Origin of the sequence: Parendozoicomonas callyspongiae, assembly GCF_023502345.1 — a bacterium.
In the GTDB taxonomy this organism is placed as follows: domain Bacteria; phylum Pseudomonadota; class Gammaproteobacteria; order Pseudomonadales; family Endozoicomonadaceae; genus Sansalvadorimonas; species Sansalvadorimonas callyspongiae.
In genome coordinates this window covers 57,672-115,342 of the sequence record NZ_JAMFLX010000007.1, presented here as the reverse complement: position 1 = coordinate 115,342, position 57,671 = coordinate 57,672, and the positions used below count along the sequence as shown (strand labels likewise).

Annotated in this window: 44 protein-coding genes, 2 tRNA genes and 2 pseudogenes (2 of these 48 cut by a window edge); 23 read left to right on the top strand and 25 right to left on the bottom strand. The window is 47.4% G+C overall.

Features of this window, described 5'->3' with window-relative positions; all coding sequences use genetic code 11:
* The 3 genes from M3P05_RS07095 to galU form a co-directional block, all read right to left on the bottom strand.
* Window positions 1-657, bottom strand: the 5' portion of a protein-coding gene (locus M3P05_RS07095; protein ID WP_249698781.1) for an iron-containing alcohol dehydrogenase. Its footprint begins 531 nt before the window's first position; only the first 657 of its 1,188 coding nucleotides appear in the window; the start codon lies at window positions 655-657; the stop codon falls past the left edge of the window.
* A gap of 2 nt (window positions 658-659) precedes the next feature.
* A complete protein-coding gene (locus tag M3P05_RS07090) occupies window positions 660-1,181 on the bottom strand; it encodes a hypothetical protein (RefSeq protein WP_249698779.1) in 522 nt (173 codons plus the stop codon).
* A gap of 188 nt (window positions 1,182-1,369) precedes the next feature.
* Entirely contained in the window at window positions 1,370-2,197 is an 828-nt protein-coding gene (galU, locus tag M3P05_RS07085; RefSeq protein ID WP_249698777.1) for a UTP--glucose-1-phosphate uridylyltransferase GalU, read from the bottom strand.
* A 132-nt stretch (window positions 2,198-2,329) separates the two neighbouring features.
* On the opposite strand from galU, the gene M3P05_RS07080 reads away from it, so the two are divergent.
* The 4 genes and pseudogenes from M3P05_RS07080 (at window position 2,330) to M3P05_RS07065 (ending at window position 8,354) form a co-directional block, all read left to right on the top strand.
* Window positions 2,330-4,129, top strand: a complete 1,800-nt coding sequence (locus M3P05_RS07080) for a sugar phosphorylase (RefSeq protein WP_249698775.1) — start codon at window positions 2,330-2,332, stop codon at window positions 4,127-4,129.
* A gap of 303 nt (window positions 4,130-4,432) precedes the next feature.
* Window positions 4,433-6,643 carry a hypothetical protein gene (locus M3P05_RS07075; RefSeq protein ID WP_249698773.1) on the top strand — a complete coding sequence of 737 codons (2,211 nt, stop codon included), beginning with the start codon at window positions 4,433-4,435 and terminating at the stop codon, window positions 6,641-6,643.
* Window positions 6,644-6,937: 294 nt separating this feature from the next.
* Window positions 6,938-7,120 (top strand): annotated as a pseudogene (locus M3P05_RS07070) (ISKra4 family transposase); the annotation flags it as partial.
* 184 nt (window positions 7,121-7,304) lie between these two features.
* Window positions 7,305-8,354, top strand: coding sequence for an imelysin family protein (locus M3P05_RS07065; protein ID WP_249698771.1), 1,050 nt, complete (start codon window positions 7,305-7,307; stop codon window positions 8,352-8,354).
* Window positions 8,355-8,363: 9 nt separating this feature from the next.
* Here the strand turns inward: M3P05_RS07065 and M3P05_RS07060 are convergent, their stop codons facing one another.
* The 3 genes from M3P05_RS07060 to leuA all read right to left on the bottom strand — a co-directional run bounded on the left by M3P05_RS07060 (window position 8,364) and on the right by leuA (window position 11,864).
* The gene (locus M3P05_RS07060; RefSeq protein WP_249698768.1) at window positions 8,364-9,104 is read right to left on the bottom strand and encodes a hypothetical protein; all 741 of its coding nucleotides are present in this window, start codon (window positions 9,102-9,104) and stop codon (window positions 8,364-8,366) included.
* A gap of 89 nt (window positions 9,105-9,193) precedes the next feature.
* Window positions 9,194-9,751: a dienelactone hydrolase family protein gene (locus tag M3P05_RS07055; protein WP_249698766.1), complete on the bottom strand. Its 558-nt coding sequence runs from the start codon at window positions 9,749-9,751 to the stop codon at window positions 9,194-9,196.
* Window positions 9,752-10,184: 433 nt separating this feature from the next.
* Window positions 10,185-11,864, bottom strand: coding sequence for a 2-isopropylmalate synthase (leuA, locus tag M3P05_RS07050; RefSeq protein WP_249698764.1), 1,680 nt, complete (start codon window positions 11,862-11,864; stop codon window positions 10,185-10,187).
* 351 nt (window positions 11,865-12,215) lie between these two features.
* On the opposite strand from leuA, the gene M3P05_RS07045 reads away from it, so the two are divergent.
* From M3P05_RS07045 to M3P05_RS07035, 3 genes are all read left to right on the top strand, one after another.
* Entirely contained in the window at window positions 12,216-12,701 is a 486-nt protein-coding gene (locus tag M3P05_RS07045) for an Lrp/AsnC family transcriptional regulator (RefSeq protein ID WP_249698763.1), read from the top strand.
* A gap of 17 nt (window positions 12,702-12,718) precedes the next feature.
* On the top strand, window positions 12,719-13,426 hold the full coding sequence (locus M3P05_RS07040) for an SDR family oxidoreductase (RefSeq protein WP_249698761.1): 708 nt from the start codon (window positions 12,719-12,721) through the stop codon (window positions 13,424-13,426).
* Window positions 13,427-13,554: 128 nt separating this feature from the next.
* Window positions 13,555-15,837: a DNA topoisomerase gene (locus tag M3P05_RS07035; RefSeq protein ID WP_249698760.1), complete on the top strand. Its 2,283-nt coding sequence runs from the start codon at window positions 13,555-13,557 to the stop codon at window positions 15,835-15,837.
* A gap of 274 nt (window positions 15,838-16,111) precedes the next feature.
* Here M3P05_RS07035 and M3P05_RS07030 read toward each other — a convergent pair whose 3' ends face one another.
* Window positions 16,112-17,275 (bottom strand): SGNH/GDSL hydrolase family protein, encoded by a 1,164-nt coding sequence (locus M3P05_RS07030; RefSeq protein WP_249698759.1) that lies wholly within the window; start codon window positions 17,273-17,275, stop codon window positions 16,112-16,114.
* Window positions 17,276-17,375: 100 nt separating this feature from the next.
* On the opposite strand from M3P05_RS07030, the gene M3P05_RS07025 reads away from it, so the two are divergent.
* A complete protein-coding gene (locus M3P05_RS07025; RefSeq protein WP_249698758.1) occupies window positions 17,376-17,666 on the top strand; it encodes a DUF167 family protein in 291 nt (96 codons plus the stop codon).
* Between the two features lie 184 nt (window positions 17,667-17,850).
* On the top strand, window positions 17,851-18,678 hold the full coding sequence (locus tag M3P05_RS07020) for a DUF2726 domain-containing protein (protein WP_249698757.1): 828 nt from the start codon (window positions 17,851-17,853) through the stop codon (window positions 18,676-18,678).
* A gap of 28 nt (window positions 18,679-18,706) precedes the next feature.
* On the opposite strand, the gene pfkA is transcribed toward M3P05_RS07020, so the two are convergent.
* A complete protein-coding gene (pfkA, locus tag M3P05_RS07015) occupies window positions 18,707-19,690 on the bottom strand; it encodes a 6-phosphofructokinase (RefSeq protein ID WP_249698756.1) in 984 nt (327 codons plus the stop codon).
* 159 nt (window positions 19,691-19,849) lie between these two features.
* Between pfkA and M3P05_RS07010 the strand changes: the two genes are divergently transcribed.
* From M3P05_RS07010 to M3P05_RS21100, 3 genes are all read left to right on the top strand, one after another.
* Window positions 19,850-20,584, top strand: a complete 735-nt coding sequence (locus M3P05_RS07010) for an OmpA family protein (RefSeq protein WP_249698755.1) — start codon at window positions 19,850-19,852, stop codon at window positions 20,582-20,584.
* 105 nt (window positions 20,585-20,689) lie between these two features.
* On the top strand, window positions 20,690-21,385 hold the full coding sequence (gene pdsR, locus M3P05_RS07005; RefSeq protein WP_249698754.1) for a proteobacterial dedicated sortase system response regulator: 696 nt from the start codon (window positions 20,690-20,692) through the stop codon (window positions 21,383-21,385).
* A complete protein-coding gene (locus M3P05_RS21100; protein WP_249698753.1) occupies window positions 21,382-23,448 on the top strand; it encodes an ATP-binding protein in 2,067 nt (688 codons plus the stop codon). The genes pdsR and M3P05_RS21100 overlap by 4 nt, the downstream gene beginning before the upstream one ends.
* Before the next feature lie 64 nt (window positions 23,449-23,512).
* Here the strand turns inward: M3P05_RS21100 and M3P05_RS06995 are convergent, their stop codons facing one another.
* Window positions 23,513-25,489: an AAA family ATPase gene (locus M3P05_RS06995; protein WP_249698752.1), complete on the bottom strand. Its 1,977-nt coding sequence runs from the start codon at window positions 25,487-25,489 to the stop codon at window positions 23,513-23,515.
* 260 nt (window positions 25,490-25,749) lie between these two features.
* On the opposite strand from M3P05_RS06995, the gene M3P05_RS06990 reads away from it, so the two are divergent.
* The 4 genes from M3P05_RS06990 (at window position 25,750) to M3P05_RS06975 (ending at window position 29,227) form a co-directional block, all read left to right on the top strand.
* Window positions 25,750-26,523 carry a DeoR/GlpR family DNA-binding transcription regulator gene (locus M3P05_RS06990; protein ID WP_249698751.1) on the top strand — a complete coding sequence of 258 codons (774 nt, stop codon included), beginning with the start codon at window positions 25,750-25,752 and terminating at the stop codon, window positions 26,521-26,523.
* Between the two features lie 132 nt (window positions 26,524-26,655).
* Window positions 26,656-27,267: a glutathione S-transferase family protein gene (locus M3P05_RS06985; protein ID WP_249698750.1), complete on the top strand. Its 612-nt coding sequence runs from the start codon at window positions 26,656-26,658 to the stop codon at window positions 27,265-27,267.
* Entirely contained in the window at window positions 27,264-27,923 is a 660-nt protein-coding gene (locus M3P05_RS06980; protein ID WP_249698748.1) for a glutathione S-transferase family protein, read from the top strand. Before M3P05_RS06985 ends, M3P05_RS06980 begins: the two co-directional genes overlap by 4 nt.
* 65 nt (window positions 27,924-27,988) lie before the next feature.
* The gene (locus M3P05_RS06975) at window positions 27,989-29,227 is read left to right on the top strand and encodes an MATH domain-containing protein (protein ID WP_249698747.1); all 1,239 of its coding nucleotides are present in this window, start codon (window positions 27,989-27,991) and stop codon (window positions 29,225-29,227) included.
* 69 nt (window positions 29,228-29,296) lie between these two features.
* On the opposite strand, the gene M3P05_RS06970 is transcribed toward M3P05_RS06975, so the two are convergent.
* On the bottom strand, window positions 29,297-30,622 hold the full coding sequence (locus M3P05_RS06970; protein WP_249698745.1) for a hypothetical protein: 1,326 nt from the start codon (window positions 30,620-30,622) through the stop codon (window positions 29,297-29,299).
* A gap of 433 nt (window positions 30,623-31,055) precedes the next feature.
* On the opposite strand from M3P05_RS06970, the gene M3P05_RS06965 reads away from it, so the two are divergent.
* Window positions 31,056-34,115 carry a hypothetical protein gene (locus tag M3P05_RS06965; protein WP_249698744.1) on the top strand — a complete coding sequence of 1,020 codons (3,060 nt, stop codon included), beginning with the start codon at window positions 31,056-31,058 and terminating at the stop codon, window positions 34,113-34,115.
* A 4-nt stretch (window positions 34,116-34,119) separates the two neighbouring features.
* On the opposite strand, the gene ade is transcribed toward M3P05_RS06965, so the two are convergent.
* Window positions 34,120-35,865 (bottom strand): adenine deaminase, encoded by a 1,746-nt coding sequence (gene ade / locus M3P05_RS06960; RefSeq protein WP_249698743.1) that lies wholly within the window; start codon window positions 35,863-35,865, stop codon window positions 34,120-34,122.
* 180 nt (window positions 35,866-36,045) lie between these two features.
* Between ade and M3P05_RS06955 the strand changes: the two genes are divergently transcribed.
* Window positions 36,046-36,402: a helix-turn-helix domain-containing protein gene (locus M3P05_RS06955; RefSeq protein WP_249698742.1), complete on the top strand. Its 357-nt coding sequence runs from the start codon at window positions 36,046-36,048 to the stop codon at window positions 36,400-36,402.
* A 57-nt stretch (window positions 36,403-36,459) separates the two neighbouring features.
* On the opposite strand, the gene M3P05_RS06950 is transcribed toward M3P05_RS06955, so the two are convergent.
* Window positions 36,460-37,752: a cation:proton antiporter gene (locus M3P05_RS06950; protein ID WP_249698741.1), complete on the bottom strand. Its 1,293-nt coding sequence runs from the start codon at window positions 37,750-37,752 to the stop codon at window positions 36,460-36,462.
* 243 nt (window positions 37,753-37,995) lie between these two features.
* On the opposite strand from M3P05_RS06950, the gene M3P05_RS06945 reads away from it, so the two are divergent.
* On the top strand, window positions 37,996-38,895 hold the full coding sequence (locus tag M3P05_RS06945; protein ID WP_249698740.1) for a LysR family transcriptional regulator: 900 nt from the start codon (window positions 37,996-37,998) through the stop codon (window positions 38,893-38,895).
* A gap of 212 nt (window positions 38,896-39,107) precedes the next feature.
* On the top strand, window positions 39,108-40,742 hold the full coding sequence (locus M3P05_RS06940; RefSeq protein WP_249698739.1) for a hypothetical protein: 1,635 nt from the start codon (window positions 39,108-39,110) through the stop codon (window positions 40,740-40,742).
* Window positions 40,743-40,795: 53 nt separating this feature from the next.
* Here M3P05_RS06940 and M3P05_RS06935 read toward each other — a convergent pair whose 3' ends face one another.
* From M3P05_RS06935 to M3P05_RS06915, 5 genes are all read right to left on the bottom strand, one after another.
* Complete coding sequence (locus M3P05_RS06935; protein ID WP_249698738.1) at window positions 40,796-41,029, bottom strand: thioredoxin family protein; 234 nt, start codon at window positions 41,027-41,029, stop codon at window positions 40,796-40,798.
* Between the two features lie 32 nt (window positions 41,030-41,061).
* Window positions 41,062-41,988, bottom strand: a complete 927-nt coding sequence (locus M3P05_RS06930; protein ID WP_249698737.1) for a permease — start codon at window positions 41,986-41,988, stop codon at window positions 41,062-41,064.
* Window positions 41,985-42,497, bottom strand: coding sequence for a sigma-70 family RNA polymerase sigma factor (locus tag M3P05_RS06925; RefSeq protein ID WP_249698736.1), 513 nt, complete (start codon window positions 42,495-42,497; stop codon window positions 41,985-41,987). The genes M3P05_RS06930 and M3P05_RS06925 overlap by 4 nt, the downstream gene beginning before the upstream one ends.
* A gap of 123 nt (window positions 42,498-42,620) precedes the next feature.
* The gene (locus M3P05_RS06920) at window positions 42,621-43,466 is read right to left on the bottom strand and encodes an AraC family transcriptional regulator (RefSeq protein WP_249698734.1); all 846 of its coding nucleotides are present in this window, start codon (window positions 43,464-43,466) and stop codon (window positions 42,621-42,623) included.
* A 76-nt stretch (window positions 43,467-43,542) separates the two neighbouring features.
* Window positions 43,543-44,142 carry a GNAT family N-acetyltransferase gene (locus tag M3P05_RS06915; protein WP_249698733.1) on the bottom strand — a complete coding sequence of 200 codons (600 nt, stop codon included), beginning with the start codon at window positions 44,140-44,142 and terminating at the stop codon, window positions 43,543-43,545.
* Window positions 44,143-44,275: 133 nt separating this feature from the next.
* On the opposite strand from M3P05_RS06915, the gene M3P05_RS06910 reads away from it, so the two are divergent.
* The gene (locus tag M3P05_RS06910; RefSeq protein ID WP_249698732.1) at window positions 44,276-44,935 is read left to right on the top strand and encodes an XRE family transcriptional regulator; all 660 of its coding nucleotides are present in this window, start codon (window positions 44,276-44,278) and stop codon (window positions 44,933-44,935) included.
* A 63-nt stretch (window positions 44,936-44,998) separates the two neighbouring features.
* Here M3P05_RS06910 and M3P05_RS06905 read toward each other — a convergent pair.
* The 4 genes and pseudogenes from M3P05_RS06905 to M3P05_RS06890 form a co-directional block, all read right to left on the bottom strand.
* Window positions 44,999-45,178 (bottom strand): annotated as a pseudogene (locus M3P05_RS06905) (glycine/sarcosine/betaine reductase complex selenoprotein A); the annotation flags it as partial.
* Between the two features lie 362 nt (window positions 45,179-45,540).
* Window positions 45,541-45,616, bottom strand: a tRNA-Phe gene (locus tag M3P05_RS06900).
* Window positions 45,617-45,656: 40 nt separating this feature from the next.
* Window positions 45,657-45,732: transfer RNA gene (locus M3P05_RS06895), tRNA-Phe, on the bottom strand.
* Window positions 45,733-45,857: 125 nt separating this feature from the next.
* Window positions 45,858-46,130, bottom strand: a complete 273-nt coding sequence (locus tag M3P05_RS06890; protein WP_249698731.1) for an oxidative damage protection protein — start codon at window positions 46,128-46,130, stop codon at window positions 45,858-45,860.
* A 157-nt stretch (window positions 46,131-46,287) separates the two neighbouring features.
* On the opposite strand from M3P05_RS06890, the gene M3P05_RS06885 reads away from it, so the two are divergent.
* Window positions 46,288-49,575 carry an inositol phosphate phosphatase SopB gene (locus M3P05_RS06885; RefSeq protein WP_249698730.1) on the top strand — a complete coding sequence of 1,096 codons (3,288 nt, stop codon included), beginning with the start codon at window positions 46,288-46,290 and terminating at the stop codon, window positions 49,573-49,575.
* Here the strand turns inward: M3P05_RS06885 and mutY are convergent.
* Window positions 49,511-50,578, bottom strand: a complete 1,068-nt coding sequence (gene mutY, locus M3P05_RS06880; RefSeq protein WP_249698729.1) for an A/G-specific adenine glycosylase — start codon at window positions 50,576-50,578, stop codon at window positions 49,511-49,513. The genes M3P05_RS06885 and mutY overlap by 65 nt on opposite strands.
* 80 nt (window positions 50,579-50,658) lie before the next feature.
* Window positions 50,659-52,737 carry an AsmA family protein gene (locus M3P05_RS06875; protein ID WP_249698728.1) on the bottom strand — a complete coding sequence of 693 codons (2,079 nt, stop codon included), beginning with the start codon at window positions 52,735-52,737 and terminating at the stop codon, window positions 50,659-50,661.
* A 139-nt stretch (window positions 52,738-52,876) separates the two neighbouring features.
* Here M3P05_RS06875 and M3P05_RS06870 point away from each other — a divergent pair, with 139 nt between their 5' ends.
* The gene (locus M3P05_RS06870; protein ID WP_249698727.1) at window positions 52,877-53,752 is read left to right on the top strand and encodes a nucleoside-specific channel-forming Tsx family protein; all 876 of its coding nucleotides are present in this window, start codon (window positions 52,877-52,879) and stop codon (window positions 53,750-53,752) included.
* Here M3P05_RS06870 and M3P05_RS06865 read toward each other — a convergent pair.
* Both M3P05_RS06865 and M3P05_RS06860 read right to left on the bottom strand, forming a co-directional pair.
* On the bottom strand, window positions 53,749-56,802 hold the full coding sequence (locus M3P05_RS06865; RefSeq protein ID WP_249698726.1) for a hypothetical protein: 3,054 nt from the start codon (window positions 56,800-56,802) through the stop codon (window positions 53,749-53,751). The genes M3P05_RS06870 and M3P05_RS06865 overlap by 4 nt on opposite strands.
* A gap of 192 nt (window positions 56,803-56,994) precedes the next feature.
* Window positions 56,995-57,671 carry the 3' portion of a MurR/RpiR family transcriptional regulator gene (locus M3P05_RS06860; RefSeq protein WP_249698724.1) on the bottom strand. 142 nt of this gene lie beyond the right edge of the window, so 677 of the gene's 819 nt are visible here — the last part of the coding sequence; its start codon lies beyond the right edge, outside the window — the gene reads right to left on this strand; the stop codon is at window positions 56,995-56,997.

Here is a 57,671-nt window from a genome sequence, read left to right as displayed (position 1 = left end):
ATAAGCATCACTCAGAGGGTTGGCTGCCAGGCAGGTGTAGGCTTCTACAGCATGAGTCAGCGCATCCATTGCCGTCATCGCTGTGATATGAGAGGGCAGCGTCAAGGTCATGCGTGAATCAAGAATAGCCGCATCTGGCATCAGGAACTGGGACATAAATGGAAGCTTAACGTTCTTCTCAAGATCAGAAACAACAGCAACCAGAGTTGTTTCAGAGCCAGTGCCCGATGTCGTCGGAATAACATAGAAAGGCTTAAGGCGGCGTTTAAGAATATGTGCACCCGAGTAAGCCTTCAGATCATCACCACCCTCAGAGACGAGAATATTGGTGCCTTTGGATGTATCAATAACTGAGCCACCACCAACAGCAATAATGGCATCACAGTTATTTCCACGATAAACCTCTGCTGCCTTTCGAACAGTTTCAAGGCTGCTGTCGGGAGGTACATCATCAAAGATAATCGCAACATCAATACTTGTACTGTCAAAAGCACCGGCAACATGGTCAATAAGTCCGGCTCCACGAACGCCTTTGTCTGTCACAATCATGGGGCGCGAACAACCAAGTGTCTTGAGCTCAAAGGGGATATGCTCAAGAGCCTTGTGTCCGGCAATAACTTTTACGGGGCTGAAGAATTCGTAATAAGGTTTGGCCATGGTTAGCGTCCGAGAACAAGATGTTTGGCAACCAGCCCATATACACGGGCCGCCTTGGAAACTTTTTCACCAAGACTGATTCGGGGATAACGCTTAACAGCCAGTCTGGCGACAAAACGGGGGAGAATAATGGCCTCCATCTTGTTCAGACAGCGAACAAGACGAATGGCATGGGAAACCTCTCCATCAAGAACCATGCGGTCATTGGCAAAGGAGCGGGCGGTACTTTCCTGAAACGAAAAGACCAGAAATGCAAAACTGAGATGTTTAAAGGTGATACTCAGATCAGGTTTCTGGGTTCTATCTGATACAAGTGTCAGATGACCCTGTTCCTCAACCTTCACCATAAATCCAGGGCCTGATGGGACAAGCATCTGCATCGTGTATCCGCTGGGCAGAATGGATAGCTCCTTTCGAACCTCATCGTCACTGCGTGAAGTTGCAACCAAAGCCCTGCCAACAACGGCCATCATTATTTTGACGTAAATGCGCTGAAAAGCGGCAACTGTCTTTTGTGTATTCAAGGCTCTTTTTCTTTTGGGTTATTAGAATTTTTGACTCTGAAGATATTACATCCTGCAGCAGGCTAACGGACAATATCCTTTGGGGACTGTTTTCGGGTCATCAAAAACAGGGTTAGAGGAAATGAGGGAATAATAAAAGACAAAAGAGGAAGGGGAGGCAGCCTGTAGTTCAGACTGCCTGGGACAGATCAGCAGCAGAAATAGTTCTCGTAAACATAGTTGGTTGCTTCAATAAAACCGGGCACGCTGCCACAGTCAAAACGATTACCCTTGAAGCGATAAGCAAGAACACAGCCTTGTTTGGCCTGAGTCAAAATGGCATCTGTGATTTGAACTTCGCCATTCTTACCAGGAGGAGTGCTTTCAATGATATCGAAGATATCCGGCGTCAGAATATAACGCCCGATTACAGCCAGATTGCTGGGAGCATCTTCTTTGGCTGGTTTCTCCACCATGTCTGTTACACGAATGATATCGTCGCTGATAGCTTCACCAGCAATCACACCGTATTTATGAATTTCGTCTTCCGGTACTTCCTGAACAGCTACAATGGAGCAGCGGAACTGGTTGAACAGCGTAGCCATCTGGGCGAGAACGCCCTGACCTTCAGGGTTGATGCACAGGTCATCTGCAAGGATAACGCCAAATGGGTTATCTCCAACCAGAGACTTGCCTGTGAGGATAGCGTGTCCAAGACCCTGCATCTGCTTCTGGCGTGTGTAACTGAAAGTACAGGCAGCCATAACCTCTCGGATACTGGAAAGCCGCTGTTCCTTGCCACTGCCAGCGATTTCCTTTTCCAGCTCATAGTTGATATCAAAGTGATCTTCGATAGCCCGTTTGGTTCGACCAGTGACAAAGCCCATATCAGTCACACCAGCATTCATGGCTTCTTCCACGGCATACTGGATCAGTGGTTTATCCACAACTGGCATCATTTCTTTCGGCATGGATTTTGTAGCCGGAAGGAATCTAGTACCGTAACCTGCAACAGGGTAAAGACACTTGGTGATCATGGTGGGCTCGCTTCCTTGTCAGATTTGCCGATCATTATAAGCAGAATAAATGCCATATGTATGAAGAAAAGTGCTTCATCTTGGATTAGGGTTTAATTTCTACAGAACCTACAGGTTTGTGAGTTAGTGACGATGGGTGATCTCACACATGTGTATAACCAATCCTTTTGCAGAACTCTTGATGAAGGAGCTCTGGCAAAGGCTTTAACACCACACCTTCAACACCTTTATCCGGCCCATGCGGGAGAAGTTCTGGAAAAGGTATTGGAACTGGTCCGCAATCATCTAGGAACGGTGCCCCACGGCCATGACCAGACCTGGGACGAGCGGGATATTATGTTGATCACCTATGGCGATACGATCCGGGGGATTGATGAGCCACCGCTGGAGACTCTCGCAGGCTTTATGAAAACTTATATGCCGGACTGCTTCAGCAGCCTGCATATCCTGCCTTTTTTTCCGTACAGCTCGGATGATGGCTTTTCTGTTATTGATTACCGGATTGTCGATCCGGAACTGGGCAACTGGGAAGATATTCGCCGGTTAAGCCGGGAGTACCGCTTTATGGCTGATCTGGTGATCAACCATATCTCTCGCCACAGTGTCTGGTTTGCAGACTTTGTCAGTGGCTATCCCCCGGGCAATGATTACTTTCTTGAGCCGACTGATGAAGATGACCTGTCACAGGTCGTTCGGCCAAGGAACTCCTCCCTGCTTGCACCAATCTGGACCAGACGCGGCATACGTCATGTCTGGGCCACTTTCAGTAAGGATCAGATGGATTTGAACTTTCGAAATCCGGACGTTCTGCTGGAGATGATTGGCATCATGCTTTACTACATGGAGCAGGGAGCTTCACTGGTTCGTCTGGATGCCATTGCATTTCTATGGAAAGAACCGGGTACCAGTTGTATTCACCTGCCACAGACACATACGGTGGTAAAAGTGATGCGTCTGTTGATGGAAATGTTAAGGCCTGACTCCATTCTGCTCACCGAAACCAATGTTCCCCATGAAGAAAACCTGTCTTATTTTGGTAATGGTGATGAAGCACAGATGGTTTATCAGTTTGCATTGCCTCCGTTGCTCTTGCATGGCCTGAACAGGGGAACATCCCGTCATCTGACCCAGTGGGCCCAGAATCTTGGTGAATATCCTGAAGGATGTACGGTACTTAACTTTACGGCCTCCCATGACGGTATTGGTTTAAGGGCTCTGGAGGGGATCATTCCGCAACGTGAAGTTGATGATCTGGTTGAGTCCATGCACCGCTTTGGTGGTTTTGTAAGTATGCGGGTTCTGCCGGATGGCAGCCAAAAGCCTTACGAGATCAATATCTCCTTGTTTGATGCTATGAAAGGAACACGACGGGGTGAGGATACCTGGCAGATCGGGCGTTTCCTCTGCTCACAGGCGATCATGCTGATAATGAAGGGGATCCCAGCAGTCTATATCCACAGTATGCTGGGAACAGCAAATGACCTTGATCTGGTAGAAAAAACGGGAAGAACACGCTCAATAAATCGCAAAAAGTGGGAATTGGATGAACTCGAATCTCTGTTGGAAAATCCATCAACCATTCATGCTGTTGTTTTCACTCAGATGAAGAAGTTGCTGCAGGCAAGAAGAGAGGAGCCCTGTTTTCATCCTGACTGCCCTCAGGTGGTTTACGACCTGCACCAGGGCGTCTTTATTCTTGCCCGCAAGAATACTACCGGAGAAAGAGTTGCTATCGGCGTTCACAATATGACTTCTGGTTTGCAGTCTGTTTCTGTTGAGTCTTTGTCAGATATGACTGGCAGGGAGGATTGGGTGGATATTCTGACAGGTAAAACATACGAGGGTGTTTTGGGTGAACTGTCTCTAGAGCCTTATCAGGTTCTCTGGCTGGTTCATGACCTCGTTCCACAGGGAGATGTAAAAGAAGACTAGGATATGCTGTCTGCGCTGACAATCTTTAATCACTTGTCGTAAGGCCTGCAGAACCCCGTAAACATTCGGTGAACCCATTTGCTGAGCTCGCAATCCCTTGGTACCAGAGGAGTTCTTTTTTTGGAACGAAGTAACTATGTTGCTACAGCCCTTGAAAACTGGGGATATGACATGGGTTCACCGAATACTTACAAGAAATTCCTTTTTGCAGGCCGAGGCTCGTTACAGGCTTTCAGTCCGCAAAGTGTTTGCTCACATTAGCCTCTATACTCGAAGAAAAGAATCAGGGAATTGATGCTACTTATGCAGATTCGAGGAAGAGGCTCCCAGCATTCACAGCCAGCTGGCCAGCCACGCAACTGTGCCGTTCAGCAGTCGGAGGGTAGCAACGGGAACAATTCCATTTCCAGAGAGGAAGGGCTGATTAACCAGCTTTTTTTCAGTGCCCGAGAAGAGTTTTTGGGAAAATGCCTTAGTGAGCGGACCATTGCCTTGAGTCACCCGCAAAACAATGTTGCTAAACCATCCTCCCTGGTTCAACTGCTTCATAGTTTTCTTGACGCTATTCAGGAACTGCCGAATCGGATCAAAAAACAAAGAACCATTCGAACCGTCAAGAAAAAACTGATTGACCTTACGACAGACATCCAGCAATCCCGCCCGGTTTCCCAGGAAACTATCCAGTCACTCAGAAAATCACTGGAAAGAATCCCTGATCAGGTGGTTCAGCGCCATGGCATTGATCGGCAAAAGTTGGATGAAGTTCTGTCTTTTATGGAGGTAAACCAGAACCCTGTACTGGGTAGCAATACTTACCTCCAGTGTGATAATACAGAAGACAAGTCTCTTCAGGATCCAGCTCAATTGTTTAATCGGCTTCGGGATGAGTTGTTCAAACTGTATCAGAATCTATATCAACCCTGTGACACTTTTGCAGCCACTCAGATTATCGAGCAGCTTCGCGAAACAGAGGCCATTACATTCCAGACACACGAACAACTGAAAAATCAACTGAGCCAATGGGCCAGTAACTATCAGCAGAGGATTGCTGCGGCCAGGTACACTAAGCCTGAAGCTCAGGTGGCTTTTATGTTTGAACGTATCAAAGACAACTGTCCATCTCTTGCGCATTTTGCACTGGCGCTTGGCTTACCGGAAGTAGAAGCAATGGACTGTGATCGCTCAGTATCATCGCGTGAGTCCCTGATACGCATTCTTCAGGAGGCTTCGAAAAAAGGTTTGTTAACCGATCAGAATGTTGTTTCTGCGCTGGCGAGAGTAAGCCCCTGTAAAGCCACCAGGAACCTGTCAGAAGAACTGAACATTAAAGCAGAAATCGGTAAACCGGAGTATCAAGACTCCAACCCTTATGTGGCTGGTCTCAGTGATAACGATACGGTGGATACCCTGACTGCCTCAGAATTGATTAGAGCTGCCAGTGTCAGTAGCATACATCTGGCTCAGGCGCTTGGTTTGCGTCCGGTCGATGTCAAGATGGTAAGCGACACATTTTCAAGAGACTACCGTCGCCAAAAGCTTGAACTTATATACATGGCCCGCCCGGTCACTGTTGGAAAGCTTGCGAACATTATGGCTCACCCAGCAGTCAACTTTGCTTATGGAATAGAGCAATTGCGCTGTTTTCAGGCAGGTGTTTCTCCGGTTCAGCAGGTACCGTTGTGTGACGCTGTCATTATTTTAAAAGAACTCAATTCTGACGAATTTACTAAATTGACTGATCATCTTCAGGCAGATCAGCCACTAAAACGTGTAATGCCTGTTGATGATAAACGCCGGGAGATTATCAATAGACTGATATGTTCAGGACGCCTTACCCCCGGGAATCTTCTTTTTGCCCTTCAGAAAATCCAGCATAATGATGCCATCACCAGATTTCAGAGCACTTTCCCAAATACCGAGTCCGACTCGAAGCTGCTGCCCTCTGTCAGATGGCAACCGATGTTCTCGCTGCCGGACAATTTTTCAATTGACTCATTCTTAAATACAGAACTTATGAAAGCCATTCCGCCTACAGACGACTGGCAGGCTCTGGCTTATATAATGGGGCTTCCCTATAACGAGATTGAGGATGTTGATTACGATCACGCGAAAGACAGCGTCTGCACTATAGTAGCCTTGCAAAAAATTCTGGACAACAACCCCGAAAAAAAAGTCTGGCAGCTTATTTCTGCCTGTCATCAGCTGGGTTGCCAGCACCTGCTTGACTATTTTCCATCTGACATTCGCAACGCCTATAGCCCTGACATTCATGATCCACTGTTCAGAAAGGAACAAGAGGATTTTCAGAAAAAGGTCACCCCTTTGCTGCTGCACAGGGCTGACGCCTGGCGGGAAATTGGAAAAACATTGCAGCTGGGAGAATATAAACTTCAAGAGATTGCATATAACACCAGGTCTGACCGGGAAGCTCTGCTGAAAGTTTTCAGTGCTGCCAAGAGTAAAAGCGACACAGGAGAAGTAAACTGGGAGTCACTTCAGGCCTACTATACATAAGTGAACTCAAGATGCAGGATTTAACATCTGAAAATTGTCATTCATTGAGGTATGGCCATCAAATCGCCTTTTCAGACCCACATCGCGGCTAAGTACATGAATATTCGTAATCGAATATTGAACTCTCTGTATCCATTTGACTGCGGGCAAGGTGGCCCGAAAACAAATGTCAGAGTACTTAACCCACTGTTTTAAAAAACCGAAAACAGGAAATTTCTTTTTTCTATGCACCTCACTGGCATATACGCAAGGCTGCCCTTGGTGCGTTATTCCATAGCTGTGAAAAATGGCTGGCCAATAGGTTCAGGTGTTGCAGAAGCTGCTTGTAAAACGCTGGTCAAACAGTGTTTATGCTGTTCTGACACTTGATGGAAATATGAGAGTGCAGCCATCGTTTTAGGAATCAGGGCGCTAACCCAAACCAAAGGACGCTGGGAGCGGTTTTGGGATAAAGTTCTGAGAGGATCTTGCGAATGAAGCTGTATCACCGTTTTAATTAATTCGAGAGCCCCCCGAAAAACCTTTGTGAAATTGTCGTAGATAATCATGACGTAAGGCAAGAGAAAAGAAATCAACCAGAGAGTGCGTTCAGAAATAGCTGCCTTTCATTTTAGACGCTTCAGTGTTTTCATAGAGGAAAAGAATAAAACCAAGTTGAGCTATGCGTTTCCTCGTTTTCATTTGTTCTATCACTATTCTGGTGGCTTGCCAGAATGTTCAAAACCCTGAAGAAAAACTGGCCCAGAGCACGACAGCTTTGGCACAAGCTCTGTATGGCAATCTGAGCGAAAGCCTGGGAGTTATGCTGGGGAAAACGGAGAGTTATTGCCGCTCTTCGGCAAAAGCTTCGAAAAAAGATTTACAAGAGCAATGGAAAATAATCATGTTGCAGTGGCAGGCTGCAAGTGTGATTAATTTTGGCCCCATCACTGTTGGCAGCATGTCCTGGAAATTTCAATTCTGGCCTGACCGCAGAAACCTGGTAAAAACAAAAGTTGATGAAGCTTTGCAGGAAGACAGCGAGCTGGATTTGACTGGAATAGGAAATACCAATGTTGCCGCGAGAGGTATGGGAGCTGCAGAGTATTTATTGTTTGAATATCCCGGTTTAATTCCCAACAGCATTCAGTGTAAGTACCTGCAGGTTGTTGTGGCAGATATGAAGAGAAACAGTGTGCGGTTAAGCAGAGACTGGCAGGATGGAGAGAAGCGTTATCCGGTTGAACTGATAACTTTCGCCAGAACCCAGCCAGAGGGTTATATCGACGTTAAACCCGTCAGTTCATTATTGATAAACAGCCTCTATGTTGAGCTGGAACAGGTTTACAGAAAGCTTTCTCTACCTTTAGGTGAAGGGGAGAAAAAAGGAAATCGTTACATGGCGGAGTCCTGGCGAAGCAAAATGTCTCTGTTGAATCTGGTTTCATCGCTGACTTCGGCAAAGAATCTGTTTCTTGCGGGTGATGGTTATGGGTTGGATGACCGCCTGGAAGGTTATGGAGATGAAGGTAAAAAGCTTGTTAGTAGTGTTATGGAGTCTTTTGCATGTATTGAGGCGGGATTGAAACGCTTCCAGAAACCTTTGTCATCATCTGTTGAACATACTGAAGATCGGGTCAAAGTTCGTGATTTGGTTGAAGAGGTAAAACAATTACAAAGACTGTTTGGTTACGATATTCCCCGCCTTTTAGAAATACCTGTCAGTTCCTGAGCTGTACCACTAAATACACGGCATGTTTGCAGCTTTCATGGCTTTCTTGGTACATGGACATTGATGAAGAGGTTTTCCACAGGGACCTCGTACACCGGAAAGACCAAGGGTCAGCTGGACTCCAATTATCAACAGCCCGGCAGTTGTGACTGGGTTTTCAAACATCTTATGAGTAATACCTGATTTTTCCGCGACATCACTTAACCAGTTACGGTCAGGTGATGTTAAATCAATAACTGCTGATTGCTCGCCAGGGATTATTAACTGTGTTCCTTTTAACTGCGCATTGGATAGCAGGCTGATCAGCTGGTCTTCCAGCAGCAGTTCTTCAGACATTGGCCCCTGTTCAATAACGGCTTGGATGTGATGCCAGTATCTTGTTTTTTCTGAAGGGATACGGGTTGAAACCACAGTGATCTTTTCCGGACCAACAGGATCTAAAGCCCGAAATGCCCGCAAAATTGAGAAGTGGTGAAGCAGATCCTGGCTGACTGATTCGACGTAAACTTCTTCGAAGCTACGCTCAAGTTCATACTGAAATGCATCATCTGGTTCAGGGTTAATTGAGGTATTGATAGTCAGTGAGGGAGTAAAACGACAGTTTTGACAAAGGTAAACATGCTGCCAGCCAGACCCTGTTTTTTGAGTAAGAGCTGGCTGCCAGCTTCCTCCCAATAGCTGAAAGCCCTGGCTTGCCATTAACAGAAATGACATCAGGGAAAGAGATACAGCAGCCAGCCTGATAAACATAATATTCCCTTGTTGTGTTTATAACCATGAAGGTACCTTCCTCTCATGGCCGTTCGGCTGAGAACATAGTTCATGCACGGGCGTTTTGCTTAGCTTTTCTCTGCCTGGCAGGCTGGTAATGGTTGCTTAAGAAGGTAAGGCCATTTCTCTGCCCAGCCTTTTTGGTGAGATGCGTCGATGACTTTCATTCCATAAATACATTCAGTCGTACGAAATCTCCGTTTATAGCTCTCCAGCACTTGTGGAGTGATAACGGAATCATTCTCACCGTAGAAGTGGAGTTGTGGGATTCCTGCAAGTTCCTTATTTCTGTCTGCAGGATCAAGAGCAAGAGGCATGGGAGAAACCTTATGAAACTGGTTCACAAAATGGGGAGCCAGATTTCCTGCAACGGTTCTGATAGATTGAATATCATGCCTCTGTGAGCCGACCAGAAGAGCAAGGGTTGCTCCACCAGAAAAGCCAACAAGCTCCAGAGACTTATAGTTCCCTTTGGCTTTCAACCTATCGAGAGCTGTATTTAAAGAGTCAACAGCACCCCGGCTATAACGCAGATCCGTCCAGACTTTGGTTTCACACTTGGCCGACATCACGAATTGGCATGGACGAGCTACATAAGCTTTATCTGAAAAAGAATCCACAGCCATTAAATCAAAAACCAGCAAGCCTCTGGGGGTGGGGTCTTTGGATGGTCGGCCACGTCGTGCCCAGGCTCGACCATCGCCCTCAATATATACACGAAGTGTCGAACTCTTTTGAGACGCTATCAGTAGAGTTTGCAGATGGTAATTATCTGCTGGAATGATTTCTGAAACTGCACCTAGCCTTTTAGCTTGCTCAGAAATTGTTTTCTGATGATCCCTTGGAGCTGCACAGCCGACCAAAGAAATATGGACAATCGCAAGTGTCAGCCAAAAGAGAAATTTTCTGTTCTTTTTATTTCTTATCATCGGAGGGAGTGGCTTTCGATATGATTAAGTAGATTTTATGCTCTCAGGTTATGGGTTGACTACAAAGAAAAATCCCCGGCATAAACCGGGGATAAATATCAGGGGAAAATATTGTTATTTATAAAAGTGGTCAGGCAACTTTCTGCTCATTCTGTAAGGCCTGGTTAGCAGCAGCCATCATGGCCTTCAGAGAGGCGAGCACGATATCCTGATCAATGCCAACCCCGCAGTATCTCTGGCCATTGACGCTGGCATGAACGTACGACACAGCCCGAGCATCTGATCCGTTATCGAGAGCATGCTCGCTATAGTCCAGAATATCGAGACGAACTCCAAGCTTCTCCAGGCCTTTGGAAAAGGCTTCCAGTGGCCCTTTACCCTGGCTGGCCAGTGAGATAACTCCCTGTGATCCCCGAACATCAACTTCAACGCTATCCCCTTCCGCTGAGTGTTCCAGACGGTAACCGCCAATGCTGTACTGGCCATCTATGCACATAAATTGCTGCTGGAATAGATTCCAGATATCCCCTGAAGAGACTTCCTTTGCACTGGTTTCTGCAGCAGCCTGTACCGCAACAGAGAGTGCAATTTGCAGCCAGCGGGGTGTCTGTAATCCATGATCATGCTCAAGAACAAAGGCAACACCACCTTTGCCTGACTGGCTGTTAATGCGAATAACTTCCTGGTAGTCCCGGCCAATATCTGCCGGATCAATAGGAAGATAAGCAACGTCCCAGACTTCTTCTGTTTTTCTTTTGCTCAGGCACTTGCGAATAGCATCCTGGTGGCTGCCGGAAAAGGCGGTATAAACCAGTTCACCAAACCATGGGTGCCGGGGATGGATTGGAAGGTCAGTACATTCAGTGGCAATTTTTATGATCTTGTTTGCCTGGGAGAGATCCAGTCGGGGATCGACTCCCTGACTGTAAAGGTTCATGGCCATAGTCACTATGTCCATATTGCCGGTTCGTTCGCCATTGCCAAAAAGGGTGCCTTCTACTCTGTCTGCACCGGCCATAACAGCCAGTTCTGCCGCTGCAACAGCACAGCCCCTGTCATTATGAGTGTGAACGCTGCAGATTGCTGACTCTCTGTTTTCCAGATGATCAAGGAACCATTCGATCTGGTCGGCAAAGATATTAGGCGTGGACATTTCCACGGTAGCAGGTAGGTTCAGAATCACCGGCTTCTCTGGTGTCGGCTGCCAGATTTTCATAACGGCATTGCAGACATCAACGGCAAAATCCATTTCCGTTCCAGTAAAGCTTTCCGGCGAGTACTGGAATACCCACTCTGTATCCGGGTGCTTTTTGGCTTCTTCGGCCACCATTCTTGCACCATCTACGGCAATTTGAATAATGCCGGAGCGGTCACGTTGAAAAACCTGCTCCCTTTGCACCTTTGAAGTCGAGTTATAAACATGAACAACCGCACGACGGCAGCCGATCAAAGCTTCAAAGGTTTTTGTAATCAGATGCTGGCGAGCCTGGGTGAGAACCTGGATGGTGACATCGTCAGGAATCATGTTTTCATCAATCAGCATCCGGACAAAATCATAATCAGGACCTGATGCCGCAGGGAAACCGATTTCGATTTCTTTGAAACCCATATTGACCAGTAACTGGAACAATCGCTTCTTCTGGGCAACTGACATGGGTTCAATAAGAGCCTGGTTACCATCACGTAGATCTACGCTGCACCATAGAGGAGCCTGCTCAATGGTGTTATCCGGCCAGCGACGGTTAATTTTCTTTAAAGGGGGAAAAGGCCGGTACTTGCGATGATCGAATGCTGTGGATGATGGTTTCATTTCAAACTCCCTGCTGTGTTTTCTAACGTGGCTCCTTAGCAAAAGGGCTGGCACTTTAGGCCAGCCCTCAAATATTCTGTCTGTATCTCAGCCTTATGGGCTTTCTTTTTGTACGGTCCTGGTAAGACCCTTTTTCAACCGTGTCGCTTGTGGCGGGCTGGCTCTTCCGGAAAGCCTCGCAGGCTTACGTTCGGGCGTCGCTTTTGACAACGAGAGATATAGTAGACAATTACAAGGGGATAATGATTGCGAAAGTAGCGTTGGTTTTGGTTTTTTTGGCTATTATATTTCAATAATATTAATAATATGGGCATAATATGTCCTATGTGCCACATCTAAGGCAATGAAGTCATGTTTGACCGCTATGATCGTAGAATCCTTGAAGAGATTCAAAATAACGCCCGAATTACCAATCAGGAGCTAGCGGATAAGATTGGCCTCTCTCCCTCTCCTTGTCTGCGCAGAGTTCGTGCGTTGGAGGAAAGCGGCATTATCCGGGATCATGTGACCAGGCTCGAGCCTGCGGCTTTGGGCCTGAAATTGATGGCGTTTATCCATATCAGCATGGATCGCCACACCCCTGAGCGTTTTGCCAACTTTGAAAAGCATGTGAACGAATACCCGGAAGTGGTGGAATGTCATCTGATTACCGGGCAGTCTGCGGACTATATGCTCAAGGTGATGGTTCCTGATATGGATTACTATCAGGAGTTTCTACTTAACAAGATCACGCCTCTGGAAGGCGTAACCGGAGCCCACTCAAGCTTTATTTTGCGCAGCCCAATCACTCGTACTCAACTACCGTTAAATCATCTGGAGAAAACCAAAAAGAAATAGACTGTGGGGTGCCTGGTATGAAAATTCTGATAGCAGGAGGCAGTGGAGGAATAGGGCTGGCGCTTGTTAAAGCCTGTCTGGATAAATTTCCTGAAGCATCAGTTATTGCTACCCACAACAAGCATCAACCAGATTTCTTTCATGAACAATTAAGCTGGCATCTTTTGGATGCTATTAATGAAGGCCAGGTTACAAGCCTGGCAGAAGAGGTTGGCAGTATTGACTGGTTAATCAATGCTGTCGGTTTCCTTCATAACAAATCCGGGCAGCCAGAGAAAACCATACGCAAGTTCGACCCTGACTTCTTTTCAGAAAGCCTTCAAGTTAATGCAATGCCTTCATTGTTACTGGCCAAGCATTTCCAGAGAAACCTCAAACAGTCAAAACATCCCATGTTCGCAACTGTTTCAGCGAAAGTCGGCAGTATTTCGGATAATCATCTTGGTGGCTGGTATAGCTATCGTGCTTCAAAAGCAGCTCTCAATATGGCGTTGAAAACGCTGAGTATTGAGTGGCAAAGAACCATGCCCAAGTGCTGTGTTGCCTCCCTCCACCCTGGAACAACGGATACATCACTGTCCAAGCCTTTCCAAAGCAATGTCCCTGATGGAAAGTTATTCCCACCTGAAAAGACCGCCGGTCTTCTGTTGGATGTTTTGCAGAAATTATCTTCCGAGCAGACAGGACGATTCTGGTCCTGGGATGGCTCCGAGATTCCCTGGTAACGCCAATTTCTTTTACATAACAATCAAAAGCGATTAGTTTATTGAGCTGTTAATTTATACAGGTCTTTTGCGGCACTGTTATGCATGCAGATAATGACATGCAGCTAATGAATAGTCGCAGATAAGTTATGGCAGCCACTGAACAATCTGGTCGCAGGAAAGGCCAAAGAACAAACCGTGCCAGTGAAGGTAAGAAAAACGTAGTCGTTCTTGCAGAAAAGCGGGATCAGGCCCGCCAGATTGCGGAAGCTATGGGCTGGCGAATGAGTGGCGACTTTGGAACAGGAACATTTAACGGTCAGAAGGCAGTTATTGTCTGGGCATCTGGTCACCTTGTGGAAATACAGGAGCCACAGGAGATCAAGCCAGATGCCAGCTGGAGTAATCCGGCAACTCTTCTTCCCATTCCCCGCAGCTTTGATATGCGGGTGTCCAAACCAAACAATGGACGCAAGGGAAAGTCCCCTTCGCAATACCTCAAGGTTATTCGTGAGCAGCTGCGGCAGGCTGGTGAAGTGATTATCAGTACTGACCCGGATCGTGAAGGCACAGCCATAGCCTGGCAGTTACTTGAGCACTGTCGTTTCAAAGGTTCGGTTAAACATGCCTGGCTGGTGGATGGACTGGATAAGTCTGCAGTTCAAAAAACATTTCATCGCCTGAAGACGGGTGATGAAATGAAATCCTGGTTTCGCGCTTCGGAGGCCCGTTCCCGTTCTGATTGGGCTTACCAGTTCGCTGTGCGAGCTCTGACCTGTTATGCCCGTCATGGGAAAATGGGGAACCTGCTTGGACAGGGTTCCGGGCGGGAGTCAGTTGTTTCTGTGGGAAGGGTGCAGACTCCTACACTGACCATGGTTGTCGAACGCTGCCGGGAAATACGTAACTTTGTCCCTAAAGACCATTTCCTGATTGAAGGACAGTTTGATCTGGCAGGCCAGCAGGTAGCTGCACTCTACAAACCTGTCGTAACAGCAGAGATTATTGATGCTGCACCTGCAGGAGTAGAGTGGGAGCCATCTAAACGAATTGTTAAGGATGGGGAATCGGAACCACTGGATACTCCATTGTTCACGGGGCAACAGGAAGTACAGTCATTCAGGGAGAGGCTTCTTGCAGCAGGTGATAAAGCCATCGTTGTTGGAAGTAAAACCCGTGAACTAAAACGGCAGCCACCTTTACCCTGTGATCTGGCAGAGTTTCAGGCTGAAATGCACAAGGCTTCTGGTTTAACTGCTTCAAAAGCCCAGAAGGTTCTGGAAAAACTATACAACGATGGTTTAGTAACATATCCGCGAACAGAGCATGCAGAGTTGCCTCTCTCGCTTTATGAACCAGGTGAACGAAACCCGGTACTGGATCATTTGACCAACCATGCGCAGTTCTCGATGGCTGCCAGCCGGGCCAGAGATATCCACAATGGTCAGGACACTGGCTACCCGTCATTCAAGCCATCCTGCTTTACAAAAAAGCCAATGGAACACTACGGCATCATTCCTACCCGAAAAGCCGCTCACCTTGACCGAATGAACAGTCTTGAGCGACAGGCTTACGAAATTGTAGCCCACCGGTATATTCAGGCACTTTGGCCTCCGGCCCTGATTCGGGAGCAGAAGTTGGGATTTGCTGTGCCCTGTGAGGATTTACTGGGTCACCCCCATAGCCGGTTTGCCACAACTCTAAATATGGTTCTTGATCCTGGATGGCAGCAGGCATTTCCATCAGAGCGGGAGAAGGAAACAGATATTCAACCGGTTCCTGTTACCCGGCATATGCCTGCTCCGCTAAAAAATGTGGAACTCAAAACCAGAACAACCCGGCCTCCTGCATGGTTTACCGATCGTACCCTGATCAAAGCCATGAAAAGTGTCGGGCGTTTTGTGCGTGATCCGCAGTTAAGAAAAATCCTGCGAGACAGTGCCGGTATTGGTACACCAGCAACACGAAGCACAATACTGGAGACTCTTTTAGCTAGGGAATTTATCGCTCGAAAAGGAAACCGGCTGGAAAGTACACCCAAAGGAGAAGCTCTTATAGATGACCTGCCTTCCTGGTTTGTTCAGGTGGAAACCACCGCTGTCTGGGAGGATTGGCTGAACCGTATCTGTGAACTTAGAAGGGATGATGAAACTGCCTGCCAGCAGCGGGATAAGTTTGTTTTCCGGCAGCTTGATCGTCTGGAAGGGTACCTGCAGGAACTGCAGCAGCGGCATGGTGCAATTTCAGGATCCGCTCCTCGGAGGTCTGGTGCCAGCTCTTCCGGTCCCCGTAAACCAACACCAAAGATGCTGGCTTTTGCCAATGTTATCGCTCGCACACTTGGGCAGCCTCTACCCAGAGATGTTACTCAGAATGGGCGAGCCTGCAGTCAGTATATAGACAAAAACAAATCTTGTTTGGAGCCGTCATAAAATTCGCTCTAATAATTGAGGGCGGTTTATTCCTTTGACTTGCAGTTATAAATCATCGCATCAGATGGCCCATGTTCCGTATCACAGGCTTCTGGAAAAGAAATTCTTTCATAACCACCATCGTGCCAACAATCAGGAAAAAGTAGCTGTACAGACCTATATCCGTAGATAACTTTTTTTGTATAGAATGACCTTTAACGACTTTCGACGCTGATTGTCTCAGCGAAATGTTGTGTCAGCACAGCAACGCGGTCAACTATTTGCAGATAGCTGTCTATCTCTTCCTCAGAGTTTCCATATCTGGGCAGTCCAGTTTGTAACCGTTTTCCAAAAGTTCTCGGCAGACATAGCCGGAAACTATCTCGTGAGCTTTGGTTGTTGCGTGCACTTGATCCCAGAAAAGATACTGATCCGGTTTTTCACAGACCGTCGCTTCACAAGTGTTGAAAATAGTAACCATGCTGGGTTCGAAATCACAACCTGGGATAAAAACATTGGTACAGGGTGCGTAGATTTCGGTAAAACCGTTAGCCGGATCGTTGGCAGTTTTTCTGAATATGTCTGCAATATCACCAACAGTCAGTTTGACATGAGGCCAGGCTTTAGTGATACCTTGGGCCAGTCGTCGAACGTAGCTGTTATGTTGTTTTCCCCAGCGGGAAACAATTTCACGTCTCGGGCCACTTCGAAAGCAGGGGGCCATTTCATAAGCGGGCACAGTCCCCCAGAAGATGTGTCGAGCTCCTGCATCAATCAAACGTCTGATATTGGCATACTGGGTTGAAACAACTGTAGCTGGGTCACTGAAACCATTCAGGTAATCGTTACCGCTAAAGTAAACGGCATAGATGATATCGGGAGACAGTCGAGGATTGTGCTTCAGGTAAACATTGGTCACCTGAGTGAAGTTTGGAGGTAGAACTTTCCCTTGAAACAAAACACGTAACTCCGGCGCCTGACCCCTTTCGATACTTTGGATCAGAGAGTCAAACAGGCCTGTGGACCAGCTGGCCCCGAATGCAAGGTTGCGGTACTGACTGGGGTCTGATCTATCCAGTCCCGCATAGTCAGCCAGGAAATCAACAGTTACAGGTCCATTGGTGAAGTAACCCTGATAATACGGTGGTGCAGGATACTGAGGAAAAGGAACGATGGATGGGCCAACTGTTGAAACAGCCCAAGGCAGAAAACCATCAAAGAAGTCGAGGAAATTGTTGGTCTGGTAGTTTTCATTGAGAGGGTCTGGCAAACCTGAGTAGTAGTAGGATATTCGCCAAGTGTTGCTGTTGTCTGAAAGGCTGTCCCCAAAGATAACCAGTCCATGAATATTTATGGATTTTGTTGTTTCTTCATGACTAAAGGTCACAGCAGACTGCAAAAAAAGCAGAATTGCGAGAAACAGTTGCGGAAGGTGTTTTGGGTGCAGCGATGCGGGCATAGGCACGATCCGTAGTATTACGCTGAGGGAAATTTAGCAGATGCTTGGGAAATGTCAGGACGTGAGCAACAATAAACGGCATTTTTAACAGAGATAGTTCATGAGTTTTTATCGCTGGCAGGGAGAAGATTTGATTATCGCCTGCCACCTTCAACCCCGCGCAAGCAAGGATGAATTCTGTGGGTTACATGGAGAAAGCCTGAAAGTCAGGATTAAAGCGCCACCTGTTGAGGGAAAAGCCAATGCTTACCTGATCAAGTTTCTTGCTAAACAGTTTGGTGTTACCAAGCGGGACATAGAAATCATCAGTGGCGAGCTAAGTCGTGAAAAAAGAGTTCGAATAGCAGATCCTCAGAAATTACCTGAACAAATAGAGATCGCTAAAGCGTAAAGATTATTATTTTTTAGGCGATTACTGTGTTTTCATAGATCAACAAGTTTTTTCTACATACAGTTGTCTGGTAACTGGTTAGATATCACAAGTTATCCTATGGTGATCCGTTCGATTGGCCATGGGCTGCTAGGGAAGACTGTCACCATGGGTGGTGACGGCAGAAGAATGAGACGAAAGTAAAGTGACAGGAAGTTTAGCTCCTTACATTGTTCCATTAGGGCTGGTGGCAGGCACGCTGGTAATGGCGCTGCTGATTTATTTTCTGCTGCGCAGTCGGGCCTTGAAGACACTTTATCTTCAGGATCCACTATTTGATGGGCCAGTGCGTTCTTTTTATGGCTTGCTGGATGTAGCCGTTCGAGAACATTTCAACCTGTTCCGCAATGTTGGTGTGCAGGCTGTTATTCGTTCTTCTGGTGCAGTTAGCCCTTTACCAGGAAAGCTCCGCCATTCTACATTTGATATTCTTCTCTGCGATCGCCGCAAGATGATGCCTAAATGTGGCATTGTCCTGGTTGAAAAGGGTGATGCAGACAGTCGTGAGTTCAATCAGTTGCGTAAATTCTGTGATCGGGTCAGCTTGCCTCTTCTGGTCTATGAAACCGGTGGAATTCTTGATGTCAGCCGTTTGCGCCGGGATGTTTATCAGGCAACAGGTTTAGGTGAAAAGCTTGGATCTGGTGAAGTGCTTGGTGACTCTCGTGGTGCTGACCAGGCTTCTTCAACAGCTGAAGCTGTGAATGAGGAGCATAGTGAAGTTGATTCCGCTGTTGCACATGAAGTGCCGCAGGTAAATCTGCAAGACAGCGACAAAGAAGACAGTGTGTTGGCAGACGACACTAGCAAAAGCGAGAAGAGCGAGCAGGATCGTGTCTGCAGCAAGTGTGGATCAGGAATGTCCCAGCGAACGATTGCCAAAGGTCAGTATGCAGGGCAGCAGGCCTGGGTTTGTGAACAGTTCCCTCACTGCCGCCATGCTGTCCTGATCAAGAAGGCGGTTGCTGTTTAGCAAACCGCTCTCCTCGAATCCCGATCTTCTAAATCGAAACGATATTTGAGACCCTGATCAATTCAGGGTCCATATCCGGTGTTTCCTTACAGGCTTTTTCAAGACCAGTCAGCGATATCCGGTTATCTCGCAGCCCTACCATTACCCCGGATGAGCCTGTTCGCAGGGTATCCACAGCTGCTACTCCAAGGCGACTGGCAAGAACGCGATCAAAGCATGTCGGCCGTCCACCTCGCTGTAAGTGACCAAGAATTGTCACTCGAGCACTGTACTCAGGGAGCTTCTCTTCTACAGATTTGGCCAGCTCTAAAACACTGTTACTTTTATCGCCCTCGGCAACTATCACAATACTGGATGTTTTGCCTGCCCGATTGCTTCGATCCAAAGAGTCCAAAAGATAATCCAGACCTCGGTGCTGCTCGGGAATCAGTATTTCTTCACTGCCGGCACCAATACCTGCGTGTAGGGCGATATAACCAGCATCACGTCCCATCACTTCTATAAAAAACAGGCGGTTGTGCGATGTGGCTGTGTCCCGAATTTTATCAACAGCCTCAACGGCAGTATTAATGGCGGTGTCGAAACCAATGGTGAAATCAGTGCCATAAATATCATTATCAATGGTACCGGGGATGCCCACGACAGGAATTTTCTGTTCTCTTGCAAGAAGGGTTGCACCGGTAAATGTGCCATCTCCTCCAATAACAACCAGCGCCTGAATACCTTCCTGATGGAGTTTCTCTGCGGCTTTGGCTCGCCCGGCTTCTTCATAAAACTCCATGCAGCGTGAAGACTTCAGAAATGTTCCACCCTGATTGATGATGTTGGATACAGAGCGTGTATTCAGAGGCCTGAGAGTATTGGTCAGCAGACCCGTATATCCTTCAACAATGCCTGTGACCTTCATATCATGAAAAATGGCACAGCGAACAACAGCGCGAACTGCCGCATTCATTCCCGGGGCATCACCACCGGAGGTGAGAACGCCTATATGATTAATGGACGTGGACATGGAGTACCCTCGATCATATTGCGCCGAAGTATGGATCAGTTGCCACAATTCGCCATATTTGCTCCCTAAAACGCCACTTTGTCTCCACTGCTTTGCCCCTTTTGTTGGGTTTAATAAACCCTGTAAAGAGATCACATCCTCAATCAAAGGGGTTTCCTGATGACACGTAAAAACAACAACTCTCGTCTTTCTGCCATGGCTCTGGCGCTTGGTTTAACGGTTATGACTGCCCTACCTGTACAGGCACAGGAGAAGCCCCACGGTGAATGGACAACAGCAAAAACAAGTGTCATGGCAGGAACCAGTATTGCGGGTGCCCTGCTGGGTGGGCCGATTGGTTTTGTGTTGGGTGTAGCGGCAGGAGACTGGCTGGGAACCAGTGTGAATAAGGCCGAGGAAGGTGAGAGACTGGCTGGGGAGAGAGATCGGCTCATGGATGAGCTGGCCCAGCTTCAGCAGCAGCTGGACGAAACACAGACTCAGCTGGTTGCTGCCCGGCAGGAAACAGGGCGCTATCAGGACCTGGCACTTGATTCACTGCAGCTCACCGTTATGTTTGATACTGCCGGAGACACACTGAATGATCGTGACAAGAATCGTCTAGATCATCTTGTCAGGCTTCTTAATGAACATGAGCAGATTTCCGTTCAGCTGACCGGATATGCCGATCCCCGCGGAGAAGAAAGTTACAACATTCAGCTTTCCGAGCGCAGGGCTGAAAGTGTTAAGAGTTATCTGATTGATCACGGTATAGCTGCAGAGCGTGTTTTCACCAAAGGTGAGGGCGCACTGAAATCTCTGGCGAAAAACGGTAACTACGATGCTTATGCCATGGAACGGGTTGTAACAATTGAACTGAGGGAAGAGTCTAAAGAGCAGTTTGCCGCAAAATAAGGCACGTTTTTTAGAAAACTGTTCTCAGGGATGAGGGCAGTTTTCTTCAGTAATGATACCCTTGCAGTCCGAATTAAAGGGAATTCTGTGAGGGTATAACTATTCATGTCCCGCCATATCGCCATTGTTGAGGATGAACCAGATATCGCAGCAAACTATCGCGATGCTTTTCAGCGATATGGTTTTACTGTCAGCCATTATGAAGACCGTTCTTCTGCCCTGGCAGCCTTCCGTTTACAAATTCCCGATTTAGCCGTTATTGATGTTGGTCTTGGCAATGAGATTGAAGGTGGCTTTGACCTTTGCCGGGAGCTGCGCAGCATGGCACCTGAGCTTCCGATTGTTTTTTTGACTGCCCGAGATGATGAGCTGGATGTGATTTCCGGTTTGCGCCTGGGAGCCGATGACTACCTGACTAAAGATATCAGTATTGCCCATATGATGGCCCGGGTGAATGCACTGTTAAGGCGGGCAGAGCTGACACGCAAACCCCGCGAAGAGAGCGATGAAGTCTTAACCCGAGGCGAGCTTGAAATCAATGTTGATCGTATGACCGTGAGCTGGGCGGGAAAAGATGTCTCTTTGACCGTGACAGAATTCTGGATTGTGCACTGCCTGGCCCGCCACCCTGGGCAGGTTCGAAACCGTCAGCAGCTTATGGATGCCGCCCGCACCGTGCTCGATAACAATACGGTGACTTCCCATATCAAGCGTATTCGCAAGAAGTTTCAGGCTGTCTCTCCCGAATTCTCTGCCATAGAAACAGCCTACGGTATGGGTTATCGCTGGAGTGCCCGGTGAGGCTTAGCCGGCAGTTACTGCTGGTCAGCCTGTTTGTGCTTGTTCTGCCTCTTGCTGGTATTAACTGGGTGCAGGATATGGCGCTGACCATGCGCGAGCAGCAGGCGCAGGTTTTGAATGCATCACTGCGTGCAACTGCCGCCAGTCTGGCCTTGCGGGATACTTTGCCAAAGCTCGTTTCGGCAGAGGGCGAAGTTTATGTACACCCGTCAAAAGGTGGGTTGATTCTGGATGGTTATTTTGAAGACTGGCAGGCACAAAACCTTGTCAGCCGGGCCTATGGCGCGACCAGTAAAGGCACAGATTCCAGCCCTCCCGTGATGTTTAATGCGGCTTCTGATGGCAGCAACCTCTATCTGGCATTTCAAGTTAATAACAAAGCTTCATCCAGACCGTCTTCAAACCAAGAGAATGTCGTCTACTACAGCCCTGTAGGAAAGACTCTGGCAAATGGTGACCGTGTTCAGCTTTTTATAAAGGGAGAACAGGGGCAGTTACAGCAATACATGATTGTTACGGAAGCCCCCGGGCCTGTTATCGCCAGAACCCAAACCACATGGAATGGTATTGAACGTGTTGTGCGGGAATATCGTATTCGTGGTGCCTGGCGGGAAATTCCTGAGGGGTATCAGCTGGAATTGATGATGCCGTTGTCTATGGCCGGGAAGCAGTTTGGTTTTCGGGTGATTCGCGGTAGTAACGAAAGCTGGATAAGTTCTGCAACGCCGGGCTCCGAAACAGGTGAACTTGTTCTGCCGGATCGAGCCCTGGATGATACGCTAAAGCACTTTCTTGAACCGGATATGCGGCTGGGAGTGATTAACTCAGCTGGCTGGCAGATAGCTGAAACCGGTGAGCCTTCCAAATCAACAAAGGCACACACTGAGCAACCTGTCTGGATAGCCGAATGGCTGTTCAAAACACTTCTGCGCTGGGATTCTTTGCCTGAATATCAGGCGCACTGGCGGGATGGCGGCTGGCAAAACTCGATTGTATCGGAAGCCCTTGAAGGGCAGCCCAGGTATCTCTGGTTGAAGGATGATAAAAGCTACCGCCTTCTGTCTGCCTGGCCCCTGGAAAAAGATGGGAAAGTTGTCGGTGCTTTGGTGGCGGAGCAGGGAAGCCACTCTCTTCTGGCAATAACCTGGAAAGCCCTGAACAAACTGTTTTCACTCAGCTTTCTGGTGATTGTTCTTGCCGCTGCCGGATTGTTGGGATATGCATCCTGGCTCTCACTTCGAATACGTAAACTCAATCAGGCCACTGAAGACTGTATTGTTCGTGATGGACGACTGCGGACAAGCTTTCCCGTCAGCAGGGCCAAAGATGAGATTGGAGAACTCTCCCGCAGCATCAATACCATGCTGGCTCGTCTTGAAGAGCATACGGAATACTTGCGAACTTTGGGAAGTAAACTCTCCCATGAACTGCGTACACCACTGGCTGTTGTTCGTTCGTCTCTGGATAACCTGGAGCATGAAAACATCCATCCTCAGGCTCAGGTTTATGCTGAGAGGGCCATGGCTGGAGCTGATCGTTTAGGTAGTTTGTTAAGCAGCATCAGTGAAGCCACGCGTCTGGAAGCCATGATTGATGATATGGCCAGTTCCGAAAAGGAAGTCGTTGACCTGCGACAGATGCTGGAAGATCTCTACCATGCTTACTCTGGAGCCTATCCCAAAGTGCAGTTTACTCTTGAGCTGCCGAAAGAGCCTTGTCCTGTTGCCATAATTCCTGATCTGGTTGTGCAGGCCATGGATAAGCTGGTTTCCAATGCGGCAGATTTTTGTCCAAAAGAAGGGAGCATAACCCTGCGCCTGATTATGCTGAAACATGCCAACTGCATTGAGGTAGAAAACGATGGTGAGCTATTACCTGACTCCATGCAGAAAAGTCTGTTTGACTCCATGGTGTCGGTCAGGAAAACAAGGGGAGATAAAGCACACTTGGGGCTGGGGCTTTATATCGTACGGCTGGTTATGAGTTGCCATAACGGTTTGGCAGCAGGGAAGAATCGTGATGATAAAACCGGAGTTGTTTTTCAACTTCAGTTTCCACAATAAAAAAAGAGCCGGCAAGCCGGCTCAATGCAATCGAAATGTTATTTATTATTAAGTGGTTTACAGCTTAGTAGTCATATTGCTCACGGCCATTGGATGGAATAAGGAAGTTGAATGGGAAGGGCACAGATATACCTTCGTCATCATCATCATCTTCCTCATCGATTATATAACTACTTTTAGAGGTCAGAGGCTCCATGGTAGCTTTTACTTCTGGTACGATAGGTTGTTCATTACCTTCTACTTCAGGTGCTACAGGTATTACAGCTTCCTCATCATTTTCCATGCCCTTGACTTTGATACTCTGAGTGTTTGCAACTTGCTGAAGCTTTTCTGTAAGAACCAGCTTATCTAGCGCATCTGGTACCAATGTAAGCTCTGGAGTATTGAAGCCTGAAGAGTCAGACTGATATGGTTTAGGATTCGAACAACTTTTCTCGATACGCTCTCTGCGGGGAGTTTGCTTTCTTCTCCGTTTTGTTTGTTCTTTATTGCGTCCTTTCCTCTTATCTGTTGCCTTCTCCCGATAGTAGGTATCAATTTCCTCCTGGAGATTTTGCTTCTGGAGTTCCAACTGCACAGTCATATCCATAAGCTCCTCCTTCTCTTGGTTAGCCTTTTTTTCGGCATCTTGAAGCTGATGTGTAATCGCGTCAATCTGTTTCTTATGCTTATTTTGCAACCAGGCTAAGGCATACGCTTCACGCTCGTTAACTCGTTTCAGTTCAGCTTCTAGCGCGGTATTTTGAGTTTGGAGATTTTGATTAGCTTGTACCTGATCAGATAGCTGCTCATCTCTCTTAGTAGCTATGGAATCAATGTTCTTAAGGCGCTCGTTTTCAGCAATAAGTTTTTCAGTATCATCAGCATTTGAAGCCATTCTCTTAAAGCTATCGGCTTCTGTCTGCATCTTTCGCTCCATTGAGCGATTACGTGAAGCTTCAAGGAAGTGTGTACCAAAGCGTGTTACCAATCCGCCTACAGCTATAGCTGCAGCCACAGGAACGCCAACTTGTGGAACCAGAAATGCTGCAGGGGCAACAGTCAGAGCGCACTTCAAAGCACCAGAGAAAGAAACAATGCTTCGGTCAGCCAGTTTCTTGTAGTACCTGGAACTTTCTTCCAGTTTTTTCTGCTGTTTTGTAGCTTCTTCCTTCTTGATAGTTGGATCAGTCTCCTCGATCAGTCTGTCTTTCAGGGCTTTGTTTTCGAACTCCTGGCGGCTGGAATAAAAGCTGCGCACTGCAGACGCAACACCAAACTCAACCAGAGGCGTTAATACCGGAGAACCGAGGCTGATAGCGTTGAGAAGACGGCCAAACTGGAAACTGGCTGCTCCCCAGTTAATATCTATGCTCACAACTTTTGAAAGAGCATCGGTGATGTAGGTCGTACCAAAACCGTTTGAGCACAGTGAGTTTAATCCGTCGCCTACATAAGTAGCAGCTGGACTGAAGTCAGGTAGTGAAGAGTAAACATACTGAAAGCCAGAATTAATATAACCGGCCGCAGAGCCAAGATATTCGGTTAATGTTGTCCAGGCAGCACTTGGGTTAACAACGCATAACTCATTTGTGCACTCGATAACATGACCAGTTGTTGCTGCGGTTGAACCACTACTTGGTAGAGATCCCCAGAACATAGCTGAAGCGGTTTCATAAGCACGAACCAGTAAACCAGGCGCTGCATCGGCAGCGCATTTTGCTGCTGTTGCAACCTGACTATAGGGCAGTGGGCAGGTGCCTGAGTGGCCAATCAGAGTTGCAGATGCACTGTTATAGAGGCTAACGCTTCTTTCAGCAATAGATGAAGCAAGGCTGGAACCAGTGCTTGCCATAAAGCTGGCAGCTCTACCGACCATATCAGCGTTGAAGTTTTGGACAGATGTTGCGCCATACTCAAGTGCTTTAACAGTTCTTCCTGCGAACTCAGGGATTTTTTCTACGCCACACCGAAAACCTGGGTTATCGATTGATCCATAAACAGCCGCCGCGATCCCGCCAGGAAGGCCGATAAACCTCATGAATGTACTTAATTTAGACATATTAACCTCCATGTTCGATTGCATAGCCCTGCCATTCCTTGACTGGGCGGTTATCAATATTGACTACGCCAAAGGTCTAAAAGTTCGCTAAAAGTCGAATTTCTTGGAAAAATCTCAAAAATACGGGGTTTCCGAAGGGGGTGGGAAGAGGGATTTCTCTATAGAATTGCCATATTTCCGCGCGATCTGCCCAAGCAGGCCATCTGGAAGGCCGGGCTGGAGATTTGGTGCGATAAACCCGGTCTTGGAGGAAATGACCCTTGTTAGCCATTGAACGTCGCGAACAAATTCTCAGCTTCCTGCGCCAACACGAATACGCTAATGTAGAAACCCTGGCTGATAACCTGGATGTTTCGAGCATGACCATTCGGCGGGATCTGAATAAACTGGAAGAACAGGGGCTGGTACGCCGTACCCACGGAGGGGCTACAATTGGGCAATTTATCAATACCCAGCCCCACACTGAGGAGCGCCGCAGCCAGAGTCCTCAGGAAAAAGTAGCTATTGCCCAGTACGCCGCTTCCCTCGTTAAGGATGGCCACTCCATTCTTCTTGATGCCGGCACAACCTGTATGGATATTGCCCGCCAGTTGACAGATCGTAATATTCGGGTCGTTACCACTGACCTGGCCCAGGCCCAGTTCCTGTGTCGCTACAAGAATATCGAGGTTCATATCTCAGGTGGTCAGGTGGACGAACGTACCCAGTCCTGCCTGGGAGGCAGGGTGACTGACTTCCTGGACAGCATCCATGTGGATATGGCCTTTATCGGTTGCACCTCCTGGGATCTGCGCCGTGGCCTGACAACGCCTTCCGAGCGTCGCTGCTCGCTGAAGCGCAAGATGGCTGAGCGTGCTGATAGCTGTATTCTTGTTGCTGACAGTGACAAGTATGGCCGTTACTCCTTCCATAAAATCGGTGATCTGAAAGATTATGATCTGATCATCACCGATGACAGAATCTGCCATACCGCAACAGAAGAGATTCTGTCTGAAGGTATTGATCTGTACTGCGTACCAACTGAAGTTCAATAATTCTGTTCTTTCGGTTCGAAAACAGGCTAGCTTTAAGCGGGCCTGTTTTGTTTTGCTATTAACTCATTCAGAATAAGTATTCCCAAAAAACAACAATGGGCCAGTTGAAATCTGGCGCTGGGAGTAATGGTTTTGAAAATTTATGAAACTCACTCAGCCCCCAACCCCCGTCGTGTAAGAGTCTTTCTTGCTGAAAAAGGCATTGCGGATGTGGAATATATTCAGGTTGATATCCAGAAGGGAGATAACCTTAAGCCTGAAGTTCTTGCCCGGAACCCTCTTGGAAAAGTTCCCTACCTGGAATTGGATGATGGCACCTGCATCAGTGAAACCGTCGCTATCTGTCGATACTTCGAGGAGCTACAGCCGGAACCCAGCCTGATGGGGAGTACTCCACAAGAAAAGGCAGAGATAGAAATGTGGCAGCGTCTGTGTGAATTCTATTTCTCTCTGCCGGTTGGTATGTGTTTTCAGCATACAACCGGATATTTTTCAGACCGCATGAACCCTGTCAAGGAATGGGGAATAGAGGCTGGTAAAAATGCTGCAAAGTTTATGTCGCTGATCGATAACCAGCTGGCAGAAAATAAATATGTTGCAGGCGATACCTTCAGCATTGCGGATATCACACTGCTCTGCGCCGTGGATTTTGCCCGTGTTATCAAACTTCGTATGACTGAAGAGCATCCAAACCTGCAACGTTGGCATGCACTTGTATCCAGCCGGGAGAGTGCAAAAGCATGATAGATCTTCATACGTCTCCTACACCTAACGGTCACAAGGTTTCAGTTGCTCTGGAAGAGCTGGGGCTTCCCTATACCCTGAAACCAGTCAACCTGATGACCGGTGAGCAGAAGACACCAGAGTTTTTGGCTATGAACCCCAATGGCCGTATTCCGGTTATTGTTGATCGTGGAAATGATGACTTTGTCGTCTTTGAGTCCGGGGCCATTCTTATTTATCTGGCAGAGCAAACCGGTAAGCTATTACCAAAAGACATAAAAGGCCGAAGCGAAGTCCTGCAGTGGCTAATGTTTCAGATGGGTGGCGTTGGACCAATGATGGGGCAGGCCAATGTGTTTACCCGTTACTTCCCTGAGAAAATTCAGCCAGCCATTGATCGCTACCAGAATGAAAGTAAGCGACTTCTAACTGTTCTGAATACCCGCTTGAGAGACCATGAGTATCTGGCAGGAGATTTCAGTATTGCTGATATTGCCAACTGGTGCTGGGCCAGAACGCATAACTGGTCTGGCGTAGATATCAGTGATCTGCCAAACCTTCAGCGCTGGATTGATCTGATTTATGCACGGCCTGCCTGCACCAGGGGAATAGAAATTCCGCCAAGACCTGATGCTGATGCAGTTGTCAGTAGTGGAAGAGAGATGATTACTAAATAATTTTTAAACGTTTAATTCTTTTCAACTACTGTATCTGCTTCGAATCTGTTTTCGGATGCAGAAAAATGAAGTACAAGAAGGGGTTATATCAGGCAGCTCTCTTCTCTCTTGCTGTTCATAGTGCTGTTGTGAGTGCAGGTATAGGTAGAGCCGTTAATGCTTTTACTGGCACTGCAGCAGTAGTAGCTGCTTCTACCCAGATGGTTGCCAGATCTTTTGATAAACCGATTGTTTCTGATGAGCAAATCAGGGGTGGGGCTATAGGTCTTGGCAATGTCATGATGCAGTCTCATGTGCATATACCGGAAACAATGTCTCTCTTCGGGTTGAGGCCTCGTCTTGCTATTGCTGGTGAAACAATTCACTCGATGAATAGGCCAATTGTTATGCAGCTTCTTGCTGGCGGGCATTCACAGCAAGAGCCCTCCCGAGAACAGTTGTTGCAAAGAATGGCAACTCAAACAACGCGAACCCATGCAGGAAGAAAAGAGATCGATGTTGCCATCTTGGCAGATCAGCTTCTTGAGCTTCAAAAGCAGAATCAGGCTCTGGCTGAACAGATGAGGAAATTGGACATTTTGACTGAACAAATGGCTCAGCTTCTAAAACTGCTTGAAGTGGGTTCTATAGAACTCAAGGATCATGCTTCTCAGCTGAAGAAACTAGAGCATGATATTTCTGACCTTGAACATCAGATTATCGTAACAAGTATAAAAACAACAGATGGCCGCCAAATCTGGCGGGTGCCGGAAGTAGAAAAGCTCATGCAGGATGCCAAAGATGGGAAGATAACCTCTCTCTGCAGTGCGCCATTTTACACAGGCCCAAATGGTTACAGACTTTGTTTAAGGGCATATCTGAATGGTGATGGGATTGGTGAGGGTCTGTATCTATCAGTCTTCATAGTTCTAATGAGAGGTGAATATGACCCTCTGCTTGAATGGCCTTTTGATTACAAGGTAACTATTGCCCTGCGTGATCAATCGCCGGATATAGCAAAGAGAAAAGATCATGTACGCATGTTTCGGTCTGACAAAAGCAGCAGTTCATATCAAAGGCCTGTCAAAGATATGAACATTGCTTCAGGAGTTCCAGAGTTTATTCCGCTATCAAAGCTGAAGCCGCGTGTCAGTGGTGACTTGCCTGATGGAGAGAGCTGGTTTGTTGTGGATGATACGCTCTTTCTTGATGTGAAAGTTGAGCCAGTGGTGACGCAACCAGCCCCTGAAGAGCTTGAGTTAACTGGTGGTGTTGATAGAGAAGCTCCCGAAGATATGGAAATTGAAGAAAAGAAACATCTGTAAGCACCCGGACATGCGCTTACACATGACCGGCTACTTAAGCCTTGAAATCTGGTCTGAACCTCTTTGTGATTAGATTTTAGAAAGGCGGGATTTTTTTGTTGATAATCCTTTTTCCTCCAATCTTTGAGGCTTACGCTTGCTTAGGAGGCAAGAGGTTGAAGTATCTGCTGGTTCAACTGTCAAAGAGGGGGGAGCCTTTAGTTGTCTCCAGTTGAAAACTGGCTTCTTAGGCCCGTCAGTTTGCGAAACTAATTGCTCAAGTACTTTAAATATGGAGAAATCCACCCAAATGCCTGCCAACTGAGCCAGCTTGTCACCAGGATTATCCCGTAATGCCATGACAATTTTTTCTAACCAGAGAATGGGCTTATGATCTTCATTATGACCGGATTTTTGCCATGAACAGACAGCCTCTTTTGTGTCGCCTCGCCAGTTATGATCTGGGTCTAGTAAATACTTAAGATTATTTTCAGCGATATCTTGTGGTTGCAATAACCATCTAGTAAATACCGGTTCTGAAATAAACGCTTCAAAGTGGCAAGCTTCCTGCCAGATAAGATTAATCCCGTGCTCCTGAAACACAGTCCAGTCTTTTCTCTGTGCAGGAAAATAAATATCTGAAATATGTTTAAGCTGTTGATTTAGCAAATCTGGAGCGCAGGCTAGGAGGTCAGAAGGTTCTGGAGGCAAAGTAATTTCAGCTGGCAGCTGGAAGCCTGTAGCTACCTGCTCTTGGCTGAAACCATATTTAAGAGCGATGTTAAACACGTCAGCAAAACTGCTTGGACTGTGGCTAAATATATCTTCTGGTGAAGAACCTGTGGAATTGCCAGCGTTCAACAACGTTGTGACAGGCGTTGCAGTACTGGTTGCTGCCTGAGAATGAAGTTGTCCTTCCTCTTTTTCAGAATTTGCGGAAGGTGTTTGAGTTGTAGCGTCTTTATGGGTTACAGAAAGGCTGTCAGCAAGGAAGGAATTTGTGAATCCGGCTAATGATACCATGTATAACTCTTTGTTTTTTCTTAACTCATCCTGAAGTTCTTTAATCACTATGGAGTCATCGCGTTCCTTTTGCTGTGCTTTTTCAAGATCTTTAGAGGCGGTTCCGAGTTTCTCACGTAATATTTTAATGGTTTCCTGGCTTTCATTCAGCTCGTTTGTACCGTGATGCAGGCTGGTTTGCAGTTTGATGATTTGCTGCAATATGTTATCAGCCGCTGTTCGTAAAACAGATAACTCCGTTGAGTAAGTTGATGGCATAATGTTTTGAGTTGTCTCACCAGAAACTGGAGTCACTCTGGACCCTGAAGAAGGCATAACATCGGTTGGTGGAGCAGTATAGAGATAATCATCGCGATCGATAGGTTTGCTCAATTCAGAGCTGAAAAAACTCACTATGCCTACCTGACGTGATGGTGAGAGTGATCTGGTAATAGCCGGAGCACCGCATATGGCCCGTTGAGCATCGCAACTAACGACATTGCAACTAACGACATTGCTAGCCATTCTTTTATTTATGCCTGAATCTTCCATTTTTATTGATAGCTCCCCAATGACACTCAAGTGAGTAATGTAAGTACCTTAGCAATAGCCCTGATGTCTACTTTGATAAGTAGTCGATATTAAAGTTTTTGGAAGAGAAAACGAAATGGTTGGTATTACTGACCATATCCCTGGGTGTCATGGTTTTATTGGAACCAGAATAGAGAATGAAAAGTCGAAGGCCTGATGTCTTTTATTATGGAGTTGCCATTCCCATCGCTTTGTGAGAACGCCCCCTAAAAAGGGACTTAACATCCTCATGAGCACTTGCAATATGGAAATGAATATGGATACAGGTGCCTCTTTTCAAAGTCGTTCTTTTTCTGGGAGAACAATAGGGTCGGCTGAAGCCCGCTTGACTTGTCAACCAAAGGGGAACAACAAGCTTCGTCGGCAAGTAAAAATAACAACAGAGCCAGACGTGTCTTTTGTGTCACTCCCCGAGGTTGCAATGCAAAGCGGGTCTTCAGGCATAACTGAACCTGTATCTGTTCTGAGCCGAAAAGCTACTGTTCTCAAGACGCAATTTTATCCGCTTATAGAACAAAAAAAAGGCGTTTTCTTCATACCTAGAGATCTCAGTGATAAAAATGGGATGCTACTGCCCCCTTCTCCTGTCATGTGTGATGCCATTGATGCTTTTCAAAAAGCGAACCTGATCAGGAAGAAAAGCAAAGTGCATAATATGGGCGTAAACCTTAAAGAGGGTACAAAACCGGTATCAGAATTCCAGGTCGTAGGTATTTATCATGGACAGCAGATTCGTTTCAGAGAAATGATCGAAGCAGAACTGGTAACTGCTGGAATTTGGAATGGAGAAGGAAAAAAGCCCCCCAGGTGGTGTGTCTGGTACTGTGACAAGAACGGCGGTCGAATTTGTTCACGTCTGCCCCATTATCAGGCGTGGAGTCGTTATGCGGGCTATACCGTAGGAAGGAGCAGGATTACTCTGGGAATTGATGCCATTGATAGCCACTTTCCAATTAGCCACATCAATTGTGCTACTGCGTCAAAAAATGCCAACATTGTTCTGCTTCCCTGCATTCATCCAGAATGGGTTGTTGGTACCCATCCCGATGGAATTGAGCTAAAACAGGATATTCCCGATGACGCTTACCAACTGATCGCGGTTGCTGACAGAAGTATCCATAGCGGAGAAGAATTACTGCTGGATTATATGCCTGACATATCCCACACAACAGAAGAGGCGGAGAAAAGGCATTACTTCTGGGGAGCTGAAAACTATTACTATCCTCGAGTCAGTGTAAATAATATCAGTATTGAATTTACATTGGGAGGAGCCCAAATACACCTGTCTCCTCTTTCAGGAAATTCTATTTGCAACATTTCCGAATTACGACAGGCTATTCAGCGCGCCTTTGATGAAGGTATGAATATTAATGATGTCGCTTCATTTCTGAAAGCGAAAGATTTTCTTAATCCACTTACTGCGCGGAACACATGGGATACTGGAGATGTTCAATATTTCTGCGAGCTTGCCAATATAAGAATGCCCGATGAAGGTTATGGACATTTGACTTACCTTTATCATTGTACTGATGAAAACAATGCTCTGGATAATAATGGCAAAAACTATCTTGAGGGTTTCCTGGAAAATTCTCTTCTGGGCACAGCTTCGCCGAAGAAAAGACCGGAATACCTCCATGAGGTAGTAACTTATATGGAAGTGATTATCAAAGCCATTGAAAAGGAGCTGTCTGAGCTTAAGAAAAAAGTGATGGATACGGTTGTTTCCGGAGAAGTTACTGAAAAAATGTCTGACCGTGAAAGACAGTTAAATCTTGTGCACAAGGAGCTGGATAGCTTCAGGGGCAAGCTTTATGTAGAAAGTGAAGCAGAGAGAAAAGCGCGCAAAAGAACGACATCAAAGGCCGCTCTTCAGAGAATCGAAGAGGCTCAGCCAATGGAAATGGAATTAATGGAGCCAGTAACAAAGCGCACCAGCCCCTTTCTGCAAGAGGCTGATAGGGAAAAAATGAATTCCGGTTCTGTTTGCAGAAAAAACTCGAATAGTTATAGGAAGAAAAGGTTCGCCAGACGTAATATGATCATGGCCAGAACCGGGCATAGCCAACAGGCTCGCTCTTCTAATCCAGAGGGTGCGCCGGTTAGGGCGCTTGACCACCTTAAAGCTGCGTCTGTCTCATCAAATGCAAGTAGCGAACATTATGCGAAAGCTTGTGTAAGATACTATCAACAAGGGAAGGGTGTACTGGGAGATAAAATAAAACATTTGCGTAAAACTGACCTGCCTTTGCCTACCTACGGAGCGATCGAATATAAGGAAGGAATGAGCTGGCAGGTTGAGCATGCAAGATACCTGATTTGGAAATTTACTGAAAGCGAGCAGGAAAGAAATGAGATTCTACTGGGCACGAATACTTTTCTGTCTATGCTCGCCTTACTTGACTCTGGGCATCCTGATTTTGAAGTAATGCTAAAGAATCACCTGTGGTTTGAATTAAAAATTTCAGGTCCGGGCATTTACATGGGGTCAGAGGAAAAAAGGAATAAGGTGATCGATATAAAAGTAAATCGTATTAATCGATGCACAAACAAGTCAAAGTGGGAATCAAAAATAAAAATTATTCCCAGATTGCAAAAAAAGCTGCAGACAGATTCCTGGGGCAGTGAGGCGATACGCTACATGTTGAGAGCTGATAATGTTTATGTGATCAGCCACGGAAAAAATCGCTTATATATGAGGGAAATACTGGACAACCTATCGGATATGGAACCTGGTAACGATTTGTATAACACATTGCTGATGGGGCTCTTTGAGGCTATTAACTTCAAATTGCGCAAGAGCCACTATTCCAAGATCATAAAAGACAATGAAAAACTGGCTATTCAACTGCCTGACATTACAGGGTTGTCACTCCATAATAACAAAGTATCCGAGGCTTCCATGTTACTTTGGGTGCTGGTAAACCAGGGGGGATTTGAAAAAGTTCCCTACAGTTCTGTCACAAAAAACAGTTTATATACTGCTCTTAGTTTGATAGAAGACCCTGACAGGCATCTGATAAGCTGGAAACAGATTGTTTCTGTTATTGCCTGCCATACTCCTGGTCGCTCCTTCAAAAGGAGCCTTAATAAACACGAAAACATACCGATGGCAAAAGGGTTCGATTTGGAGGAGATTTATAAAAAAAGAGATGAACTGCCAGCGGTGATATTCAAGGATTACGTTGCGCGCCCTAATCCTCCGGAATCCCAAAAGAGGGCTCACGGAATTTGCCGAAGAGCCCCCAAGGTTAAACGAACATGTGATTCAGATTCTGAAAGTGGATCTGATTTTGAGTCTGAATCTGAATGGCTATGAAATATTACAATGCCGTTTCAACAAAAGAAAAACTGTTCACATCAAACAAACCATTAGCAGTTAACTTCAGCTCCGGAATAACCGGCAGAGTCATGAATACCAGAGTCATAATGGGCTGGATTTCCGGATTGATCTTCAACTCGTTAGTCGCTATGCCCAGAAGTGTATGCATATATTCAGCAACTTCTGCAGCAGGTTTATCAGACATCAGTCCACCAATAGGGAGTGGAAGGTTGCCAAGAACCTTGCCGTTCTTACAGATGCTGATGCCGCCGCCAATAGCTTCAATATCCCTGATAGCGGCAATCATATCGGCGTCGTTATCGCCAGCTACCACGATATTGTGGGAGTCATGGGCGATTGAAGTTGCCACGGCACCATTGACTATGCCGTAGTTGGCTAGAATGCCCAGGCCAATATTGCCTGTTGCTTTATGGCGTTCGACAACAGCAAGCTTGGTAAGTCCGGGGTTCAGTTTGGGGTCAAACAGCCCTTTGGAATTCGCTTTCACCTTGCCTGAGGTTGAGCCGGTTACCACTGAGCCGGGGTTTACCTGGATCATTCGGGCTTCGCCGGAAGGAACTGACAGAGCAAGGTCTGCCTTATCAATCGGAGCAATATTAACGGTCTGGGTTACGCTGCTGCTGATAAAGTCAGGGAAATCCACCAATAACTTACCGTCTCGGGCGACTTCATCACCACTGGTGAAAACATGGCGGGTATTAAATTCTTCCAGGTTATCCACAATCACCAGGTCAGCATCGTACCCTGGCGCAACTGCACCCTTACCCTTCAGGTTGTAACACTCTGCAGAGTTCAGGGTGGCAATGGTAATAGCCAGCATGGGATCAAGCCCAAGCTCAACAGCCATACGCAGGTTACTGTTGATATGGCCATTGTGAAGAATATCGGCAGGCTCGCGGTCATCCGTGCAGAACAGGCAACGGCGGGCGTTTGCCGGAGTGACACCATGAATCAGGTTGGGAAGATCGCGGCAGGCAGAGCCTAAACGAATCTGCACATACATACCCTGACGGATACGCTCATGCATCTCCTGGATAGTCGAACACTCATGGTCGGTCTTGATGCCCGAGAGAACATAGGCTGTCAGATCCTGGCCAGTTAAACCGGGGCTGTGACCATCGGCAACTTTATCATGCTGGTGGGCCAGGTTGACCTTATCCACCATATCCTTTGAAGCGTTGATCACACCAACAAAATCCATCACCTCGCCAACACCGCCAACACGAGGGTGGTTGATCAGTGTGGCTAGATCCTTGGCTGAAAGGCTTGCCCCGGACTTTTCAAAAGGAGTTGCCGGAACACAGGATGGCAGCATGATATTTACGTTCAGAGGAAGGTTCTCTGAGGCTTCCAGCATATAACGTATGCCTTCCAGTCCGCAGACATTGGCGATTTCATGAGGGTCGGCGATAACGGATGTGGTGCCATGGGGCAGAACGCAACGGGCGAACTGCGAGGGAATAACCGCTGATGACTCAATATGAACATGGGCATCAATCAGGCCGGGGATAACAATGCCGCCGCCAGCATCAATGCGCTTCTCGGCGTTGTGAAGTGCAGCTTCGTGGCCAACGGCAATGACTTTTCCATCCCCCAGGGCGACCGGGCCCTCGATCATGGTCTGGGAAAAAACATCGACTACACGACAGTTGCATATCAGTGTATCCACAGGGATACGTCCAGTTGCCATATCTATTTTATGGGCGAGAGAATCCCTGTTAATCATGGCGTAACCTTCTTGAGAAACCGGTGATTTTTCGATTGTCTCCCTTTTGCCCTTTCCAAAACATGGCAGAAGTCAGCTTGATTGATGATTTTTGCGTTTTTTTTGCTTCAGACCAAATTTTTCAGGCACATCTCTGGGTAATGTCTGCATGTTGAGATACACACTTCAGGGGCAGGACGCATGGGTTATAAGCAGCTGACCGAGAAAGACAGGGTCTTGATCTGGTCTTTGCGGCGGGAAAGGAAAAGTCAGGCAGAAATTGCCCGTATTCTCGGGTGTCATCGCAGTACTATCGGGAGGGAGCTTAAGAGGAACAGCAGCCTCAGTGGCTATGACGCACACTATGCCCAGATTCAGGCTTCAGAAAGGAAGCGCCATCAGGGTGTTGAGTCTGCTGAAGATTACCAGGGGCTGATTAATATGCTGAAGAATATGAATTGGTCCCCTGAGAAGCAGAAAGAGTTTCTGCTTCGACATCATCCTGAACATCAGAAAATGATCTCAAAGCTAATGGAGACTAAGTCAAAACCTGAGTAGTGTCGTCATCTGCCTGCCTGCAGGAGTTTGATACAAAGATGAGAGTAAGTGAAAGGTCTACACAGACTGTGCGCTTACCTGCTTGGGTGCTTCCTCTTCATCGCCTGCAAGACGGAAGTGATGCAGAAGCTGACCGGTGGTTGTACCTTGCATCAGCAGGGTAACCAGAATCATGGCCAGAACCATCTCAAAAATCAGTTCACGGCCCGGCATACCCTCAGGCAGTGCCAGCATCAGAGCAATAGGAACTGCACCACGCAGACCACCCCAGAACATAACGGTCTGCATACCTTTATTGATATGTTCTGCCATTCCCAACTTGTTGCTGACGGGAACCAGGCCATAAATAATCACGGCACGTGCAGCAATAACCACAAAAGCAGTCACGGTCAGAATAGGCAGAATATGGAACAGGTGATTCAGGTTCTCGAACAGCTTGTTCTCGGTCATACCCATCATCAGGAAGATAAAGCTGTTGGCGACAAAGGTCGCGTATTCCCAGAAGATGTTGATGTTTTCCCAGCGACGCTCGTCCATGATTCTGTGACGGTTCAGGCTGACAATAATACCGGCCACCAGAACAGCCATAACGCCGGACAGATGCAGGAAGTGATCAGCAATAATAAACGTCATGTAGGCCATGATGATCATCTGGGTACGCTGGGCGAAGCGGTCCTGACGGGAGAACTTCAGCAACAGAACCATAGCCAGACCCATGAAACCACCAAACAGCACGCCACCAAAGAAGGTGAAAACGAACTGGCCAAGTGCGCCCCACAAATCTGCAGAAGCCAAAGTTGCCCCGGAACCAACCATGCCAACCAACACGGTGAACAGCACGATAGCGGTAGCATCGTTAAACAGGCTTTCACCATCCATCAGCAGAGTCAGGCGCTTGTTTGCTTTCAGTTCTTTGAACAGGGCGATAACAGCAACAGGGTCAGTTGCTGAAATCAGTGCGCCAAAGATCAGGGCAGCACCCAGTGGCAGAATATCCAGGCTGTACAGGGATGCAGCGATAATAATGGCAGAGATCAGAACACCAAGAACAGCCAGTAACATTATGGGAGCCAGGTTCTTTAGCAGCATCTTCGCATCAATGTTAATTGCTGCCTCAAAGATCAGGGTTGGCAGAATAACGTAGAGGATCAGATCTGAACTCAGAGTAACCGTATTCAAAGCGGCCAGAGTTGGAAACCACTCTGTCAAAGCGCTCAGGGCTATACCGACAACCAGCAGGCCAACGGTATAGGGCACCCGTAGCAGGCGAAACAGAGACGCAGATATTGTTGCGGTGAACAGCAAGCCAAAGAAAAGAAACAATGGCTCGAGCACTAATTCATTAGGCATAATGGTCGATCTCGAACAAAATCCTCAATGGCTGCTTGAAGTACTCGGTCATGTGGAAACATAAACTTCAGACTCAATCTACAGGCCGCTCAGCCGTGCCGCAGCTCCAGTCACATAGCCTTGCTATGCTCTTTGCGCTGCAACCCAGCTGTGCAACCTGTTTATTGGCCTGAAATAGACGTTTACACATGACCGAGTACTTGTTCAGCCATTGAAGACTCTTAGGTTGTACGGATGTAATTTATGACTGGCTCCGGCCTGGAAGAACTACGGATATTCATTACCGTTGTCCGTGAACAGGGGTTCGCAGCTGCTGGAAGGTATCTCAACCTACCGCCTTCAACAGTCAGCAGGAAAGTGACCCTTCTGGAAGAACGGCTTAACTGCCGCCTGCTGGAAAGAACCACTCGCCGCTTGCGGCTGACTGATGCCGGAAGGGAATACTTCCAGCACTGTGCATCTGCTCTTGATTTGATCGACGATGCCTCGCGTGAGCTTCAGCAAAGTAATCGTTACCCTCGAGGTCTTTTGCGTATCTGTGCGCCGGCAAACCTTGCCGGTTCCTATCTGGCACCTTGTCTTGCTCTATTTATGGAACAGTGGCCAGATATTCGGTTTGATGTTCAGCTGAACAACAACCCGCCATCGTTTCTTGATCAAACGATAGATGTCGCATTCATTGGTGGCGAACTGCCGGAATCCGATCTGATTGCCCAGCCTCTTGGTGTACTGCATTTCGGTCTCTTTGCCAGTGAGCAGTACCTTCAGAAGCATGGCTATCCCCAACACCCTGATGACCTTGCCGGTCACTCTCTTATTACCTGCTGGCCTTTGCGCGAATGGCGCCTTAAGACCGACACCGGAAACAAAATCACCCTGCACCCACGTGCACGTATGCACGTCGATGGCATGTCAACAGCTCTTCGAGTTGCCCGGGAAGGGCTTGGTATTGTTAACCTGCCTGCCTCTTATATTGCGCTGGAGCAGGGTGATGACACTTTCGTGCCTGTGTTGCCGGATTGGCATGGAGCGAAGCGAAAAATCAGTATCGTTTACCGGTCCAGGGAATTACTGCCCCAGAGGGTAAGACTGTTCATAGATTTTATCCGCGAGCAGATGCAGAAGCTGATGAACCAGTCGTGAACAGGGTCTAGTGTACGAGCTGAATCCCCGGCGATAAATCCCCACACCTTCAATAGACAGGCTGGATTATTCCAGAATTGTGGGGAATTTCGGCTATGTGAATAGAATTACCGGAAAAGACTTATGCCTTTGGTGGTAGTTTGTGCGAATGATTCTTCTATAAATACCCCTCAGAAAAATAATGAATCGTATTAAGATGGGGGAACATCTATATGTATGGCCTGGTCCGTCTGATCGCCATTCCTGTTTTAATTTGGATATTTCCATGTTTCTCGGCTGCTGACAGCCGCAGTGATGAAGCTTCTCAATCGCTGAATAGGCCTGTTACCAGTGAGGCTTCTGGCTGGCTTCCTTTCTACTCCTCAGACCAGGGAATCGTTGTTTTTATTGGAAAAAACGCCGTTGTTCTGGAGGGTGTTCGGGGAGATGAATTCAAATGGCTGGTTTCGCAGCTGGGAATTAAAGCCGTTGCCCAGGTGTTATATAACGCAGCCGCAATCTCTTTTTATAACAATGGTAACCGGTGGCTGGGGGGCAACCTTTATCATGCCTTCCAGATGGTTGGGGAAGGTATTTTGCCACAGGCTCTGATGTATGGAGCTCTCTTTCGTGAGGCGTGGAAAAGTTACTGGGAAGCAGGCATATGGGCAATTTTTGCTGGCCAGATTCCCGAACAGGCCATCCTTCAAAACAAAAATAATGTCTTTGGGCTGGCTGCTTTAGCAGGAATCTTTCGGGGATTGAGCTTTGCCAAAGATCAACTGTCTCCTAATGAAACCGGCAAGCTGGCTATTGCTTTGAAAGGGCCGGAAGCGGCAAACCTGTTGATTCAGGTTGATTTTGATTCAGTTGATTCAACAGATAGCAGTCGATTAATAATCAGCAGGATTCTCGGATCACCAGTGGAAAATTCCCGTCATTCAGAGTTTTCAGCTTTGGCCTGGGTGATGGAGAAAAATCATATCAACAGCCTGACCGTTGATGTTTCTTCTGCAGGTTTTACTGTTTCATTTATTAATTCGGACGGCGTCCCTGTATCGGCAAGGTTTGCTGCCGAAGGTGTTGGCAAAGAGTGGCTGATTAAACTGGTTAAAAAACGGGCACCAGTTTCTGACTGGGACAGGCAACAGTCGGTGCTGTCTCCTAAAGCCATTCAGACACTGGCTGGCTGGATTCAATATTCAGCAGGATCCGGCCACTTCTCCCATGGTGAAGTTTCTACTCTGACAAGCGGTGAAACAGGACATGATTACCAGGTTTCGCTGCACAGCCATAAAGGTTTTTCTCATGTGGAGGCAGGCAGCGACAATATTGTAAAGCTGGGTGGAAAATACCGGTTGGCGATGCCCGTAAGCCTGATTGCATCTGCGCCTGAGTTACAGATTTCCAGAAGAGGAGAGGACGATTATGGGCAATATCGTGTTCCTCGGCGGATAAATCATCTGCTCCTAGTCACAGCATCTTCCGCAGGGAATTTGGCTGTGAGCAAAGGAATAAACTTTATTACGGAAAAGGTCAGGTCTCCTGGGTGGAAACTGGAACAGTTGCTGGACAATCTTGCTGAACATGGCGGAAACGCTCAATACCGTCGATACAGCGAGATGTATGCCCATCAGGATGAAGTGGCGAGAGCTTATCAGGCACTGAACTTACAGGATGACTGTTCGATTGATGACGTGAATCGTACCCTGCTTGGTTTGACTGCGGATGATCAGACTAAGAGTGCGGGTGAGTTCTTAAGGTGGTTTGTACCCAAACGTGGGGATGTCACCATCATTAATGACCAATCCAGATTTGTTGATCGCAAGATGTATGAGCAGTTTAAGGATTATGCTTCCCGCCCGTGATGAATGATTGATAGCAGGGGGAAATACCACCCTGCTATCAGTCTTGCCCTGCATCAGGCCAGGAAGGTTTCCACCTGTTCCTTGCTGGGAACGGAGCCGGAATGTACCAGCTTGCCATCAATGCCAACAGCCGGTGTGCTGACAACACCGGCATTCATAATGGCTTCCAGATCCTTCACTTTGTTGATCTTGATCTCATAGCCTTTTTCCTGGCCAACTGCCTTAATCAACTCTGCAGTGACTGTGCAGTTTTTGCAGCCGGAGCCATAAACATTAACTTCTTTCATTATTACTTCCTCTTTCAAGCAGCCATGAGTGCTCAAAAAGTCATGGCATTAAAGAACCAGCCCAACAAGCAGAAGGCTGTGAGCAGATATGCTGCCATCCAGGCTAATAACCGGTAGCTCATAACCTGTTTGAGCATCATAAATTCGGGAAGGCTGACCACGACGGCACTCATACAGAACGCCAGAGTGGTTCCCAGAGGGACACCTTTGGTCAGCAGGCTGTTCATAATCGGGATAATGGATGTTGAGTTCACATACATGGGAATAGCCATCAGGGACGCAACCGGCACAGACCACCACTGGCCTGCACCCAGGTGATCATGAACCCATGATTCAGGAATAAATCCGTGGATAAAAGCACCAATACCTACGCCGATAATGACCCACTTCCAGATGCGCTTGAAAATGGTGACAGCTTCATCTTTGGCAAACTCATGGCGCTCCTGGAGTGACATGGCTATATTTTCATAGCTGATGTCTTCGGCAGGCCCTGATTCCAGGTAGCGCTTGGCAAGAAAAGGAACAAGCCATCGTTCAGCCTTAAACAAATCAATAAGAAATCCGCCGAGTATGCCCACTGACATACCGATAATGACGTACATAACCGTAAACTTGATCCCTAGCAGGGAGCCAAGAAGAACCACGGCTATTTCATTGATCATGGGAGAGGTCAGCAGGAAAGCCATGGTGACCCCAAGAGGAATACGCGCAGAAACGAAACCCATAAACAGAGGGATAGAGCTGCAGGAACAGAAAGGTGTTATTGCTCCAAATGTTGATCCCAGAAAGTAACCTGCGTATCTGTTTTTGTCGTGCAGGTAATAACGAACCTTTTCAGGATTTAACCCGGCTCTCACCAAAGCAATGGCGTAAATAAGCAGACTGAGAAGAAAAAGAATCTTGGTTGTGTCTTCTACGAAAAAGTGAAAACCCTCGGCAGCTCTGGTGCCGGGAGTCATGCTGAACAGGGAATAGGTGACCCAGTCAGCCAGAAGTGTGACCTAGTTACCATACCGGAGCGAAGTTTCTGGCGCGCACGCTGAATCCGGGACTTGACCGCAGGTAAGGCTAGCCCCTTGTCTTCGGCATAATCGACTTGGCTCATGCCGTTAATATCGCAGCTCTCAATAATATCCCTGTCCTGGTCATCCAACTCCGACATAACGCGGAACAGGCAGGTCTGCAGCTCAAGAATCAGTGGGCTGTTTTCTTTTGAAAGAGGGTAGTTGAGTATGTCATCAAGGCTGGATGAGGTTTCCAGCTTCGGCTTTCTGTGGGTATCAATAACTGTGTTTCTGGCAATTTTGAAGAGCCAGCTTTTCGCATGAGATAAAGTGCAAAATCGCTCTTTATCTTTCAGAGCCTTCAGAAAAATGTCCTGCAGAATATCTTCTGCCTGATCATTGTCACCTGTCGTTTTAATTAACCAGTTTTTCAGGGCCTGTTCGTTATTACGCCAGGCCCGCATCAGGCATTCCAAACTCGACTCCGGTTTTCTTTCTCTCAACAAGAAAATACTTTATCTCCACCTGCTGAAAGTCCATTTGATTGGAGTCAACAATTTTAAACCTCAGGTATCTCTCTTCACAATTTATTTGATAGGTATGTAGACTTCTGTACGCAGGTTTTCTGGCTTTGTACGGCGTGGGTCGCGATTCATATGTTCCATAAAGCAGGGTTGATCACGCAGCTTCTTGCCACTTTCCGGCAGCCATTGAGTAAAGAAGGCAGAGAAGCTTTCTGTCATTTGCTCATAAGGCCCCTTATGGGTGAAGCGAGCATAACGGCCACCAGGAATAGTCTGTTTCTGCAGATCGCCAATATCAAGATCACCAGAATCAATATCCAGACAGGCGTCGTAACGCAGCTGCTCTGGTGAGGTCACCGTAGGATCGTCATGGGAAATGCCAAATGAACGGATGTCCTTGTTCATCAGGCGGTTACCGTAAGCAAATGACATCAGACGTTGCCAGGCGCGGCTGGCGGCGTCGCTGTACTGGCCGGTTTCACGAGCACTGATAACGGCGATATCGTCAATTTCAACAATGCGGGCTTTCATATTTTGATTCTCTTTAAGCATCGGCAAAGGTGTTGGCGGCAGAGACAGACGACGACTGCGTACTTCACTGGGAGTGCAGTTGAATTGATTTCTGAACGCCTTGTTAAACGCTGAAGAGGAGTCATAACCACAATCAAGAGCGATATCAGTCACAGTTTTTTCACCGTATCGTAAGTGAACAACAGCTCTTTCAAGCAGCAGGCGCTTGCGGTAGGCATAAACGCTTTCCCCGATAAACGCCCGAAATACCCTGTGAAAGTGATACTCGGAATAACAGGCAATGGAAGCCAGCTGGGCAATATTGATATCGCTATCCAGATTCTGCTCAATACAAGCAAGCACGGATTGCATCTGCTCGATATGTCGATTGCCTGCCATGTTTCACCTCAACGTTTGTATGGCTTAATTGTATTGAGATACTGGATGTACCCGCTTTTCCATTTCTGCGAATTTGCTAATCGATAACGAAGCGCATAATTGGCCGTTTTTCAGAGCGTCGAAGCACCTCCTGAAAGCCGGCGTTTCGGTAGGCTGAAGCTAAACCGTTGAAGGCGAAGACTGGTGGAACTTTCTTGGCTTCAGTTTTGGGCTCAACGGCATAAGCTTCAACAATACTGCCGCCCTGGTCTTTCACATGGCGTATTGCTGCTTCAATAAGCTGTGTTGAAACACCAATATTTCGGCAGGTTTTATCCACAAACAGGCAGACGATTGACCATACTTTCTGGTTATCTACAGGCTTGAAGATGCGGGAGTTTTCCAGCCGGAGAAATTCTTCTCTTGGAGAGACTGAGCACCATCCAACAGGCTTGTTATCGTGAAAAGCAAGAATGCCGGGAATACGACCGGAGTCGACCATATTCTTGATTGCGACTCGGTTGCTTTCACCTTTTCCCGTTTCATAGTCCTTGTTCTTTAGCCTCCACCACATGCACCAGCAGCCACCGCAAGCGCCGCGTTCACCAAACAACTGCTCGAATGCAGCCCATGTTTCTGGTGTTAAAGGTTTAAACGTAAGTGCCGGGAGTTCGGAATGGTCGGCGTTAATGCTCATTGCCGGATGTCTCACAGATTCAGGAGAAAGGTAAATCTTATGAAGGTGTTTGAAGGGAAGTACAGAGCAGTTTTTATTTTGTTCCCGTATACTGACCGCCTTTCTTCCAAGCAGTATTCAGAGTTCAGTTTTCATGGCCAGTGCTTTTGCCCGTCGTTTCCAGCTTATCGTTGACCAGTTAGCTCAGGGTAATAAGAAGCAGTTTGCAGAGCAAACCGGAAAGTCCGCTTCCCATATCTATAAAATCTGTCGTGGTGCAAGCCGTCCATCCATGGCCTATCTCGAATCTCTATATGAAGAGTTTAAGGTTGACCTGAACTGGTTGCTGACAGGCGAACAGAGTGAAGGTAGCCAGCCAACGGGTAGTGCACCTGATAAAGAACTGGTTTATGCCCCGATGTTTGATGTTCAGGCCAGTGCTGGCTTCGGTTCGGCTGTACTGGCAGAAGATATCAGCGACTATTTTGCTTTTACCCGTACATTTCTTTCCCGTCAGCTGGGTGTATCTGGAGAGAGCCTGGCGTTTGTCAGCATTCGCGGTGACAGCATGCTGCCAACCCTGCAGGACAGTGACCAAGTGCTGGTGGATACAACACGTAAGACTGTTCAGCATGAAGGGTTGTACCTGATCCATACCGAAGATGGTCTGATGGCCAAAAGACTGAAACCCGGCAAGGAGGAAGTAAAGGTCATCAGTGATAACCCGGAATATCCAGGCTGGGCAATTTCAGGGCTGGATCACGAGACTAATCAAGTAGTTGGCAAGATCGTATGGTGCGCCCGTTCCATGTAAAGCAGATAACTTGTTCCCACACCAGGGCGCAGGAACAAGAAAGTTGTCGCGGGCTGACGGGAGTTAGCGGAACTGAGTCATCTCAGCTGCAATCTCTTCAACCGGAAGTACCATTTCCATCATGCCGACTTGTTTTTCGTACACTTCGGAATCAACGACTTCTTTTACGGCTTCTTCGGTAATGTGGTAGACGGAGAGTCCCAACTGGACTCCGGCTAACGGACCGGCAAAAGTCGGATCACCAGCAAATGTTTCTACCAGTGAAGTGGATAATCAGTCAGTCGCCCTGTTCATCCATGACTGCATTGTGAAATTTTGAGTCAAAGGCGGTAATAGTCAGGTTCACTGAATTTGACGGGGAAAATTGCGTTCTGAACAAGGGTACCAATGTACAGTTGGCAGTTGCAGTGGGAATCTGTACGAAGAACTGTGGTGGATTAGGTAGGGTTAGCCGTTGTTTTCTTATCATGGCTATAACTGTGAAAGTTACCCTTAACAACTTTGGGGGGAAGACAAGAAATGCAGTGATATAAAAACTGCTGGAAATATAAAGCTTACCTGGAATGAAAAAAGCTCGAAGCCGTTAAGCTTCGAGCTTTTAAATATGGTGCCTAGGGACAGAATCGAACTGCCGACACGCGGATTTTCAATCCGCTGCTCTACCAACTGAGCTACCCAGGCTTGGCTTGCGCCTAAATTTTGTCTTACTGCAGGAAATAGATGGTGCCTAGGGACAGAATCGAACTGCCGACACGCGGATTTTCAATCCGCTGCTCTACCAACTGAGCTACCCAGGCACTGCAGCAAGTGCGGGCGTATTAAACTGTTTTAGTCAGACAGAGTCAACACCCGCGCGGCAGTTTTAGGGGATAATGCCGATGTCTGCCACCCTGAAAGGGATTTTTCAGGGCGAATCAAAGGGTTATTTATTTTCTGGAACGTATCCTTCTGCCTGATCGTAGCTTTCGCCTTTCAGGAATTTCTCCATCTGCTCGGCCAGATATTTACGTGCTTCCGGTTCGATCAGACTCAGGTGCTTTTCATTAATCAGGCGGGTCTGGTGCTGCAGCCACATCTGCCAGGCTTCCTGGGAGACGTTTTCAAACAACCACTGTCCCTTTGGGCCGGGCATTGGGGGAATTGTCAGGCCTTCAGCTTCTCTGCCCAGTTTGATGCAGTTAACTTTGCGGGACATGGCACTACTCCGATTAAATCTAGAAATGCAGGAATTCCGGGAATATTACTCGCTTACGGGCTGGCTGAGAATGTTGTTAGAGGTAACCAGCCTGTTTAGTGAGAAAAAACTCCTGAGTTGTCAGATATAGGAGGCACTCAGGCAGGAACAAAGCAAAATGGCATCTGCAGTAGATAAACCTTTTCAGAGCCCGGTTAGCCAGACTGGAGGCTCATATCGCCCACCGATAGCTCCCAAGCCAGTTAAAGATCCTGTAACAGGGCGCTTTGTTTCATCCGAAAAATATAAAGGAGAGCCTGATTTTCTTCCGGGCGCTTCCTCTCAGGTTCAGGGCACATCACTCAAAGAAAGAAGAGCGACTCTGTCACAACAGGAACGCCCAAAGCCCAAGCCTTCGCGGCCGGCTCCGCCGCCACCTGTGGATGCTGAACATCGAAGAAGGAGAATGACACTGTCTCTGCCAACCAAACCAGCAGTGAAGGTTTCGGGAGGCAAAACTGAATTGGACAGACTTCTGGAAAAGAGAGTTGAATCACCTGATCTGGAGATAGACGACTCCACTACTCCACCTTTCTCACTATCACAAACAATACCAAGAGCTGCTCCCATTTCTATATCTGGGAGACATTCTCTGCCAAGATCACCAAATCTGGATGAAAGTGAGTTGTTAGAAGGGCGAGAGTTTTCACAGAGAATGAGTGATGTTGAGAAACAACTGACTCGCAGTGGAATGCCCAGGCCAGGTCAGGCCAAATCCATATCTCCATCTCTTCTGGCTTCAATGAAGGCCAAAAGAACTTTTCCGTGGTCTTCCTCCCCATCGCCACACTCTGAGAAAAGGCCATGGTTTCCCAAAGGACTTTTCAAAGAAAAATCAGAACAGAAGGAAAGAAAGTTAAAGCTAAATCACCATGAAGAAAAAATCGTTGCTGAGATGAAAGGAGAACTCAAACTTCCAAAGACGGGGCTGGTTATTGAGCTTATTCAGGGGCTGAACGATCAGGATTATGGAAGTGGATACGACACTGTTTCTATAAGCTCAAGTGAAGCATCAGTTTCTGGTGGAAGCCTTACAGATGTGTTTGAGCTCAGCCGTAGTTCCTCCTCTTTATCCAGTGCTTATGTCCCAAGTGATGTGCAGATTTGCACACTAAGAAACTCAAGGCTGGCTTCTATCCTGGATTTTGAAAATCCAAGCTCTCCCATTTGCAAGGCCATTGAACTTCAGTGGAAGGTCAAACCATTATCACTGTCTCTCTGGGAACAGGATCGAATCAGTGCTTACTGTCTTCGTATGTTGCGGATTGGCAGTTCCATATCTGGAAATGACGAAGACGTGTGTGCCCAGTTTTGTGGCTTTCTTTTGGAATATAAGACGATGTTCCATTCGATGATGCCGCACACCTGCAAGGTCTTGTGTTTAGTTCCTCCTGTATGGAGGCATGATTTTGTCAATGTGCTTACCAGTGATGATGATTTTCTTAATGCATATCCCAGTGGAATCGTTACACCCTCACTAGGCGGTGACCTGATTCGGTTATTACATCAGGCAGAGAAGGTTCTTATCGGTGCGGCGGCTGATCTGGGAACATTTTATAACTTGTCTTATATAGAAACAGCTTCACAAATTCATGGTCTTCATCGAGATCTGAAAGTGCTCAGGGAGAGTCTGAGAACCGATATTTCTATTGATGACAGCCTGGGGTATTTCGAAGCTTTGGAAAAGGATATACAGGCACTGGAAGCGAAGCTTGAAAAAGCGGCAAAAGCTTTTGAAGCTTTGCGGGGTAATGATTTCAGGAATGAAGGCAACTGGAATAAATGTCTAAGGATTATGGTCAAGGCAGCAGGAAAAGCTGTTAGTCATGATAATCCAGCCGTGGCAGTGGAAGCTGTTGATGCAATAGACCTATGGAAAAAAGAGCAGAAACCTCACGTCGAGGGGGCAATGATGGTCAGGGAGATAGATTCCTGTGAAAAGGCTCTGATGCTCATATTAAAGGGGTTCGGTACGACAGAAAAAACCTATGAGCGTATGAGACTTGAAGCGATTCGCCAGACTCCTGCCGAGGAAGAAACAAAGTCTTTGATGTATCTCTTTGATGGTGAATACCACGGAATTGAAATCTCGCATAAACCCCCAGCCTGCTTCCGACTGAATGTACGTGGCGTTTGTGGAGAGGCAGATCCCTGTGGTCATGATGGAGTCGTCATCCCTTCATGTTTGCGTGATGCGGAGCATGCTGTGAATTCAACAGTGACCACTGTTAAATGCGGCGAAGAAGTAGTGCTGAAAGAAGTTCGTATTGGTGTTCCATACGCCTTTGCCATTTCAAAAAGATCTGAAAGAAAGCGTGTTACAAAAATTCGGATGGATGAAATGCTTCTGATCTGCGGTCTGGCATTTCATAAGCAAGAGATGGAGGAAGCATTTAATACGCCAGACAAGTGTGTAGATCTGCCAATATTCTATAACTGCCTTTTAAGTCCCGATATTCTTCGTGGAGCATTCTCAAGTATTCCCAGTGTTGATGATGAAAAACTATGGTGTGAAAAAGTTTTCAGAAAGCTGAACAGGCTCAATCATCAGGTGGTTGAGCTGTCTGTCAGAAGTAGCGATGGAACGGCGGGCAAAATCAAAGTAAAGCCTGATATTTTTATGTTTGTATGCCCCTGTAACCAGCTGGCATTCTCCAAAAAGCTGCAGTTTGCGCGAACATGGGTTAATGCTGATGAGTACAATAAGCAAACCTTTGAGAGGTTATTTGGTACTCTCGATCCTGATACTTCGATGACGCCAAACAGCTTTGTTCAGCAGTTTCTGGATAGAAACCAGGAAACTCTTGACCCGGTAGTACGTCAGGAAATTGAGGAGCTGTCCCATCTGTTGCGCCACATGTTTTCAAAAAATCTGCACCATGATTTGATGGAACAGCCATTTATATTCCCCAATGCCATCAGCGAACTTGGACGGATGCTGCAAATGTGTATTGCCAGTGGTTGTAAAAGTGCCAAAGATCGCACCGGAAATAATGAACGCTGTAATATTGATTTCGCCCTTCGCCTGTACCTTATTCGTCTTAGCCTGATAGCCAGGCTGAAAGAAAAGTATGGTGACGATTATCAGCATGTGGCAGGACGTGCAATAGAACAGATTATCCCACCCATTGACCGACGCATGACTGCTGAAGATTTTTACAATACAGCAATGCTGCTGCTGTGCTCAGGGCAGCTGGAAAACACAATCAACTGCCTTGGCAAAGCAGGATTCAAAATTCCGGATTACATTCTGGGAATAGTCAGTGGTCTTTATCCATTGGTAGACCTTTATCTGAGCCCGATAAAGGTTCCAGTCACCGACTCCAGTAAAGCTGTTGTCTCTATATGCTCTTCTGGAGTCGCAAAAGAAGGTTTTTCACCGGGGCAGGCAATCCCAAGTCCGTGACCTTATCCATTGGACACCATGCCTGCTGATCGCCATCGGCAATAGATGAGGGCTGGGTATCAACAAAACCCTTTACCGGTTCAATATCGAGATGATAATGGCTGAAGGTATGTCGGAAGCTGTCCCATGTTTCTGCATCAGACAGCTGCATACCAAGCGTGCTTTCAACTGTTTCCACCAACTCTTCAGCGGCATCAATTTCAGGAAAACTCCATAGCCCTCCCCAGATGCCTGCTGGTGGACGCTTCTCCAGAAGAACCTCTCCATGCTGGTTGATAATCATCAGCATGCAGGTCTGCCTTTCTGGCAACACTTTTTTGGGTTTGGACTCCGGAAATCTGGTTTCTTTGCCCATCATATGAGCTTCACACCAGTTTGAGATCGGGCAATTTGAACAGTCAGGCTTGCTTCGAGTACAGAGGGTTGCACCCATATCCATCATGGCCTGTGTCCAGGCAGGCAGACGTGTTTCAGGCGTATATCTCTCTGAAAGATCCCATAACTCTTTGGCGACTGAAGACTTACCCGGCCAGCCACTCACCGCATGGAGACGGCATAAAACCCGCTTCACATTTCCATCGAGGATGGGAGCCCGGATTTCCATGCTGATACTGGCTATAGCCCCAGCTGTTGAACGGCCTACTCCAGGGAGCTTCTGCAGACCAACCAGATTATTTGGAAACTCTCCATCGAAATCATTAACGACCATCTGTGCCGCTTTATGGAGGTTTCGGGCACGACTGTAATACCCAAGCCCACTCCACAGATGGAGTACGGCATCAACTTCAGCGGCAGCCAAATCAGCAACAGTGGGAAACTTTTCAGTAAACCTTTCAAAGTAAGGGATAACTGCAACAACAGTGGTTTGCTGGAGCATCACTTCACTTAGCCAGACCCGGTAAGGGTTAATATTGTGCTGCCAGGGCAGGGTTTTGCGACCATGTTCGTCATACCAGTCAAGAATGGCTTGCTGAATTTGCTGAAGGTCGGAACTATCTGGCATTCATTGTCTGCTGTTTAGGGTATTGGAATAAAAAACAGGCTCCCTCCAGGAAGCCTGTTTGACGCTAGTTTGCTTGAGAATTACTTCTTTTTAAACAGGTCTTTCAGAGAGCCGCCAAGCTTTTCTTCCAGTTTTTTGCGGATCTTGTCTTTGGCTTCCTGCTCAAGAATTTTGCCAATGGTTTTGCCAAGACGCTGCTCATCAACTCCGCAAAGACCGCTTTCGCCAAGCCTGCCTTTACAGCGCAGAGGCCAGGATATGTCGGCATACTTCTCATTGATCCGGCAGGCTGACTCTTCTTCAGAAGCGGTATCGCCGGTAATGGTGAGACCAAGGTGATAATCCATGGTCTGGTTAACCAGATTAACTTCTCCATCACCTTTCAGATTGAGCTGATCAAGAGCGGCCGTCAGATCACGGTTGCGGGCAACGCCATCAATGATTTTGACGCTGCCTTTTAAAGCCTTGAACTCAGTTTTGTCAGGCCAGTCGGTTTTGGTCAATTTTTCTTTACGAACCTGGGCGACCAGACCGCAGACTGACTTATTAAAGTTGGTTCCAAGGAGTGCCCCATCAACAAGGCTGAAGTCGACTTCACCATTCAGGCTACGGGTAATCTGATTCTGGGTCAGACCATGGCCAACAACTTTCAGATCAGCATTGGTTTTGCCGGTAATTTTTTTCAAATCGACAATCTGTGCCGACAGGGCTTCGAGATTGATGGCCTTGATATCTGCTCGGGCAGAAACCCTTGGGCGCTTGGCCAGCAGGCCACTGACATCAACACCGGCAGCAGCATCAATCACACCTTTATAGAAGCCAGCATTCAGTTTGGTGACTTGGGCATTGCCATTCGCTGCTTTCACTTCCAGCGTTGGTTTTTCAAACAGCAGCCCTTTTACTGTCAAAGAGTTCAGCTGTGCAGAACCTTTGATATTCAGGCTTTTGATCGTATCAACCGGGATAATGACTTCATCCCCGGTTGAGGCTGGAGAAGTGCTGCCAGATGGTTTTCCTGATGCGTTGCCAGAAGTTTGTGCAGGTTTATCTGCTGCCTGTTGATCAGCTGTTGCGATCGGAAGATATGGGTCAACAATCAGATCATTACCGGTAATGTTGAAGGCAATGGCCTGTTTTTTGAGGTCAGTGACTGCAATTGTTCCATTCAGACTGAAATCATCAAATGATGCAGATACCTTGTTCAGATCAACCCGATTCCCTTTTTTGGTAAACGTTGTTCCCAGGCTGACTTTACGCAAAACCTTATCCCCACCGGACAGAGCTGGAACAGGGAGTTTCAGCTGTTGCATAAGAAGGGCAAGATCCAGTGGATTGACTTTGATATCCCCTGAAATATCACTTCCCTTAACCACTGCATGACCTCTAAGTGCAAGGGTTTCCGGATTGCTGACATTAAGAGGTGTGACCGAGAGCTTTAGGTTTTCTGCCTTATACATGGCGTTGGCGCTGTCTGGTGTGATCATACCTTCCAGGGAAATACCTGTAGCGATGACAGGGTTAGTGTTCTTCAAATTGAAAGAAGAGCTGAGCTGGAATGGCTGACCCGGGCGAACGGCTCCAGTCTCAAGGCGGGCATCAGTAATAGAGACTGTGCGCTTGGCCGGGATATCCCGGTAAGTCACATTAAGGTCTGTAATGGCAATGGCAGAGATATCAAACTCCGGCAGGCTGCCAGAGGATTTTTCTTCCTGTGCAGAAGGTGAAGGCGTTGGTGATGTTTGCGTAGGTACCTGTGCTGTTTCCTGCTTTTTGGCAGGTTCCCAGTTGGCTTGCCCCTGAGCATTAACTTCCATATCAAGAGACAGCCCTTTCAGTTCCAGCTTTGAAACTTTGACTTTGCGGCTTAATAGAGGCAGGAGTTTTACTTCAACGGCAGCATACTGAAGGCTGCCCAGTTTTTTCTGGTGCGTGTCATCAATCTGCAGATCATTCAGGCTCAGGCCCAGCCATGGGAAAACCGACCAGCCAATCTCTCCATTAATAGAGAGAGTCATTCCCGTTTCATCTTTCACCAGGGCAGAGATGTCATCGCGGTAGTCATTAGGATCAATAACCTGTGGCAGAACAATAGCTGCAAGCACAATCAGAATTACCAGAGCAGCAATAATGCCGCCCACCCATTTGACTAAACCTTTCATCCTGTTAGCTCCCTGATTTCCGTTTACAGGTGATAGTCCCGTTCGGAGATTATATCTTTTTTTCTGTTAACCAGATCCTGCAGTTTTTGTAAGACCGCCTACACTTCACCGGTCTTTTGTTAGATTGCTGCTGGAAGTTATGATGAAGTACTTTGGCAAAAAAGTGTACCGCCATAGCGGTTTTCCCAGTCTATTTTCAATTTTCGCACTGGCATTGTTCTGGTGTACTCAGGCATTGGCGACTGATTATTCGGATGGAGATATCCATAAGAATGATTACAAATGGTTCCAGTTTAATTTGATGCAGAGCCAGGATAACAAACTCCCATTTGGGAATGAGAAAGATACATATTTTGAAATGGAGTTTGGCGGTCGGAATGGGATCGTAAGCTTGTATGGTTATCTGGATGTATTTGATATTTTTAATAGCTCTAAGGATGACCTCCATAAGAAAGATAACTTCTTCCTTAAATTTGCTCCACGCTTCTCGTTAGATGGAATTTTAAGAACTGATCTTGCAGTGGGATCGCTAAAAGAGTGGTATATATCAACAATTACAAATGTTGCTGATAAAAGCCTCTTTGAACACTTTGTTGGTCTTGGGGCTGATATTGAGCTGCCCTGGTTTGGGGTAGTAGGGTCTAACTTACTGGCTCGATACGCACGTGAAAATTTTGGGGCTAAGGATGAAGGAAAGTGGAGTGGTTATATTTTTGCCAATAATTGGTTTAAACCTTTCTACTTCTTTGATGATAAATCCTTTATCGCTTATCAGGGATACCTAGATTACAAGTTTGGATACGACAAGCTCTATAAAGAGTCCAAGGATACCAGAACAAAAACATCGTTCGAATGGTTCCATGGCTTTTATTGGCATAGTGATCAGTGGGCTGCAGGTTATGGCCTGAAGTACTACCGAGATATGGCCAACTTCAAGGATGGTGCCAGCTATGGAAGCAAGAAACAGAATACGACTGGCTTTGGGCACTACTTTGATGTGACTTACAAGTTCTAGCTTCCAACGACCTGCCGCAAGCCGGCAACGGATCGAGCCCATGGCCTGAGCTGATTAGCAAGACGCTGCAGCTCAGGCCTTTTCAGTACCTGTCTGGCTTCATGGGATGAGGAGTACTGTCCCTGAACCAGAACATACCAGTCTTTGTGGTTTCTACGGAAATGAACAAGTTCCGCATTTTCCAATTCTGGATAACGCTGTTTCAGTTGATTCAACATGCGGGGCTTGTTTGCAGCCAGCCACTGGATTGTGAAACTTCCTTCAGGAGCCATCAGGATATTACTGATTTGATTGTCCATGGGGACGCTGACCTGAGTAAAAACAGGCTTCTTAATCAGTTGGGTGCTGTTTTTCAGGCTGGCCATTGGTCTTGGTTTAGCCTGCAAGTGTCTGGCTAGACTCGATAGCTGTGGATCCTTAAGCACCTGCTTAACTGCAAGGTTGCTGGGATAGCGGCCTTGAATAAGAACATACTGCATAGTGCTTTTGCGGGATAGCAGAATAATCTCAGCTGTAGAAAGCTGGGGATAGCTGTTGCGAATATCTCGCAGCACTTCAGGAACATCTGACTTCATCCACTGAATTGTGTAAGCCCCTTGAGGAAGAGAGTGTTCCTTCTGGCTCAGGGGAATCCTTTCATTGGTTCTTACCAGATCAAGCTTCTTCAGGCCAGAGAGAGGGCGTGTCCATGGGTTTAAACGCTTGGCAACGCTTTGCCACTCTAAACCGCCTAAAGCTGCTCTTGCTGCATAGGCATCCGGATAAATACCAGACAGCAGGATATACCAGGTTTGCCCTTTGCTGTTAAACCTGACAGTTGTGGCCTGCTTTAACAAAGGGTAGCGCTGTTGCAGCGTATAAATCTGCCCAGGCTGAGTAGTGGCCATCCACTGAATAGACACACTTCCAATGGGTGCATTCAGCATTTCAGTCAGAGTTGCTGGCACACCGGGGTTGCTAGGAATGGGGGCTGTGAAGTTTGCCTGCTGAAGCCCGGTCATGACTTTGGGCAGAGGGGCTGGAGCAGGCGTTGGTAGTTCCGGCTCAAGAGCGGCTGTTGGCTCCTGGGTTTTCTGTCTTAAACGATCAGCTGAACTTGGGCCTTTGGGCTGTTTTTTCGCAGTCTGGGTAAAAGGAGTTTCTTTCTCGTAAGGCTGGGCAGGCCGACCTGCAGAAGTTGGTTCCTGAGTTGACAGGCGATAAATATCTTTCGGTGAGACAGGGGGCGGACGCCGGTAGCTGCGGAGTGTCTCTGGAGAGACCGCTGGCTTGGCCTTTCTCATCATTCTGTTATTTTCGGCTCCTGGCCAGAGAGTCTTGCTGGAATAGGACGGTATGCTGGGGGCAAGTCTGTTTTTGGCTTTATATTGAGGCTCTGGCCAGTCAGGTTCAGGCTGCTGGCGGTGAATCTCTCTGTCCGGGAGTGGAGTGACTATTTTCGTGGGGCTTACATGCGCAACATTTTCCCCGGTCAGTGACCAGCTGCGAACACTCAAGCTGTTTTGCGCCGTTTCTGTTTGTGGAGACGGTGGTAGTTCCTGCCGGTAGTGGGCTGACTCAGGTAGCTCAATATTATCTGCCGATGCGAAAACTGCAGGGCCTTCAGCATAATGACCGTTCGGCACCTGTGTCCCGGATGGTGCATGTCTCCACTGCTCGGGAGCGGCATGCTTTTTCCAAGGCATCTGTCTGTTTGATGGCATTGATGGCTGGGGAGCGGCTTTGTATAAACGCTCGGCCGGAGTCACTTCCAGATCAGGCAGGCTGCCACGCTGAATCAAGCGAGGTTGAACCGTCTCGGAGTTAACCGGTTCTGGTGCCGTGAATTGAGGTTGTGGATAACTTATCGGTGCAGCGCCCTTCTGTTGAGCCTGACGCATCTGCATCTGGAATGCCGGCATTGTCTGCTGTGCAATCTGAACACTTAATGGTGGAATGGAATCCTTGCCACCATATTTTCCCTTAGTTTGGCCGGAAGCCTGATGTGCCAGCAGACTGTAACTTAAGCCGCTTGGTTTGAATTTTTTCTTCTCGCTTGGAAGAAGAGGGCTTGAATCAGAAACTGTGGCAACCAGAGGAGCTTCTACAACAGGTTCCCCGCCATCAAGAGTTACGCTGCCAACCAGCTTCATATCTGCCGTGGTGCGTTCATCCTCAGGACTTGGTTCTACCTCAGTTTCCTGTTCAGTTTCTTCTACCGCATCTATAGAGTTCGAGAGACTGGCAACTGAGATATCCGGTGGTGGCGTGTTGATTTCTTCATCAAGGTCTGCCCACACAGCCTTTTCTCCGGCGCTATCAAGCCAGTCGTCTGCGTAAACATCTCGCTCCTTATCGAAAATGGGTGCTTCCCCGGATTCTCCGGCTGCACGTTCCATAGATTCTGTGCGTTTACCAAGCAGCTCTGCAACAGTGTCCTCGGTTTCTTCTTTATTTACCCATGAAGATTTTCGCTGCGCCCGTTTCAGCCAGTCTGAGAGGAGCACTGACCGACTGACTTCCTCTTCAGACACTTCAGTTTCAGCGAACTTGTTCTGTTCAGGCTCAGGTCTTCTCTCGGGAAGGCGGGACTGATCCTCTGGCCATGAAGATGTAGATGTGAGGCGGGAAACCCAATCATTATCTGCCAGAGAGCGGGACGGGGAGGGGCGATATTCCTTATTACTGTCCGGGTCAAAAGCCGTATCAGGTAACTGACCTAATATCGGATCGTCCTCGGGATAATTTGGAATCAGATCACTTTCTACTTCTTCCTCTTCAACCTGTGACAGATCCTGTGAGGGTGAAATTGCCTGTTGCATAATGTGGTCAAGACCACTGCGCATGGTTTTGCTGTACTTTCTGACTTGCTCGAGGGGCTTGGTGTAAGGCTCTCCAACGCCAGGGCTGCAGCTCCAGTCCTGATGAAGACCTGCTGAACATTCCCATGAAGAAGTTTGTGCGGAGTCGGTGGCTTTAGTGCGGGACGCAAGCGCAAGAGTGCAGCTGCCAATGGCAGCTGCAACACTCAATGCCAGCAGAGCTGGCAGTGGAAATGTGCGTCCTTGCATCAAGAAAATTCCATTGTCGACACTTTTCAATCTAATTTATCGGCAGGGGTTTGCAAGGTATTGGGAAAATTGTCGCTTTGTAGGAGTGGAGCTTTCTTTTGCGGGGAAGTTTCTAGACTTAAAAGTTTTTGGCTATATAGCCCTGTCACCAAGCAGGGCTATACAAAAGGAGAGAGGTCAGTTGCGATGGCGCTACTTTCTATTGGCCAGAGCCAGAATCAAACTTTGAACCAGGCACATAGATGTTGAAAGCCCCCGAACACCGCTGATATCCGCATCACGGGAGTAAAGAGTCAGGTCTGCACCGGTTGCCAGAGGACTGACCTCATTGTCTGTCATGGTTATCAGTCGGGCCCTGCGGCGTGTGGCATGCTCGTGCATCCACAGGGTTTCATTGCCGTAAGGGTAATAGCTGACCAGGAAAACCAGATCCGTTCGGCGAATACCCGAAGCTTCTTCTTTATGAAGGCCACCTTTACTGCCTAACAGAACACAGCGACGATCCAGCTGCCAAAGGCCATAAGAAATATACAAGGCGACAGGATGAGCCCGGCGAACACCCATCACGTAAACCGTATCGGCCTGTTGAATCAGGTTGACTGCCCGAAGAAGGTCCGGGTCATGAACAGCTTCTTCCAAAGCAGCCAGCGAGGCAGTGGAAGCCTGCACGATATTGGAGAGCATTCCAGGAGCAGGGGTATCCTGAGTAACCGACTTTCCCTGAACCCGTTCACTGTAGGAACCGGTGTAATGTAGCTGAGAACGCACGGCTCTGCGCATTTCACTAAAGCCGTTAAAGCCAAGCGCGTTGGCAAAGCGAATAACTGTGGAAGGGGGAACATCCGCTTCCTCAGAGAGTTCTGCAACGG

Coding starts and splice junctions, on each gene's coding strand:
- M3P05_RS07060 (WP_249698768.1), bottom strand. CDS start 9,104: ATGTTTATCAGGCTGGCTGCTGTATCTCTTTCCCTGATGTCATTTCTG.
- M3P05_RS06875 (WP_249698728.1), bottom strand. CDS start 52,737: ATGAAAGGTTTAGTCAAATGGGTGGGCGGCATTATTGCTGCTCTGGTA.
- M3P05_RS07010 (WP_249698755.1), top strand. CDS start 19,850: ATGACACGTAAAAACAACAACTCTCGTCTTTCTGCCATGGCTCTGGCG.
- M3P05_RS06865 (WP_249698726.1), bottom strand. CDS start 56,802: ATGCAAGGACGCACATTTCCACTGCCAGCTCTGCTGGCATTGAGTGTT.
- M3P05_RS06950 (WP_249698741.1), bottom strand. CDS start 37,752: ATGCCTAATGAATTAGTGCTCGAGCCATTGTTTCTTTTCTTTGGCTTG.
- M3P05_RS06945 (WP_249698740.1), top strand. CDS start 37,996: ATGACTGGCTCCGGCCTGGAAGAACTACGGATATTCATTACCGTTGTC.
- M3P05_RS06920 (WP_249698734.1), bottom strand. CDS start 43,466: ATGGCAGGCAATCGACATATCGAGCAGATGCAATCCGTGCTTGCTTGT.
- M3P05_RS06955 (WP_249698742.1), top strand. CDS start 36,046: ATGGGTTATAAGCAGCTGACCGAGAAAGACAGGGTCTTGATCTGGTCT.
- M3P05_RS06975 (WP_249698747.1), top strand. CDS start 27,989: ATGAAGTACAAGAAGGGGTTATATCAGGCAGCTCTCTTCTCTCTTGCT.
- M3P05_RS06890 (WP_249698731.1), bottom strand. CDS start 46,130: ATGTCCCGCAAAGTTAACTGCATCAAACTGGGCAGAGAAGCTGAAGGC.
- M3P05_RS06885 (WP_249698730.1), top strand. CDS start 46,288: ATGGCATCTGCAGTAGATAAACCTTTTCAGAGCCCGGTTAGCCAGACT.
- M3P05_RS06965 (WP_249698744.1), top strand. CDS start 31,056: ATGGATACAGGTGCCTCTTTTCAAAGTCGTTCTTTTTCTGGGAGAACA.
- M3P05_RS06870 (WP_249698727.1), top strand. CDS start 52,877: ATGATGAAGTACTTTGGCAAAAAAGTGTACCGCCATAGCGGTTTTCCC.
- mutY (WP_249698729.1), bottom strand. CDS start 50,578: ATGCCAGATAGTTCCGACCTTCAGCAAATTCAGCAAGCCATTCTTGAC.
- M3P05_RS07075 (WP_249698773.1), top strand. CDS start 4,433: ATGCAGATTCGAGGAAGAGGCTCCCAGCATTCACAGCCAGCTGGCCAG.
- leuA (WP_249698764.1), bottom strand. CDS start 11,864: ATGAAACCATCATCCACAGCATTCGATCATCGCAAGTACCGGCCTTTT.
- M3P05_RS06915 (WP_249698733.1), bottom strand. CDS start 44,142: ATGAGCATTAACGCCGACCATTCCGAACTCCCGGCACTTACGTTTAAA.
- ade (WP_249698743.1), bottom strand. CDS start 35,865: ATGATTAACAGGGATTCTCTCGCCCATAAAATAGATATGGCAACTGGA.
- M3P05_RS06995 (WP_249698752.1), bottom strand. CDS start 25,489: ATGTCTAAATTAAGTACATTCATGAGGTTTATCGGCCTTCCTGGCGGG.
- M3P05_RS06925 (WP_249698736.1), bottom strand. CDS start 42,497: ATGCGGGCCTGGCGTAATAACGAACAGGCCCTGAAAAACTGGTTAATT.
- M3P05_RS07065 (WP_249698771.1), top strand. CDS start 7,305: ATGCGTTTCCTCGTTTTCATTTGTTCTATCACTATTCTGGTGGCTTGC.
- M3P05_RS06940 (WP_249698739.1), top strand. CDS start 39,108: ATGTATGGCCTGGTCCGTCTGATCGCCATTCCTGTTTTAATTTGGATA.
- M3P05_RS07035 (WP_249698760.1), top strand. CDS start 13,555: ATGGCAGCCACTGAACAATCTGGTCGCAGGAAAGGCCAAAGAACAAAC.
- pdsR (WP_249698754.1), top strand. CDS start 20,690: ATGTCCCGCCATATCGCCATTGTTGAGGATGAACCAGATATCGCAGCA.
- M3P05_RS07055 (WP_249698766.1), bottom strand. CDS start 9,751: ATGGCTGTGGATTCTTTTTCAGATAAAGCTTATGTAGCTCGTCCATGC.
- M3P05_RS06930 (WP_249698737.1), bottom strand. CDS start 41,988: ATGACTCCCGGCACCAGAGCTGCCGAGGGTTTTCACTTTTTCGTAGAA.
- pfkA (WP_249698756.1), bottom strand. CDS start 19,690: ATGTCCACGTCCATTAATCATATAGGCGTTCTCACCTCCGGTGGTGAT.
- M3P05_RS07045 (WP_249698763.1), top strand. CDS start 12,216: ATGTTTGACCGCTATGATCGTAGAATCCTTGAAGAGATTCAAAATAAC.
- M3P05_RS07025 (WP_249698758.1), top strand. CDS start 17,376: ATGAGTTTTTATCGCTGGCAGGGAGAAGATTTGATTATCGCCTGCCAC.
- M3P05_RS06935 (WP_249698738.1), bottom strand. CDS start 41,029: ATGAAAGAAGTTAATGTTTATGGCTCCGGCTGCAAAAACTGCACAGTC.
- M3P05_RS06980 (WP_249698748.1), top strand. CDS start 27,264: ATGATAGATCTTCATACGTCTCCTACACCTAACGGTCACAAGGTTTCA.
- M3P05_RS06910 (WP_249698732.1), top strand. CDS start 44,276: ATGGCCAGTGCTTTTGCCCGTCGTTTCCAGCTTATCGTTGACCAGTTA.
- M3P05_RS07040 (WP_249698761.1), top strand. CDS start 12,719: ATGAAAATTCTGATAGCAGGAGGCAGTGGAGGAATAGGGCTGGCGCTT.
- galU (WP_249698777.1), bottom strand. CDS start 2,197: ATGATCACCAAGTGTCTTTACCCTGTTGCAGGTTACGGTACTAGATTC.
- M3P05_RS07080 (WP_249698775.1), top strand. CDS start 2,330: ATGGGTGATCTCACACATGTGTATAACCAATCCTTTTGCAGAACTCTT.
- M3P05_RS07030 (WP_249698759.1), bottom strand. CDS start 17,275: ATGCCCGCATCGCTGCACCCAAAACACCTTCCGCAACTGTTTCTCGCA.